The organism is Pseudomonas sp. P1_C12, from assembly GCF_056406435.1.
In genome coordinates, this window is the sequence record NZ_JBFUAE010000010.1 from 55,219 (window position 1) to 112,889 (window position 57,671).

The 57,671-nt window shown below is 60.8% G+C and carries 47 protein-coding genes and 2 riboswitches (2 of these 49 only partly in view); of the genes, 25 read left to right on the forward strand and 22 right to left on the reverse strand.

The genetic code is table 11. The features are described from left to right. On the reverse strand, nt 1-62 hold the beginning of the coding sequence (locus tag AC1D19_RS18165) for an NADP-dependent glyceraldehyde-3-phosphate dehydrogenase (RefSeq protein WP_477760327.1). It extends 1,564 nt beyond the left edge of the window; 62 of the gene's 1,626 nt are visible here — the first part of the coding sequence; its start codon is at nt 60-62; its stop codon lies off the left edge, out of view. Between the two features lie 447 nt (nt 63-509). Between AC1D19_RS18165 and AC1D19_RS18170 the strand changes: the two genes are divergently transcribed. From AC1D19_RS18170 to AC1D19_RS18215, 10 genes are all read left to right on the forward strand, one after another. After that, entirely contained in the window at nt 510-1,397 is an 888-nt protein-coding gene (locus AC1D19_RS18170; RefSeq protein ID WP_477764003.1) for a Dyp-type peroxidase, read from the forward strand. Nucleotides 1,398-1,413: 16 nt separating this feature from the next. After that, nucleotides 1,414-2,382: a Gfo/Idh/MocA family protein gene (locus AC1D19_RS18175; protein ID WP_477764004.1), complete on the forward strand. Its 969-nt coding sequence runs from the start codon at nt 1,414-1,416 to the stop codon at nt 2,380-2,382. A 157-nt stretch (nt 2,383-2,539) separates the two neighbouring features. Continuing rightward, nucleotides 2,540-3,292: a GntR family transcriptional regulator gene (locus AC1D19_RS18180; RefSeq protein WP_477764005.1), complete on the forward strand. Its 753-nt coding sequence runs from the start codon at nt 2,540-2,542 to the stop codon at nt 3,290-3,292. Further along, nucleotides 3,289-5,019 carry a fumarate reductase/succinate dehydrogenase flavoprotein subunit gene (locus AC1D19_RS18185; RefSeq protein WP_477764006.1) on the forward strand — a complete coding sequence of 577 codons (1,731 nt, stop codon included), beginning with the start codon at nt 3,289-3,291 and terminating at the stop codon, nt 5,017-5,019. The genes AC1D19_RS18180 and AC1D19_RS18185 overlap by 4 nt, the downstream gene beginning before the upstream one ends. 26 nt (nt 5,020-5,045) lie before the next feature. Next, nucleotides 5,046-5,291, forward strand: coding sequence for a 4Fe-4S dicluster domain-containing protein (locus tag AC1D19_RS18190; protein ID WP_003180418.1), 246 nt, complete (start codon nt 5,046-5,048; stop codon nt 5,289-5,291). A gap of 164 nt (nt 5,292-5,455) precedes the next feature. Next, a complete protein-coding gene (locus AC1D19_RS18195) occupies nt 5,456-6,862 on the forward strand; it encodes an ABC transporter substrate-binding protein (protein WP_477764007.1) in 1,407 nt (468 codons plus the stop codon). Between the two features lie 135 nt (nt 6,863-6,997). Further along, a complete protein-coding gene (locus AC1D19_RS18200; protein WP_477764008.1) occupies nt 6,998-7,780 on the forward strand; it encodes an ABC transporter permease in 783 nt (260 codons plus the stop codon). Continuing rightward, the gene (locus AC1D19_RS18205; RefSeq protein ID WP_477764009.1) at nt 7,780-8,628 is read left to right on the forward strand and encodes an ABC transporter ATP-binding protein; all 849 of its coding nucleotides are present in this window, start codon (nt 7,780-7,782) and stop codon (nt 8,626-8,628) included. Before AC1D19_RS18200 ends, AC1D19_RS18205 begins: the two co-directional genes overlap by 1 nt. Beyond that, the gene (locus AC1D19_RS18210) at nt 8,625-9,587 is read left to right on the forward strand and encodes a HEAT repeat domain-containing protein (RefSeq protein WP_477764010.1); all 963 of its coding nucleotides are present in this window, start codon (nt 8,625-8,627) and stop codon (nt 9,585-9,587) included. The genes AC1D19_RS18205 and AC1D19_RS18210 overlap by 4 nt, the downstream gene beginning before the upstream one ends. Beyond that, a complete protein-coding gene (locus AC1D19_RS18215) occupies nt 9,584-9,862 on the forward strand; it encodes a DUF971 domain-containing protein (RefSeq protein WP_347907001.1) in 279 nt (92 codons plus the stop codon). The genes AC1D19_RS18210 and AC1D19_RS18215 overlap by 4 nt, the downstream gene beginning before the upstream one ends. A gap of 69 nt (nt 9,863-9,931) precedes the next feature. Here the strand turns inward: AC1D19_RS18215 and AC1D19_RS18220 are convergent, their stop codons facing one another. Then, complete coding sequence (locus tag AC1D19_RS18220; protein WP_477764011.1) at nt 9,932-10,651, reverse strand: AAA family ATPase; 720 nt, start codon at nt 10,649-10,651, stop codon at nt 9,932-9,934. A gap of 1,315 nt (nt 10,652-11,966) precedes the next feature. On the opposite strand from AC1D19_RS18220, the gene lexA reads away from it, so the two are divergent. Genes lexA through AC1D19_RS18240 form a run of 4 tightly spaced genes read left to right on the forward strand, consistent with a single transcriptional unit; the run spans nt 11,967 to nt 17,698 of the window. Continuing rightward, complete coding sequence (gene lexA / locus AC1D19_RS18225) at nt 11,967-12,584, forward strand: transcriptional repressor LexA (protein WP_477764012.1); 618 nt, start codon at nt 11,967-11,969, stop codon at nt 12,582-12,584. Then, the gene (imuA, locus tag AC1D19_RS18230) at nt 12,584-13,201 is read left to right on the forward strand and encodes a translesion DNA synthesis-associated protein ImuA (RefSeq protein ID WP_223462842.1); all 618 of its coding nucleotides are present in this window, start codon (nt 12,584-12,586) and stop codon (nt 13,199-13,201) included. The genes lexA and imuA overlap by 1 nt, the downstream gene beginning before the upstream one ends. 7 nt (nt 13,202-13,208) lie before the next feature. Then, complete coding sequence (locus tag AC1D19_RS18235) at nt 13,209-14,624, forward strand: Y-family DNA polymerase (RefSeq protein WP_477764013.1); 1,416 nt, start codon at nt 13,209-13,211, stop codon at nt 14,622-14,624. Further along, nucleotides 14,600-17,698: an error-prone DNA polymerase gene (locus AC1D19_RS18240; protein ID WP_477764014.1), complete on the forward strand. Its 3,099-nt coding sequence runs from the start codon at nt 14,600-14,602 to the stop codon at nt 17,696-17,698. The genes AC1D19_RS18235 and AC1D19_RS18240 overlap by 25 nt, the downstream gene beginning before the upstream one ends. A gap of 120 nt (nt 17,699-17,818) precedes the next feature. Here the strand turns inward: AC1D19_RS18240 and AC1D19_RS18245 are convergent, their stop codons facing one another. The 7 genes from AC1D19_RS18245 to AC1D19_RS18275 all read right to left on the reverse strand — a co-directional run bounded on the left by AC1D19_RS18245 (nt 17,819) and on the right by AC1D19_RS18275 (nt 25,174). Next, nucleotides 17,819-18,481, reverse strand: a complete 663-nt coding sequence (locus AC1D19_RS18245; protein WP_007995928.1) for a flavin reductase family protein — start codon at nt 18,479-18,481, stop codon at nt 17,819-17,821. 12 nt (nt 18,482-18,493) lie between these two features. After that, nucleotides 18,494-19,981, reverse strand: coding sequence for an amidohydrolase family protein (locus AC1D19_RS18250; protein ID WP_477764015.1), 1,488 nt, complete (start codon nt 19,979-19,981; stop codon nt 18,494-18,496). Continuing rightward, on the reverse strand, nt 19,978-21,174 hold the full coding sequence (locus AC1D19_RS18255; RefSeq protein ID WP_477764016.1) for an amidohydrolase family protein: 1,197 nt from the start codon (nt 21,172-21,174) through the stop codon (nt 19,978-19,980). The genes AC1D19_RS18250 and AC1D19_RS18255 overlap by 4 nt, the downstream gene beginning before the upstream one ends. Nucleotides 21,175-21,315: 141 nt before the next feature. Then, nucleotides 21,316-22,368, reverse strand: a complete 1,053-nt coding sequence (locus tag AC1D19_RS18260; protein WP_477764017.1) for an extracellular solute-binding protein — start codon at nt 22,366-22,368, stop codon at nt 21,316-21,318. A 16-nt stretch (nt 22,369-22,384) separates the two neighbouring features. After that, the gene (locus AC1D19_RS18265; protein ID WP_007995935.1) at nt 22,385-23,173 is read right to left on the reverse strand and encodes an ABC transporter permease; all 789 of its coding nucleotides are present in this window, start codon (nt 23,171-23,173) and stop codon (nt 22,385-22,387) included. Continuing rightward, nucleotides 23,170-24,087, reverse strand: a complete 918-nt coding sequence (locus AC1D19_RS18270) for an ABC transporter permease (protein ID WP_477764018.1) — start codon at nt 24,085-24,087, stop codon at nt 23,170-23,172. Before AC1D19_RS18270 ends, AC1D19_RS18265 begins: the two co-directional genes overlap by 4 nt. Nucleotide 24,088: 1 nt before the next feature. After that, nucleotides 24,089-25,174: an ABC transporter ATP-binding protein gene (locus AC1D19_RS18275; RefSeq protein ID WP_477755208.1), complete on the reverse strand. Its 1,086-nt coding sequence runs from the start codon at nt 25,172-25,174 to the stop codon at nt 24,089-24,091. Between the two features lie 140 nt (nt 25,175-25,314). Here AC1D19_RS18275 and AC1D19_RS18280 point away from each other — a divergent pair, with 140 nt between their 5' ends. The 4 genes from AC1D19_RS18280 (at nt 25,315) to AC1D19_RS18295 (ending at nt 28,974) form a co-directional block, all read left to right on the forward strand. Beyond that, the gene (locus AC1D19_RS18280; protein WP_007987445.1) at nt 25,315-26,004 is read left to right on the forward strand and encodes a GntR family transcriptional regulator; all 690 of its coding nucleotides are present in this window, start codon (nt 25,315-25,317) and stop codon (nt 26,002-26,004) included. A 181-nt stretch (nt 26,005-26,185) separates the two neighbouring features. After that, nucleotides 26,186-28,297: a hybrid sensor histidine kinase/response regulator gene (locus tag AC1D19_RS18285; RefSeq protein ID WP_477764019.1), complete on the forward strand. Its 2,112-nt coding sequence runs from the start codon at nt 26,186-26,188 to the stop codon at nt 28,295-28,297. A gap of 173 nt (nt 28,298-28,470) precedes the next feature. Continuing rightward, nucleotides 28,471-28,704 (forward strand): DUF465 domain-containing protein, encoded by a 234-nt coding sequence (locus AC1D19_RS18290; protein ID WP_046038510.1) that lies wholly within the window; start codon nt 28,471-28,473, stop codon nt 28,702-28,704. A gap of 108 nt (nt 28,705-28,812) precedes the next feature. Beyond that, a complete protein-coding gene (locus AC1D19_RS18295; RefSeq protein WP_477755531.1) occupies nt 28,813-28,974 on the forward strand; it encodes a hypothetical protein in 162 nt (53 codons plus the stop codon). Nucleotides 28,975-29,108: 134 nt separating this feature from the next. Here the strand turns inward: AC1D19_RS18295 and AC1D19_RS18300 are convergent, their stop codons facing one another. The 5 genes from AC1D19_RS18300 to AC1D19_RS18320 form a co-directional block, all read right to left on the reverse strand. Further along, nucleotides 29,109-30,188 (reverse strand): SMP-30/gluconolactonase/LRE family protein, encoded by a 1,080-nt coding sequence (locus AC1D19_RS18300; protein ID WP_477764020.1) that lies wholly within the window; start codon nt 30,186-30,188, stop codon nt 29,109-29,111. Beyond that, nucleotides 30,185-31,330 carry a sterol desaturase/SRPBCC family protein gene (locus tag AC1D19_RS18305; RefSeq protein WP_477764021.1) on the reverse strand — a complete coding sequence of 382 codons (1,146 nt, stop codon included), beginning with the start codon at nt 31,328-31,330 and terminating at the stop codon, nt 30,185-30,187. The genes AC1D19_RS18300 and AC1D19_RS18305 overlap by 4 nt, the downstream gene beginning before the upstream one ends. A gap of 106 nt (nt 31,331-31,436) precedes the next feature. Beyond that, nucleotides 31,437-32,300, reverse strand: a complete 864-nt coding sequence (locus AC1D19_RS18310; RefSeq protein ID WP_477755528.1) for a LysR family transcriptional regulator — start codon at nt 32,298-32,300, stop codon at nt 31,437-31,439. 175 nt (nt 32,301-32,475) lie between these two features. Beyond that, on the reverse strand, nt 32,476-32,790 hold the full coding sequence (locus AC1D19_RS18315; RefSeq protein WP_477755527.1) for an SCP2 sterol-binding domain-containing protein: 315 nt from the start codon (nt 32,788-32,790) through the stop codon (nt 32,476-32,478). 64 nt (nt 32,791-32,854) lie between these two features. Beyond that, nucleotides 32,855-33,565, reverse strand: a complete 711-nt coding sequence (locus AC1D19_RS18320) for a histidine phosphatase family protein (RefSeq protein ID WP_477764022.1) — start codon at nt 33,563-33,565, stop codon at nt 32,855-32,857. Between the two features lie 201 nt (nt 33,566-33,766). Here AC1D19_RS18320 and sohB point away from each other — a divergent pair, with 201 nt between their 5' ends. Both sohB and AC1D19_RS18330 read left to right on the forward strand, forming a co-directional pair. Then, entirely contained in the window at nt 33,767-34,789 is a 1,023-nt protein-coding gene (gene sohB, locus AC1D19_RS18325) for a protease SohB (protein WP_477755525.1), read from the forward strand. A gap of 190 nt (nt 34,790-34,979) precedes the next feature. Continuing rightward, nucleotides 34,980-38,939, forward strand: coding sequence for a dermonecrotic toxin domain-containing protein (locus AC1D19_RS18330; RefSeq protein ID WP_477764023.1), 3,960 nt, complete (start codon nt 34,980-34,982; stop codon nt 38,937-38,939). Between the two features lie 41 nt (nt 38,940-38,980). Here the strand turns inward: AC1D19_RS18330 and AC1D19_RS18335 are convergent, their stop codons facing one another. Together AC1D19_RS18335 and AC1D19_RS18340 are read right to left on the reverse strand one after the other, a co-directional pair. After that, on the reverse strand, nt 38,981-39,475 hold the full coding sequence (locus tag AC1D19_RS18335) for a DUF934 domain-containing protein (RefSeq protein WP_477764024.1): 495 nt from the start codon (nt 39,473-39,475) through the stop codon (nt 38,981-38,983). Further along, complete coding sequence (locus AC1D19_RS18340) at nt 39,459-41,117, reverse strand: nitrite/sulfite reductase (protein ID WP_477764025.1); 1,659 nt, start codon at nt 41,115-41,117, stop codon at nt 39,459-39,461. The genes AC1D19_RS18335 and AC1D19_RS18340 overlap by 17 nt, the downstream gene beginning before the upstream one ends. 523 nt (nt 41,118-41,640) lie before the next feature. Here AC1D19_RS18340 and AC1D19_RS18345 point away from each other — a divergent pair. Next, on the forward strand, nt 41,641-42,726 hold the full coding sequence (locus tag AC1D19_RS18345) for an ABC transporter substrate-binding protein (protein WP_477764026.1): 1,086 nt from the start codon (nt 41,641-41,643) through the stop codon (nt 42,724-42,726). A 6-nt stretch (nt 42,727-42,732) separates the two neighbouring features. On the opposite strand, the gene AC1D19_RS18350 is transcribed toward AC1D19_RS18345, so the two are convergent. Next, nucleotides 42,733-42,954 carry a DUF2970 domain-containing protein gene (locus AC1D19_RS18350; protein ID WP_477755521.1) on the reverse strand — a complete coding sequence of 74 codons (222 nt, stop codon included), beginning with the start codon at nt 42,952-42,954 and terminating at the stop codon, nt 42,733-42,735. A 163-nt stretch (nt 42,955-43,117) separates the two neighbouring features. Continuing rightward, nucleotides 43,118-46,828, reverse strand: a complete 3,711-nt coding sequence (gene metH / locus AC1D19_RS18355) for a methionine synthase (protein WP_477764027.1) — start codon at nt 46,826-46,828, stop codon at nt 43,118-43,120. 156 nt (nt 46,829-46,984) lie between these two features. Between metH and AC1D19_RS18360 the strand changes: the two genes are divergently transcribed. Together AC1D19_RS18360 and nfuA are read left to right on the forward strand one after the other, a co-directional pair. Further along, nucleotides 46,985-49,282, forward strand: a complete 2,298-nt coding sequence (locus tag AC1D19_RS18360) for a fatty acid cis/trans isomerase (RefSeq protein ID WP_477764028.1) — start codon at nt 46,985-46,987, stop codon at nt 49,280-49,282. 195 nt (nt 49,283-49,477) lie between these two features. Further along, nucleotides 49,478-50,062, forward strand: coding sequence for a Fe-S biogenesis protein NfuA (gene nfuA, locus AC1D19_RS18365; protein ID WP_007912592.1), 585 nt, complete (start codon nt 49,478-49,480; stop codon nt 50,060-50,062). 109 nt (nt 50,063-50,171) lie between these two features. Here the strand turns inward: nfuA and cobM are convergent, their stop codons facing one another. From cobM to AC1D19_RS18385, 4 genes are all read right to left on the reverse strand, one after another. Next, the gene (gene cobM, locus AC1D19_RS18370; protein ID WP_477755171.1) at nt 50,172-50,918 is read right to left on the reverse strand and encodes a precorrin-4 C(11)-methyltransferase; all 747 of its coding nucleotides are present in this window, start codon (nt 50,916-50,918) and stop codon (nt 50,172-50,174) included. 85 nt (nt 50,919-51,003) lie between these two features. Further along, nucleotides 51,004-51,417 carry a cobalamin biosynthesis protein gene (locus tag AC1D19_RS18375; protein WP_223460948.1) on the reverse strand — a complete coding sequence of 138 codons (414 nt, stop codon included), beginning with the start codon at nt 51,415-51,417 and terminating at the stop codon, nt 51,004-51,006. Continuing rightward, nucleotides 51,414-52,121 (reverse strand): CbtA family protein, encoded by a 708-nt coding sequence (locus AC1D19_RS18380; protein WP_477755172.1) that lies wholly within the window; start codon nt 52,119-52,121, stop codon nt 51,414-51,416. Before AC1D19_RS18380 ends, AC1D19_RS18375 begins: the two co-directional genes overlap by 4 nt. A gap of 11 nt (nt 52,122-52,132) precedes the next feature. Further along, nucleotides 52,133-52,324 (reverse strand): CbtB domain-containing protein, encoded by a 192-nt coding sequence (locus AC1D19_RS18385; protein ID WP_150755732.1) that lies wholly within the window; start codon nt 52,322-52,324, stop codon nt 52,133-52,135. Between the two features lie 121 nt (nt 52,325-52,445). Continuing rightward, a riboswitch (cobalamin riboswitch) is annotated at nt 52,446-52,671 on the reverse strand. A 194-nt stretch (nt 52,672-52,865) separates the two neighbouring features. Continuing rightward, nucleotides 52,866-53,078, forward strand: a riboswitch (cobalamin riboswitch). Between the two features lie 103 nt (nt 53,079-53,181). Here AC1D19_RS18385 and cobW point away from each other — a divergent pair. After that, the gene (gene cobW, locus AC1D19_RS18390) at nt 53,182-54,252 is read left to right on the forward strand and encodes a cobalamin biosynthesis protein CobW (protein ID WP_150753465.1); all 1,071 of its coding nucleotides are present in this window, start codon (nt 53,182-53,184) and stop codon (nt 54,250-54,252) included. Between the two features lie 3 nt (nt 54,253-54,255). Then, nucleotides 54,256-57,671 carry the 5' portion of a cobaltochelatase subunit CobN gene (cobN, locus tag AC1D19_RS18395; protein WP_477764029.1) on the forward strand. It continues 451 nt past the right edge of the window, so only the first 3,416 of its 3,867 coding nucleotides appear in the window; the start codon lies at nt 54,256-54,258; the stop codon falls past the right edge of the window.

The following is a 57,671-nucleotide window of genomic DNA, read 5'->3' on the forward strand; positions in this document are numbered from 1 at the left end:
TACTTGTCCGGGATGTCGGCGGGGCTTGGGAACAGGTTCTGGAGAATATTGGCTGTGGTCATGTCGCTACCCCTCTGGATTGGGTGATGCACTGATGAATCGTTTTAGCAGACCTCAGCAACCCTTGTCATGACTCATTTCAGCGTTTTGCCGCACAGCGTGAAGGATCGCGGATTCATCGAGCCCTGCAGTCATGGCCTCAGAAGCGCCCCTTGTTGGCCCCCAATGCCCTCAACCCGCCCACGCCGGGTGCCTTAGTGTTGACCTCGCCTTGATCACAACAAAAAAGGTGCACCCGGCTGGCCGGGCAGCCAATGAAAGGACAGCCATGCGGGCAAGCCGATTAACTGAAAAGCCTAGCCTTTGTTTGGCCTTGGTGGGGGGGCTTCTGTGGCGAGGGGGCTTGCCCCCTCGCCACAGAAGCCCCTTTGCCACAGGTTCCTGGCCTCTGACGGCACACAAACCTTCGTACTCCGGTTAAACTCCGTGCTCTTTTTCAAGGAGTTCATATGAGCTATTACCAGCCGGGTATTCTCTCCACCCCCGTTCCGCCTCAAGCCCGCCATATGTTCTTCGCCCTCGAATCCGTCGAGGCATTGCCGGTTGCGCTCGACAACTTGATGCAACTGGTGGACGGGAAATCGGCTGTCGTTGGCTTCGGTGAATCGCTGGTCAATGCGCTGCACGTTCAGATCGATGGCCTGCGAACCTTTCCGGCGTTGACCGGTGTGGGCGTCGAAAATCCGTCGACCCAGCACGCGCTCTGGTGCTGGCTGCACGGTGAAGACCGTGGTGAGTTGCTCAACCGCAGCAACGTCATCGCCGCCGCGTTGGCCCCGGCATTGCGCCTGGTGCAGATGAACGAAACCTTCCGCCACATGACCGGCCATGACCTGACCGGCTACGAAGATGGCACCGAGAACCCCCACGACGAAGCCGCTGTCGCCGCCGCGCTGTTGAGCGAAGGCGCTGAGGGCCTGGTCGGTGGCAGCTTCGCCGCGATCCAGCAGTGGCAGCATGACTTGAAAGGTTTTCATGGGCTGTCGGCGGACGAAAAAGACAACATCATGGGCCGCCGCTTGAGCGATAACGAAGAGATCGACGACGCGCCGGTTTCCGCCCACGTCAAACGCACCGCCCAGGAAAGCTTTGCGCCTGAAGCCTTCGTGGTGCGCCGTTCGATGCCGTGGATCGAAGGCGACCGCGCCGGCCTGATGTTCCTGGCCTTCGGTTTTTCCCTCGACGCCTTCGAAGCCCAACTGCGCCGCATGAGTGGCCTGGAAGACGGCGTCACCGACGGTTTGTACCGCATCAGCCGTCCGATCACCGGTGGCTACTACTGGTGCCCGCCGCTCAAGGACGGTCGACTGGACCTGCGCGTATTGCGCATTGGCTGAGCACCAAGGAGAGCCTGTGAACCTGGTGCGCTGGGGCATGATCGGTTGTGGCAGTGTCGCGGAACGCAAAAGCGGGCCGGCCTTCTACAAGGCACCCGGATCGGCGTTGGTGGCGGTGATGGGCCGGCGCCTGGAAGTCGTCACCGACTACGCCGTGCGCCACGGCATCGCGCGGGTCTACACCGATGCGCAGGCGCTGATCAACGATCCCGAGGTCGACGCGGTGTACATCGCCACGCCGCCCGACAGCCATCACGCTTACGCCTTGCAGGTGGCCGCCGCCGGCAAGCATTGCTGCGTCGAAAAACCGATGGCGCTGAATGCCGGGCAAAGCCGCGAGATGAAGCAGGTGTTTGCCGATGCCGGGTTGCACCTGTTCGTGTCCTATTACCGGCGTTCGCTGCCACGCTTCCGGCAAGTGCGGCAGTGGCTGCAAGAGGGGTGGATCGGTGAGGTCCGGCACTTGACCTGGACCCTCACCAAAGCCCCGTCGGCAGCGGACCGCAACGGCAGTGAAAACTGGCGCACCGATCCGGCGATTGCCGGTGGTGGCTACTTCGCCGATCTGGCCAGCCATGGCCTGGACCTGTTTCAGTACCTGTTCGGCGATATCGTCGAAGTCGCCGGGTTCACCGCGCGGCAGGCCGGGATGTATGCCGCCGAGGATGCCGTCAGCGCCTGTTGGCGGTTCGCGTCGGGAGCGATGGGCATGGGTTGCTGGAACTTTGTTGCAGACCGTCGCGAGGATCGGGTCGAAGTGATTGGCAGCAAAGGCCGGATCACCTTTTCAGTGTTCGACGAACACCCGGTCGAGTTGCACGCCGATGAACACCTCAGCCTGACCATCGAGCATCACGCACACATTCAGTGGCACCACGTATTGGGCATGAATGCGCATATTCGTGGTGAGGCGCAGCACCCGGCCGTGGCCGAACAGGCGTTGAAGACCGATTGGGTGATGGACCGGATTCTCAAGCGGCACTGATTCCTCAGACCACACAATCCCCTGTAGGAGCGAGCAGGCTCGCTCCTACAGTTTTGGATTGCATCGCGCATCTAACCTTATTCGCATTCGGTATTTCTCAAGCGTGTCATACCCTCTCTAAGATCACGTCATAACTCGTTATAACAAGTGATCTGTCATGACCGATAACGTTCTATCCCTGAGCAGTGTCCCGTTGCATACCCAGCTGCGAGACGTGCTGCGTACCCGCATCCTCGACGGCGAATACCCGCAAGACAGCCAGATGCCTTCCGAAAGCGAGCTTGGCACGTTGTTCAAGGTCAGCCGCATCACTGTGCGCCAGGCCTTGGGTGACCTGCAAAAGGAAGGGTTGATCTTCAAGATCCACGGCAAAGGCACCTTCGTCGCCAAACCAAAAACCTTCCAGAACGTCAGCACCCTGCAAGGCCTGGCCGAGTCCATGACCGGTCGCGGCTACGAGGTGATCAACCGCCTGCGCAGCTTCAAATTCATTGCCGCCAACAAGCTCGTCGCCGAGCGTTTACAGGTCGCCGAAGGCGAGGTTGTGGCGCAGGTCAAACGGGTGCGCCTGATCAATCGCGAGCCGATTTCCCTGGAGATCACTTACCTGCCCAAGGCCATTGGTGAGCGCCTGGAAAAAGCCGACCTGGTCACCCGCGACATTTTCCAGATCCTGGAAAACGACTGCGGCCTGGCCCTGGGGCACGCCGACCTGGCCATCGATGCGGTACTGGCCGACAGCGACCTGAGCCGGGCGCTGAACGTCGAACCTGGTTCAGCAATCATGCGCATTGAGCGCCTGACCCACGATGTCGACGGTTGGCCGCTGGACTTCGAACACCTTTACTACCGTGGCGATGCCTTCCAGTACCGCCTGCGGATCGACCGGCAAAAAGGGGAGCAGGCATGACGCGCAGCACGCTGGAGCAGGAATACGACATCGTTGTCATTGGCGGCGGCACCGCCGGCCCCATGGCGGCGATCAAGGCCAAGGAACGCAACCGCGACCTGCGGGTGTTGTTGATCGACAAGGCCAACGTCAAGCGCAGCGGCGCGATCAGCATGGGCATGGACGGCCTGAACAACGCGATCATTCCCGGCCACTCGACGCCGGAGCAGTACACCAAGGAAATCACCATCGCCAACGACGGCATCGTCAATCAGGCCGCGGTGTACGCCTATGCCACCCACAGCTTCGAAACGATCGGGCAACTGGACCGCTGGGGCGTGAAATTCGAGAAGGACGAAACCGGCGACTACGCGGTGAAAAAGGTCCACCACATGGGCGCTTATGTGTTGCCGATGCCGGAAGGGCACGACATCAAGAAAGTCCTCTATCGGCAGTTGAAGCGCGCGCGGGTGAGTATCACCAATCGCCTGGTCTGCACCCGATTGCTGACGGACGAGGAGGGCGCGGTCAACGGCGTGATGGGTTTCGACTGCCGCACCGCGGACTTCCATGTGATCAAGGCCAAGGCGGTGATCCTCGCCTGCGGTGCCGCCGGACGCCTGGGGTTGCCGTCTTCGGGCTACCTGATGGGCACCTACGAAAATCCGACCAATGCCGGCGACGGCTACTCGATGGCCTACCACGCCGGGGCCGAGCTGGCGAACCTGGAATGTTTCCAGATCAACCCGCTGATCAAGGATTACAACGGTCCGGCCTGCGCCTACGTGACCGGCCCCTTGGGCGGCTACACCGCCAACAACAAGGGCGAGCGCTTCATCGAGTGCGACTACTGGAGCGGGCAGATGATGTGGGAATTCCACCAGGAGCTGGAAAGCGGCAACGGTCCGGTGTTCCTCAAGCTCGATCACCTGGCCGAGGAAACCATCCAGAACATCGAAGAGATCCTGCACAGCAACGAGCGTCCGAGTCGCGGCCAGTTCCACGCCAATCGCGGTACCGACTACCGCACGCAGATGGTCGAGATGCACATCTCGGAAATCGGCTTTTGCAGCGGGCATTCGGCGTCGGGGGTGTGGGTCAACGAGAAGGCCGAGACCTCGGTCAAGGGTTTGTACTCGGCCGGTGACATGGCCGCCGTGCCGCACAACTACATGCTCGGCGCGTTCACCTACGGCTGGTTCGCCGGCCACAACGCAGCGGATTTTGTCGCCGGGCGTGAGTTTTCAGCGCTGGATGCCGCGCAGATCGAAACCGAAAAACAACGGGTTTACGCGCCGCTGGACCGTTTACACGGCCTGCCGCCAGCGCAGGTCGAATACAAGCTGCGGCGCTTCGTCAACGACTACCTGCAACCGCCGAAAGTGACCAAGAAGATGCAGATCGGCCTGCAACGCTTCAGCGACATCCAGCGCGACCTCGACCAGATCAAGGCCCACAACGCCCACGAACTGATGCGCGCCATGGAAGTCAGCATGATCCGCGACTGCGCCGAAATGGCCGCCCGCGCTTCATTGTTCCGCGCCGAAAGCCGCTGGGGGCTGTACCACTATCGCGTCGATCACCCACAACGCAACGACCGCGACTGGTTCTGCCATTGCCACCTGAAGAAAGACCAAAACGGTTTGATGAGCAGTTTCAAGAAAGCCGTCGAGCCTTACATCATCGCGCTGGATGCCGACGAGATGCAGGCCTACGACCGGTTGCGGGTCGGTGCCGATGCGGCTTGATGCCGACAACAAAAGAGAGATCGAACATGGCTTACCAACCCCAGGAAATCTTCTTTCGCTCCAACGCACCGGTCACGGTCGATGAGGACAAATGCATCGCCCACAAAGGCTGCACCGTGTGCGTCGACGTTTGCCCGATGGACCTGCTGGCGATCAACCCGGCCACGCAAAAGGCCTACATGGCCTTCGATGAATGCTGGTACTGCATGCCCTGTGAAAAGGACTGCCCGACCGGGGCCGTGAAAGTCGAGATCCCCTATCTATTGCGGTAACCGCTTTTGTAGGAGCTGGCTTGCCAGCGAAGACGCCAGAACAGACAACCCAAAACGCCATCCGGCAACCACCGGACGCCTGATTAAAAACACCCCTCGTTTCCCACCGCGCCCTGATCGTGGCGGAGACGAACATCCAATAAATGATTCGAGGGGAAACACTCATGATGTTGCGTGCAGCGTTGGCCGGTCTGGTACTGGCTTCATTCACCCTGTCGGCCTCGGCCGAAACCATCCGCATTGCCATCGGCACCCAGGACACCACCATCAACTGCGCCGCTGGCGGATTGTTGATTCGCGAACTCGGGCTGCTGGACAAATACCTGCCCCACGATGGTCCCTACAAAGACGCCCAATACGAGGTGCAGTGGAAAAACTTCACCAGCGGCGCCCCCCTGACCAACGAGATGGTGGCCGGCAAACTCGACTTCGGCGCCATGGCCGACTTCCCCGGCGCGTTCAACGGCGTGGCGTTCGAAACGGCGGGCAAGCACAGCCTGTTCATCAGCGTGCTGTCGGGCAGTATCAAGGGCAGCGGCAACGGCATCGTGGTGCCAAGCGCATCGGGCGTGCAGTCGCTGGCAGAGCTCAAGGGCAAGACCATTTCCGTGCCGTTCGCTTCCACCGCCCACGGCATGCTGCTGCGCGCCGTCGCGGCCCAGGGCTGGGACCCGCTCAAGGATGTGAACATCATTGCCCAGCCACCGGAAGTCGCCGGCTCCGCGTTGCAGGCCGGCAAGATCGATGCCCACGCTGACTTCGTACCCTTCGCCGAACTGTTCCCGAGTCGTGGTTTCGCGCGCAAGATTTATGACGGTTCCCAGGCCAACGCGCCGACCTTCCACGGTGCGCTGGTCGATCAGGCCTATGCGAAGAAGTACCCGGAAATCGTCGTCGCTTACCTGCGGGCGAGTATCGAAGCCAACCAGTTGCTGGCGGCTGAGCCGGAGAAATACAGCGAATTGATCGCCAAGGTCACCGGGGTCGATGCCGAGGTCAATTACCTGTTCCATGGCCCCCTCGGTGTGCAGACCCGCGACCTGAGCTGGAAGCCGGAATACCGTCAGGCCGTGGGCACCGCCATCGATACCCTCAAGTTGTTGAAAAAGGCCGACCGCGGTCTCGATCTCAACACCTTCATCGACGACCAATACATCCGCGCCGCCTTCAAGGCCTCGAACCTGGACTACAGCGCGCAACTGGCCAGTTACGGGCAGGCGCCGCTCAAGGCTGTCGATGCCGCCAGCGGCCAAGCCATCACCGACGTCAGCCACGTGGCGGAAATCTGGGTGCGCGGTGAGCCGAAAGTCCGCCAGTACGCCTCGGCGCAAGCGGCGTTTACCGCGCTGGCCGGGCTCAAGCAGGAAGGCAAGAGCATCCGCGCGGTGTACGCCCAGGCCAGCGACAGCGGGATCAAGCTGCTGGCGGATCAGGCGTGGTTTGCCACCGATGGGAAAGGGCAGCTGAGTGCGTTCCTGCTCAAAGGCCAGGCCCAACAGTTCGCCACGACCCAGGGCGGCAAGGTCCTCGACTTTACCGATGCTACCGCGCAAGCCGTGGCTGTTCGCTAATCCCCCAAACACTGCATCACCTTGTAGGAGCGAGCTTGCTCGCGAAGGCGGCGGGTCAGTCGACATCAATGTTGACAGTGACACCGCTTTCGCGGGCAAGCCCGCTCCTACAGGGGGCAGGCGAGAGGAACAATTGTGTACCGATCATATTCACGCTGGATTCCCAGAGCCGCATCCTTGCTGCTCTGCCTCGTATTCTGGCAACTCGCCGCCAGCCACCACTGGAACCTCGGCCTGGTGACTTTCGCCAACGTCCCGACACCCGTGGCGGTCATTGGAGCCGCCCTCGGCCTCGGCGACTCGGGCAAGCTCGCGCAGCACCTGGGCAGCAGCCTCGGCCGGGTGTTCGCCGGTTACTTCGCGGCGCTGATCATCGGCGTGGCCCTGGGCCTGGCCATCGGCCGCTCGAAATGGGCCGAAGATCTGTTGCTGCCACCCCTGGAAGTATTGCGCCCGATCCCGGCCGTGGCGTGGATTCCCCTGGCAATCCTGATGTTTCCCTCGTCGGAGCTGTCGATGGTGTTCATCACCTTCACCGGCGCACTGTTCCCGATCCTGCTCAACACCGTGCACGGCGTCGAAGGCGTCGACCCACGGCTGATCGCCTCGGCAAAAAGCCTCGGGGCAGGGCGCCGGGCAATCCTGCTGGAGGTCGTTCTTCCGGGGGCTGCGCCCAGCATCATCACCGGCCTGGCCATCGGCATGGGCACCTCGTGGTTCTGCCTGGTGACGGCGGAAATGATCTCCGGCCAATTCGGCATCGGCTATTACACCTGGGAGTCCTACACCATCCAGAACTACGCCGACATCGTGGTCGGCATGTTGCTGATCGGCGTGCTCGGGATGGGCAGCAGCCTGTTGATCAAACGTCTGGGCGGGTTGTTCACGCCCTGGCATCGACCACGAGGAAAAGCCTGATGAGCGTTTTTCAACATCTGGAAGGGCGTATCGATATTCGTGGGCTGTCGATCAACCTGGGCGAGGGCGACACTGCCTTCGACGCAGTGCAAGGCCTCGATTGCCAGATCGAGCCGGGGCAGTTCGTGTGCATTCTCGGGCCGTCCGGTTGCGGCAAGTCCACCTTGCTCGGCGCGCTGGCCGGCCACCTGCAACCGCGCACCGGCACGCTCAACGTCGATGGCGCAGCAGTCTCCGGTCCATCGCCCCAGCGCGGCATGGTGTTCCAGCAGCACACCCTGTTTCCGTGGCGCACTGTGCGCGACAACGTGGCGTTCGGCTTGAAAATGCGGGGCGTCGGCAAGGTCGAACGGCACAAGGCGGCGGATGAAATCCTCGCACTGGTGGGCCTCGAAGGTTTTGCCGGGCGTTGGCCCGACCAGCTCTCCGGGGGCATGCAGCAACGGGTGGAAATTGCCCGGGTGCTGGTCAACCGTCCGCGCCTGTTGCTGATGGACGAACCCTTCGGCGCCCTCGATGCCCTGACCCGATTGAACATGCAGGAACTGCTGCTGGACATCTGGACGCGCATCCGCACCACCGTGGTCTTTGTCACCCATGACATCGACGAAGCGCTGTTCCTCGCCGATCGCTTGCTGGTCATGAGCTCGCGCCCCGGGCGGATCATCGAAGACCTGCGCCTGGAATTCCCCCGGCCGCGCAGCACGGAGCTGATGACCCGCCCTGAATTCTCGCATCTCAAGCGCCATTGCCTCGAACTCCTGCGACACGAAGACGGTCGGCAACTGCCGCGCCTGAACCCGCTCGGACTTCCCCCTGAAAACAAACTGCCGCGATTTGCCCTATGACCTCACTATTCGATGTAACCGATAACGACGACATTCTTGCCCTGCAACCGCGCCTGACCGACGAGGATGCCGGTGTACGCCGGATCGCACTGATCGAACTGGCCGATCTCGAGGAGCCGGACGGCCTGCTGTGGTTGATCAATCGACTGGCCGAAGACCCGATTGCAGACGTTCGCGCCGAAGCCGCGCGGTTGCTGGAAGCCTGGGAGGACGCGCCGGTGGTCGAGGCGTTGTGCCAGGCGCTGACGGATCCATCCCCGGTAGTGCAGGTGGCCGCTGCGCAAAGCCTCAGCCTGCTCAAGAGTGAAGCGGCGGGCCGGGTCATTCTGCCGTGGACCGGGCACGCCGACAGCGGCGTACGCATTGCTGCGTTCCGGGCGTTGCGCGAGTTGCGTTGCCCCGAAGCCGCCGATGCGGCTGCTCGGGCACTGGACGATGCAAGCGCCAGCGTGCGCCGCGAGGCGGTGGGCGTGCTCGGCTGGCTCAAGCAACTCGATGCCTTGCCGGCACTGGCGCGGCTGGCCAGCGATGACCCGGACACCGAGGTGCGGCGTGCCGCCACCGGGGCGCTGGGCCTGGCGTCTGACGCACAGGTGCTACCGGCCCTGCGCCAGGCCTTGCGCGACGATGCCTGGCAAGTCCGCGAAGAAGCCGCCACCACCCTGGGCAAAGTCGGCCACCTCGACGCCGGCCCGGCCCTGATTGACGCCCTGGACGACGATTACTGGCAAGTGCGCCTGCGCGCCACCCGCAGCCTTGGTCGCTTGCGTTTTGTACCTGCGCTCGAAGCGCTGATCGACACCCTCGGCCACCGCATCAGCAACCTGCGCAAGGAAGCCGCGTTGGCCCTCGGCGAATTGAACGACCCACGGGCCATTGCGGCATTGCAGGACGCACAAGACGACGGCGACCCTGAAGTGCGCAAGGCCGTGCGCATTGCCTTGAGTCAACTGCAATGAACCCGCTGGCGATTGGCAACTCCCGCAGCAAACAGCAGTTGCGCCTGAACTGGCCGGATGGTCGCGAGCAGGTGTTCGAACACGCCGAATTGCGCCGGCAGTGCCCGTGCTCGCAGTGCCGGGCGTTTCGTTTGCGGGGGATGGCGCCGATGGTGGATGCGCGGGTTCAGGTGATCGAATTGCACTCGCAGGGGTATGGCCTGCAACTGGTCTTCAGCGATGGGCATGAACGGGGGATTTATCCGTGGGCTTATCTTGCTGGGCTTACCGACTGAATCGAATTCCATTCCTCATCGGGAGCTGTCGCGGTCTGCGGCAGCTCCCCCGTGTGCGCTTCCAGTTGCTTATGTTGCGAATACAGGTTCAGTAACGGCTCGGATAAACGCATCGTCCACAGTCTTTACGCCATACCGATGCATGAACTCACTACCATTGGCAAAGCGATTGAAGCGTTGCTGGCTAATCATGTAAAAATAATCACAGTGGTTAATTACTTCATCAACATTATGCGAGGAAACCAGAATGGCGGTGCCCTCCCTGGCGGCGCCGTGAAGGCATTGCCAAATATAGCGGCGAAACTCTGGATCTACACCGGCAGTAGGCTCGTCGAGAATCACGAAGTCTGCAGAAATTGAAAGAAGAGAGAGAGTAAAGAACCAGCGTGTCTCTCCGTAGCTGCATAGCGATGATTTTTTGTTCCATGTGTCTTGGTATCGGTCAACTATCGCAGGGCTCCACGCATTTAGTTTTTTCAGAGTTTTATCTTGTGTCATGGGCTCGCTTGATGACAGCGCAGCCACCATTTTAAAGATGTCACGCATGCGCAATGGAGGGGGAGTGGAGATGATTTGAGAAAGGTATAAAAAGTGACTGAAGTCGTTTTTTATGAAACCGGACTTTGCTTTTTTGAGGTCACAGACGATATCGAAAAAAGTTGTTTTTCCAGATCCATTGGGCCCCAGAATGCCGACAATATCGCCTTGAGCAACCTCAAGAGATGCCTGGGTCAAGAGGGGGGTGTCTGTATAGGAGAAGTCAATGCTCTGCGCCGTGAATTTTTTCATCAGTATCGGCTCCATACGGGATTGATTCTTAGGTGTTTGAAAGTTTTGTGCAGTGCAAAAATGAATAAAAGAATTATTGCTGCTGTGATGAGTTTGTTGGACTCAAGACCTTGTTCCATTATTTGGCTTGCAAGTGTCAGTGGGTTTGCGAGGTTCAAAGCGTCAGTAATGTGGTTTGATCTGCTGGCACTCATGACTCCGAGAATCAGCATGCAGAACGAAAAAATGGAAAGCAAAGTGTTCGAGTTCTGAAAGTTGATCGGTAACAATGAAAATACAGCCCCGATCGCACAAAACATGATAAAGCAGATGTAAAAGCGTAGTGCGATATTCAGTAGTTCATTGAGGTTGTAGTTTTCAAATGGGAATTTGGTCGTTAAGTAAAAGGTTGTGCAGTAAGATATTGATATTAGCGAGTAGGCAGTGAAGTGCGATAAGAGAAAAATCAGTTTTGATTCCCTGGAGTAAATAAATGATCGAGTGAACCCGCTTTCCCTTCTTCCGATTATGTAAAAGGCGAATCCAAATAATGCGACACTAGAAGAGATATAAGCATAAAGCCATGCTGAAATCGTAATGTAATTGCTCGAGAAATAGTTGGGGTCTTGCCTGGTTGTTGCAAAAAAATAGAACATCGCACAAGGTGATATCAAAATCCAGAAAAAGGCAATGGGTTCTTTTAATTGTTCTTTTATGAATATGGATGCTAGGGAAGAAACTCTGGGTATAATATTTTTGGTCATTGGGTGGCGATTCTCCATGTTTGTTGTTTTTCATTTTGCTTTTGTTTTGGGGCGCCACTTGGTGTTAAGTGGTGTTGCAAGGATTAGTTGATTTTGCTGTTGGATGCAAGCGAGAGAACTTTGTGTTGTAGGGGGATTCCTGTATGCTTTTAAGATGCGTCCTGCATGATGTTAGGAATCTTAGTGGCTTGGTTTTGTTTTGGTGTGGATAGTTTTTAGCGTGGAACTGTGGAATTCCTTTTTGAATCTGTATTTTAGTTTTCGGCAAGTAGAAAAGATCTTGCTATTTTGAGTAAAGTATTTCTGTAGGAGCAAATGTGTGTTTTGCACTTTTTTATGGATTTTTATTTTCTTCAGATGCTAATTATTTTAGAAAGGCGACGAACGGTAGACCTTATTTTTTGATCGTCCGTTTTGTTCGAGTACGGAGCGCTGGACGTTACGTTTGAACCGGCTTCCTGTAGGAGCTGCCGCAGGCTGCGATCTTTTTGCTCTGGTCTCAAGAGATCGCAGCCTCGTTTCACTCGACAGCTCCTACAAGTCCTTGCCAGGAAAAAGCCAAAAGAGTACAAATGTACTCCATGACGACTCTGACTCCCCGCCGTACCGCCATCCTGACCTTTATCCGCGATCGCATCGCCGAGCACGGTCAGCCTCCGAGCCTCGCTGAAATCAGCGAGGCGTTCGGTTTCGCCTCCCGCAGCGTCGCGCGCAAGCATGTGCTGGCGCTGACCGAAGCCGGGTTTATCGAGGTCAACCCGCATCAGGCCCGGGGCATTCGCCTGCTCGGGCAGCCGCCGCGTCCCGAATTGCTGGACATCCCGGTGCTTGGCCGAGTGGCGGCCGGTGCGCCGATTGGGGCCGATGCGGAAGTCCATAGCCGCTTGCTGCTCGATCCGTCGATCTTCTCGCGGGTGCCGGACTACATGTTGCGGGTGCGGGGTGACTCGATGATCGAGGACGGCATCCTCGACGGCGATCTGGTGGGCGTGCACCGCAGCTCCGAGGCCGTTAATGGCCAGATCGTCGTGGCGCGGCTCGACGGCGAAGTCACCATCAAGCGCTTCGAGCGGGTCGGCGATGTGGTTCGCCTGCTGCCACGCAACCCGGCCTACCAGCCGATCATTGTCGAGGCCGACCGGGACCTGGCCATCGAAGGCGTGTTCTGTGGCCTGGTGAGGCAAGGCTGATGGGCGCCGTCGTTGCGCTGGATACGCTGTTCAATGGCGGCCAGGTCTGGAAGGGCCGGCCTGCGCCACCGGCTGCCAGCCCGCAACCCACCGGGCATGCTGCGCTGGACGCCGCGTTGCCCAGCGGTGGCTGGCCGGAGGCGGCACTGACGGAAATCCTGTTGGCCGGGCAGGGCGTGGGCGAGTTGCAACTGGTGTGGCCGACACTGGCACGGCTGTCGGCGGCGGGCGAGCGCATCGTGCTGGTGGCGCCGCCTTGTGTGCCGTACCCCCAGGCGTGGCAGGGCGCCGGAGTGGATCTGCGTCAGTTGTCGATCATCCAGGCCAGCGAGCGCGATGCGCTGTGGGCCGCGGAACAATGCCTGCGCTCGGGCAGTTGCGGCGCGGTGCTGTGCTGGCCGCACAAGGCCGATGACCGCGCCTTGCGCCGCTTGCAGGTGGCGGCGGAAACCGGCCAGACCCTGGCCTTCGCCTATCGTCCCCTCGGTGAAGCGATCAACCCTTCGCCAGCGGCCCTGCGCATTGCCATCGATGCCCGACCGGCACAACTGCGCGTGCTCAAGTGCCGCGGCGGCCTGGCCCGTTCGGCGCCGATTGCCTTCGCCGTGGGGCATTGAGGTTGCCATGCGCTGGGTCTGCATTGTTTTCCCGCAATTGGCGCTGGACGCGGTACTGCGTCAGCGCGCCGATCCCGATGAACCCCTGGCGTTGCTGACCGGCCCGGCCCAGCGCCGGGTGCTGCAGGCCGTCAACAGTGCGGCGCGGGCGCTGGGTTTGTGTCCCGGCCAGTCCATGAGCGCGGCACAGGCCTTGAGCAAAGGCTTTGTCACGGCCGAATACGACGCCTCTGAAATCGAACACTGGCAGCAGTTCCTCGCCGCCTGGGCCTATCGCTTTAGTTCCCAGGTCAGCGTGCATTACCCCCGGGCCCTGGTGTTCGAGATCGAATCCAGCCTCGGCTTGTTCGGTGCCTGGCCGCAATTCGAAGCGCTTTTGCGCCGTGAGCTCGACGAGCTGGGGTTTCGGCACCGCATCGTGGCCGCGCCCAACCCGGTGGCGGCGCGGGTGCTGGCCAATGCCTATGACGGTCTGGTGGTCCCGGACGATCAAGCCTTGCAGCATCACCTGGGGCAAATGCCCGTCGACCGGATCGGCCTCGAAGCCTCGGTCGCCACGGCCTTGTCGCGCATGGGCTTGCGCATCTTGAGCCAGGTGCAGGCGCTGCCCCGGCATAGCCTGGCCCGGCGTTTCGAGGCCCAGGTGCTCAAGCATCTGGATGCCCTGTTGGGGTTGCGGCGGCTGGCGTTGACGTTTTACCTGCCGCCGGACCGCTTCGATGTGCGTATCGAACTCAATTTCGATGTGCAGTCCCATCAAGCCTTGCTGTTTCCGTTGCGCCGATTGACCGGCGACTTGTCGGCGTTCCTCTGCGGTCGTGACAGCGGCGTACAGCGTTTCGACCTGCACCTGGAGCACGCCGGGTTGCCGGATACGCTCATCAAGGTCGGCCTGCTCAGCGCCGAGCGCGATCCGGCGATGCTCTTCGAACTGGCCCGGGGGCGGCTGGAGCAGGTCCAGGTCGAGGCACCGGTACGCGGTTTTCGCCTGCGTGCCGAAGACCTGCCGACCTTTGTGCCCCAGCATCAGGAACTGTTCGACGATCGCCCGCAGCAGTCCTTGCCCTGGGAGCAACTGCGCGAACGCCTGCGTGCACGGCTGGGAGATGACGCGGTGCACGGCTTGCGCTTCCAGGCCGATCACCGCCCCGAGTGTGCGTGGCAGGCCAGTGCCGACAGCCAGCCCTGCGCGGTGCCGGCGGCAGTGAAACGGCCGGGCTGGTTGCTGACTGAACCGTTGGCCGTGCATCAGGGCTCGGCGCGCATCCTCATGGGGCCGGAGCGTATCGAGTCCGGCTGGTGGGATGGCGGCGACGTACGCCGTGACTATTACCTGATCGAAACCCGTGCCGGCCAACAGGGCTGGGCCTACCGGGCGGTCGGTGAGGACGGCCCGTTGTGGTTGCAGGGGTGGTTCGCATGAGCATCGACTATGCCGAACTGCACTGCCTGTCGAACTTCAGCTTCCAGCGCGGTGCCTCCAGTGCCCTCGAGCTGTTCCAGCGCGCGAAAAAGCAGGGTTATCAAGCCCTGGCGATCACCGACGAATGCACCCTGGCGGGCATCGTTCGCGCCTGGCAGGCGGCGAAGTCCGTGGAGTTGCCGCTGATCATCGGCAGTGAAATACGCATCGAGAACGGTCCGAAACTGGTGCTGCTGGTGGAGAGCCTCGAGGGCTATCAGGCGCTGTGCCGATTGATCACCCGCGCCCGGCGCCGCACGCAGAAAGGCCAGTATCAGGTGCTGCGCGAAGACTTCAGTGAACCCTTGCCGGGATTGCTGGCGTTGTGGGTGCCGGACGCTGTCGATGCCTTTGAACAGGGCCGCTGGCTCAAGCAGGTCTTCGCCGAGCGCCTGTGGCTGGCGGTGCAGTTACATTGCGGTCAGGATGATGCCCGGCGCCTGGACGATCTGCTGACCCTGGCCAGGGAGTTGCGTATTCCTGCGGTCGCTTGCGGCGATGTGCACATGCACGCGCGCGGCCGGCGCGCCTTGCAGGACACCATGACCGCGATCCGTCATCACCTGCCGGTGGCCGATGCCGGGTTGCGCCTGCATCCCAACGGCGAACGCCATCTGCGCGGTCTCGATGTGTTGCAGGCGCTTTATCCGCCAGACTTGCTCGCGGAAACGCTGAACATCGCCCGGCGCTGCACCTTTGAACTTGGCCAGTTGCGTTACCAGTACCCCCGCGAACTGGTGCCGCAAGGGCACTCGGCCACCTCGTGGCTGCGTCATTTGACCGCGGAAGGCATCGAGTTGCGCTGGCCAAAAGGGCCGAAAAGCGAAGTGCTGGTGCAGATCGACAAGGAGCTGCAACTGATCGCGGAGCTGGGCTATGAAAGCTATTTCCTGACGGTCCACGACATCGTCCGCTTCGCCCGCACCCAGCACATTCTTTGTCAGGGGCGCGGCTCGGCCGCCAACTCGGCGGTGTGTTTTGCCCTGGGCATCACTGAAATTGATCCGGATCGCACCACGCTGTTGTTCGAGCGTTTTCTCTCCAAAGAGCGTAACGAACCGCCGGACATCGACGTCGATTTCGAGCATGAACGCCGCGAGGAAGTCTTGCAGTACGTGTTCCAGCGTTATGGCCGGGCCCGGGCCGCGTTGACGGCGGTGGTCAGCACTTACCACGCCGCCGGTGCGGTACGGGATGTGGCCAAGGCATTGGGCTTGCCGCCGGACCAGATCAACGCCCTGGCCGATTGCTGCGGTCACTGGAGCGATGAGACACCGCCCGTGGAGCGTCTGCGCGAGGGCGGGTTCGACCCCGAGAGCCCGATGCTGCACCGGGTGCTCCGCCTGACAGGGCAACTGATCGGCTTCCCCCGGCATTTGTCCCAGCACCCCGGCGGTTTCGTGATTTCCGAGCAGCCGCTGGACAGTCTGGTACCGGTGGAAAATGCCGCCATGGCCGAACGCACCATCATCCAATGGGACAAGGATGATCTCGATGCGGTCGGTTTGCTCAAGGTCGATATCCTGGCGCTGGGCATGCTCAGCGCGATTCGCCGATGTTTCGATCTGCTGCGCCGGCACCGGGGGCTGGACCTGAGCCTGGCGACCATCCCGTCCGAAGATGCGGCCACCTACGAAATGATCGGTCGGGCCGACACCATCGGCGTGTTCCAGATCGAGTCCCGGGCGCAGATGTCGATGCTGCCCAGGCTCAGGCCGAAGACGTTTTACGATCTGGTGATCGAGGTCGCCATCGTTCGGCCGGGGCCGATCCAGGGCGGCATGGTGCACCCGTACCTGCGGCGACGGAACAAGGAAGAACCGGAGGCCTATCCGTCGCCGGAACTGGAAGTGGTGCTCAAGCGCACCCTCGGTGTGCCGCTGTTTCAGGAACAGGTCATGCAGATCGCCATCGTCGCCGCCGACTACAGCCCCGGCGAGGCCGACCAGCTACGTCGCTCCATGGCCGCGTGGAAACGCCACGGCGGGCTCGAACCGCACAAGGAAAGGCTGGCCGCCGGGATGAAGAAAAACGGCTACACCGCCGAGTTCGCCGCGCAGATCTTCGAGCAGATCAAGGGCTTTGGCAGCTACGGTTTTCCCGAATCCCACGCGGCCAGTTTTGCCTTGCTGACCTACGCCAGTTGCTGGTTGAAATGCCACGAGCCGGCGGCCTTCGCCTGTGCGCTGATCAACAGTTGGCCGATGGGGTTCTACAGCCCGGACCAGATTCTGCAGGACGTTCGGCGTCATCATTTGCAGGTTCGCCCGGTGGACGTGCGCGCCAGTGACTGGGATTGCAGCCTGGAGCCGATCACCGGTGCGCAACCGGCGATTCGCCTGGGCCTGCGCATGATCAAGGGCTTTCGCGAGGACGATGCCCGACGCATCGAGGCGGCACGCTCCAAAGGCGCGTTTGCCGACATCGCCGACCTGGGCGAGCGGGCGCGACTCGATGCCCGCGCTCAGGAGCAACTGGCCGATGCCGGCTCGTTGCGTGGCCTGGCCGGCGACCGGCATCGGGCACGCTGGGAAGTGGCCGGGGTACAAAAGCAACTGGGTTTGTTCGCCGGCCTGCCGAGCCAGGAGGAGGGCGCGGTGTCGTTGCCCAGACCCACCGTGGGCGAGAACCTGCAAGCCGATTACGCCAGTGTCGGCACCACCCTCGGACCACATCCGTTGGCTCTGTTGCGCGGTGAGTTGAAGGCGCGACGCTGCCGCAGTTCGAAGGAATTACTGGACGTCGAGCACGGTCGGCCGGTCAGCATCGCCGGGCTGGTCACCGGCCGACAACGCCCAGCCACCGCCAGCGGCGTGACCTTCGTCACCCTTGAGGACGAGTTCGGCAACGTCAACGTGGTGGTGTGGCGCGACCTGGCCGAGCGGCAGCGCCAGGTGTTGGTCGGCTCGCAGTTGCTCAAGGTCGATGGCCGCTGGGAGAAGGAGGGCGAGGTGCGGCATCTGATTGCCGGGCGGTTGAGTGATCTGAGTGCGTTGTTGGATGGCATTACTGTGCGGAGCCGGGATTTTCATTGAAACACGCATTTCCCTGTAGGAGCTGCCGAAGGCTGCGATCTTTTGGCGGCCTTGAGATTACCGAAGATCAAGATCAGAAGATCGCAGCCTTCGGCAGCTCCTACAGAGATCACATACGTTTTATTTGGCCAGCGGCCAAAACCGCTCCCCACCCCCCGGCGCATCCGTCCACGCCTGTAACGACCGTGTCGGCAGATCGAAGTAATCCCGCGTGCGCGCATAGCCATGCCCGCCCATGCGTCCGATGGCGTCGAGCCCCAGTTGATCGATGTACAGGGTTTTCGGGTCGATCAGTTCGTCCCGCACATGGGCCATCAGCACTTCACCGAAGATGATCTCCCGGGATTGGCCGATGGACAGGGCCATCATCCGCCGGCACTCCAGCGCCACCGGGGCTTCGCCGATGCGCGGGCATTTGACCGTGGTGCCGGGGATGGCGGTGAGGCCGGCGGCGGTCAGTTCATCGAAGCCGGGGGCGAAGGGCACGGCGCAGACGTTCATGGCTTCCACCAGGGCATCGCTGACGATGTTCACGGTGAATTCCTGGTTGAGCTGAATGTTGCGGGTGGTGTCCTTGGGGCTTTGGTCGCCGTAGTTTTCCACGCCCAGGGCGAGGATGGGTGGATCGGCCGACAGCGCATTGAAGAAGCTGAACGGCGCCGCGTTGACCCGGCCTTCGCCGTCGACGGTGGTGACCAGGGCGATCGGCCGTGGCACGACGCTGCCGATCAGGATCTTGTACTTGTCCCGTGGGCTCAATGTGCTGAAGTCGAAGCTTTGCATGGGCAGAAATCTCTAGAGAAGTGGATCAATCGCGCTCAGTGGCGAATGTGCGCTGTAGTCGTCGGCGAACGGGATGGCGGGCTGAAACAGGCTCTTCCAGTCCGGTTGGCCAAAGGCCCGGTCACTGTGGCTGCGCATCAGTTTTTCGAATTGGCGTTGGGCCTGGCGTTGCAGGGCGGGGTAGTCGACGCCCTCGACCTGGCCGTCCTGCATCACGCAACGGCCGTCGATGTAGCTGGCGATGCAGTCATCACCGCGCCCGGCCAGCACCAGATTTTTCAACGGATCGAAGAGAGGTCCCAGGTGCATCCCGCGCAGGTTGAACACGGTGATGTCGGCCTTGCAGCCCGGTGCCAGGCGGCCGAGATCGTTGCGGCCCAGTGCCTTGGCACCGCCGAGGGTCGCGGCGTTGTATAGGTCCAGCGTGCTGGTCAGCTCGTTGCCACCCTCCATCAGGCGAGCGATGTTCAATCCCTGGCGCATGTTGTCCAGCAAGTCCGCCGGCCAGGTGTCGGTGCCCAGGGCGAAGTTGATGCCCTTGGCCCGATAGCGGCCAAACGAATTCAGCGCCTCGCCGTCCCGGGCAAACACCACGGGGCAATGCACCAGGCTTGCACCGCCGTCCACCAGCCGTTGCAGGTCGTCATCGCCTCGGGTGTAGATGCCGTGGGGCAGCAGGCTGCGCGGGGTCAAAAGCCCAAGCTGCTGCAACCAGCCCAATGACGAGGTGCCGCGAAGTTGCTCGACCATCGTCACCTCGCCGAGGCCCTGGCAGCAGTGCAAGCGCATCGGTGCGTTCAGTTCCCGACTCAGCGCGGCGGTGCGTTGCAGCAGCGCCGGGGTACAGGTCTGGATGCGATCGGGCAGCAGCGCGCCGCGAATCAGACCGCTGTTCGCACCGTCGAAATCCCGGAAAAACCGTTCGGCGGCATCGAGGCCGGCCATGCCCCGGGCTTCGTCCCAGTGGTGCGCAAGGGTTCCATCGGTGCGCGAGTAACTCATGCCGCTCATGTAGCAAGGGCCGAGGTAAGTGCGTAGCCCCAACTCGGCCACCACACCGGCTACCGCTGCAAATTCGTCATAGGTCTCGGCCCATTCGCGGTAGTACATCGAGGTGATCGGCATGGCGGTGGTTATGCCGTTGCGGATCAGCTGGGTGAAGGCGTAGCGGTATTTGAAGACTTCCTCTTCGGGGCTGTAGCTTTCCCGCGATCCACGCGCCAGATACTGCGCCGACCACATTCGGCCCATGGCGCGCTCGTCGCCGTTATCCAGGGTCAGCACCGTGGAATCGAGATCGCCCAAGGCATCCAGATCGATGAAGCCGGGGCCGATCAACGCGTTGCCGTAATCGATCCACCGATCCACCGGCCCCGGATAACCGCGCCCGACAAACTCGATGCGCGAGCCTGTGAACACCACTTCGCCGTCGCGCCACAGCACATGCTGCGTGCCGTCGAAGCCGACTACGCAACTGGCCCGCAAGCCGATGCGCTTCACAGACGGCTTTCCAGCAAACGGCCACCCGTAGCAATTAACCGACCTGCGCGATAGACCTGACGCAGCGGTCGCGAAACCACGGCTTCGCCCAGCGTTTGCACCGGCATCAGCAGGAAGTCCGCCGGCTGGCCGATCTCCAGGCGATTGGCTTCGCAACCCAGCGCCTGGGCGCCGTTGACGGTCGCCGCTTCGAACGCCGCCGCCAGTTCTTCGTCCTTGTTCAAATCGAAACGGAACGCCAGCAACATCGCCCGTTCCAGCATGTCGCCGTTGCCCATGGGCGACCAGGCATCACGAATGCCGTCCGAGCCCAGGCACACATTCACGCCGGTTTCGCGCAAGGCCATGAATGGCGGCACCGCGCAATCGGCCGGGGCCGAGCTCATCAGCGAAATACCCAGCGCCGCCAGGCGCTCGGCCACCGGTTTGACCTGGCTCCACGGCAACATCCCCAGGCAATACGCGTGGCTGATCATCACCCGGCCCTGGCGGCCGTAGCGCTTGGTGTAATCGGCGATCAGCGCGATCTGCCACAGGCCCAGTTCACCCTTGTCATGCAGGTGAATGTCGACGCCCCGGTCGAACTCGCTGGCCAGTTTGAAGACGAAATCCAGTTGTGCGATGGGGTCGTTGTCGATGCCGCACGGGTCCAGTCCACCGACGTTTTCCACACCCAGGGCCATGGCTTCGCGCATCAGTTCGGCGGTGCCGGGGCGACTGATCAGGCCGGTCTGCGGGAACACCACCAGTTGCAGGTCGATCAGGTCGCGGTATTTTTCGCGCAGTTGCTGCATGGCCTCGACATGACGCAGGCCGAACTCCGGATCGATGTCGACGTGGCAACGCATGGTCAGCGAGCCACGGGCGATGCAGTTTTCCAGCAGGGCACCGGCCCGTTGCGCAATCGGTGTGGTGACTTCGCGCAGGATGCGCCGTTCGTTGGCAATGTAGTCCTTGAGGGTCGGGCCGGCGCTGTTGGGGCGCCAGGGTTGACCCCAGAGGGTTTTGTCCAGGTGCACGTGGCTTTCCACCAGGGCGGGGGTGAGCAACTGGTTCTGGCCGTCGATGTCGGTGGCGAGCAGCTCGGTGGTCGAGGCCGGGCGGCGTTGGCTGAAGCAGCCGTTTTCGATCAGCAGGTCTTCGGCGGTTGAGCCGTAGGGGCGCACGTTGCGCAGCCAGCGGGGTTGGGTCATACAAAAACCTCAATATCGGTGTTGTGTGGGAGGGCCTCTTCGCGAGCAGGCTCGCTCCTACAGTGGATCTTCGGCGTTCACAAAATCCCTGTAGGAGCGAGCCTGCTCGCGATGGCCGCAACTCGGTTTCAAGTCGAACAATTACCCCTTGAGCTTGGCCCAGATCCGGTCCTGCAGTTCCCGCGCCTTGTTGCTGCATTCCTTTTCCGGGCGCAGGCGCGAGGCGAACTCGTCGGGCATGTTGATGGCGTCCATCACTCGCCACTTGGCGTCGATCAGCTTGTCGCTCTGGATGCCGTTGGCGTAGGCGATGGCGTTGGACACGGCGGCGGCGTTTTCCGGTTTCATCATCCAGTCGATGAAGATCTTCGCGTTGCCGGGGTGTGGTGCGCTTTTCGGTACGGCGAAGTTGTCCTGGAACATCGCCAGGCCTTCCTTCGGATACACGTACTTGATGGTGCTCTTCTGCAAGGTGGCCCGCGCTGTAGAACCGTTCCAGTTCTGCATCATGATCACTTCACCGGAGGCCATGCGGTCGACGGTGTTGTCCGAGCTGTACATCTTCAGGAAGGGTTTCTGTTTTTGCAGCAGTTCGAGGATGCGCTTGGCGTCCTGCGGGTTTTCGCTGCATTCGTCGACATTCAGGTAGTGGCTGGCGGCGTTGATCACGCTGCTGGAGGTGTCGAGGGCGGCGAGCTGGCCTTGCAGTTCCTTGCGCGGCTCGAAGAACTCTTTCCACGAGTCGTCGAGCTTGCCGCCGGGCACCCGGGCGCTGTCATAGGAGAACCCGGTGGTGCCCCACAGGTACGGCGCCGAGAACTTGCGACCGGGGTCGAAGCTCGGGTCGCGGAACGCCGGTTTGACGTACTGGAAGTTGGGCAGGGCCGAGGCGTCGATTTCCAGCAGCAGGTCTTGATTGATCAGGGTGCGCATGATCGATTGCGATGGCACGATCACGTCGTACGCCGCACCACCGGCCTGTAACTTGGCCAGCAGGGTTTCGTTGCTGTCGTAGCCGTCCATGGTGACCTTGATCCCGGTCTCCTTTTCGAACTTGGCCAGCAGGTCGACCGGGTAGTAGTCGGTCCAGTTGTAGAAGAACAGTTCCTTGGGCTCGGCGGCCTGGGCGGTGAAAACGGTGAAGCAACTGAGGGCCAGACCGGCGACGCTGTAACGCATGCTTTTCAGGATCATTGTTAACGCTCCAGGCTCATTGTTGTTTGCCGCGCTGTCCCAGCCAGAAGGCCAGCACCACCAGCACGATGGAAATCACCAGCATCAGGGTCGAGATCGCGTTGATCTCCGGCGTCACGCCGGCCTTGATGGCCGAGAAGATGTACACCGGCAAGGTGGTCGAACCAGGACCTGCGACGAAGAAGGTCATGATGAAATCGTCGAGACTGACCACGAACGCCAACACCGAACCGGACAGCACCGCCGGCCACAGCAGCGGCAGGGTCACCCGGCGAAACACCTGCCAGGGGTTGGCATACAGGTCGTTCGCCGCTTCCAGCAGGCTCTTGTCCAGGTCGTTGAGCCGCGCACGGATTGGCAGGTAAGCGAAGGGAATGCAGAAGCCGATGTGGGCGACGATGACCGTCAGCAAACCGAGCTTGATCCCCAGCGCCATGAACAGCAGCAGGGTGGCGACGGCGGTGACGATCTCCGGCAGGATCAGCGGCAGGTTGATTCCGCCCTCGACCATTTTCTGCCCGTAGAACGGCCGATAAGTCGCCAATGCCGCGAGCAATGCAATGGCTGTGGCACAGACCGTGGCGATGCTGGCGACGATGATCGAGTTCAGCGCCGCGGTCTGGATCGATGGGTTGGCCAGGATGCGTCCGTACCAGGCGAACGAGAACTCGGTCCACACCGTCGCCGAGCGGTTGGCGTTGAAGCTGTAGGCGATCAGCACGAAAATCGGCAGGTACAGATAGGCCAGCATCAGCAGGCTGACTTCACGGGTCAGGGGCAGTTTCTTCAGGTGCAGGGCGATCATGCTTGGGCTCCTGGGCGTTGGGTCTTGGCGGCATTGCGGCTATAGAGGGCGTAGAGCACCAGGGACAGCAACATGATCCCCAGCAACAGGAACGACAGCGAACTGCCCAGCGGCCAGTTGCGCGCGGTGCCGAATTGCTGCTGGATCAGGTTGCCGATCATCAGCGTCTTGCCGCCGCCGAGGATCGCCGGGGTAATGAAGGCACCCAGGCTCGGTACGAACACCAGCAAGGCACCTGCGATCACGCCCGGCATCGACAGCGGCAGGATGATCCGGCGCAACGCGTGCCAGCGGTTGGCACCCAGGTCGTAGGCGGCTTCTACCAGGCGCCAGTCGAGTTTTTCCAGGGTCGAGTAGATCGGCAGGATCATGAACGGCAGGAAGCTGTAGACCAGGCCGACGCTGACCGCGAAGTCGTTGTAGAGCAGGGTGATGCCCCCGGCTTGCGGCAACAGCGCGTTGAGGCTCTGGGCAATCCAGCCGTGTTCGCGCAGGATGATCAGCCACGCATAGTTGCGGATCAGCAGGTTGGTCCAGAACGGGATGGTGATCAGCAACACCATCAGGTTGCGTCGGCGGGGCGTCAGGCTCGACATCCACAGCGCCACCGGGAAGCCGAACAGGAAACACAGGACCGTGGTGCCACCGGCCTGGAACACCGAGCGGATCAGTGCCTGGGCGTAGACCCAGTTCAGTTCCAGTTCACCGTCGAAACCTTCCTGGAAAAACAGCTGAACGTAACTTTGCAATTGCCAGTTGGCCTGCCAGTCGACGCCACCATAGACGTTGCGTGGCAACAGGCTGATGTAGCCCATGATGCCCAGCGGAATGGCGATCAGGGCCAGCAGGGTCAGGAGCACCGGGCTGAGCAGCAGCGCACGGTTGAGGGCTGGAGAAGTGCTGCTGACGCTCATCTCAGGCCTCCATCAACAGGCAGGCGTGTGGCGGCAGGTTGACCGCGACGCGATCACCCACCACCCGGCCGTGGTTCAGGCCTTCGTTGTTCTCGCGCAGCATGACCTTGATGTCGTTGTTCAGGCGGCATTGGTAGAGCGTGGCCGTGCCGACATACAGCACGGCTTCGATCACGCCGCGCAGGTGATGGGGCTGCGTCGGCTCGACCAGTTGCGAACGCTCGGGGCGGAACGCCAGTTGCACCTTGCTGCCGTCAAAGCCCTGGGCCAGGCAGGGGATTTCCACGGGCATGCCGTTGGGCACGAAGAGCTTTTCGTTCTGCTGGCCGCGCTTGATGTGGCCGGGGAGGAAGTTGATGTCGCCGATGAATTGCGCGACGAACTGGTGTTGCGGCCGTTCGTAGATCTCGTTGGGCGTGCCGATTTGCAGGATCTTGCCGGCGGACATCACGGCAATGCGATCGGACAGGGTCAGCGCCTCTTCCTGATCGTGGGTGACGAAAATGAAGGTGATCCCGGCTTCTTTCTGCACACGCTTGAGTTCGACCTGCATTTCCTTGCGCAGCTTGAGGTCCAGGGCCGACAGCGGTTCATCCAGCAACAGCACTTTGGGTTTCGGTGCCAGGGCCCGGGCCAGAGCCACCCGTTGCTGTTGCCCGCCGGACAGTTCGGCCGGTTTGCGCCTGGCCAGGTGCTGCATTTGCACCAGCGCGAGCATTTCCTCGACACGCTGCGCAATCAGCTTGCGATCAAGGCCCTGCATCTCGAGGCCGAAGGCGATATTCTGCGCAACACTCATGTGCGGAAACAGCGCGTAACTCTGGAACACCGTGTTGACCCGACGCTTGAACGGCGGCAAATCGTTGACCGGCTCGCCCGCGAGGCGAATCACACCGTCGCTGACGTGCTCGAAGCCGGCAATGGTGCGCAGCAAGGTGGTTTTGCCGCAGCCGGAGGGGCCGAGCAGGGTGAAGAATTCGTTGTCGGCAATGTCGACCGAGACGTTATCGAGGGCGGGTGCCAGCCCCGGATCGTCGGAATATCGCTTTGAGACGTTTCGCACTTCGATTGCTGTTGGATGACCCATTATGGTGCATTCCTCTAATTATTGTATGCAAAATCTGGATGCAATTTAGAAATACCCGGATTAATCTGCCCGTGCAAGCCCCTTTTTCAAAGGCTGTTCACTCGCCAGGGTTGGTTGCACAGGGCGCGAGGAGTTGATGAATGACGGAAAAGAAACTGGAAACCACGGTCGACCGCGTCTACCAAGGGGTTTACGAGGCGATCAGCAAACGCTCGTTGCGTCCGGGCATGAAACTCGGCGAAGCCTCACTGGCCGAGCTTTTCAATGTCAGCCGCACGTCCGTTCGGGCCGCGCTCAAGCAATTGGAGGCCGATGGACTGGTCACCACCGAGCCCAATAAAGGTGCATCGGTGTCGTTGCCGAGTGACGAAGAGATCCGCTCGTTGTTCGAAACCCGGCGTTTGATCGAGATCGGTATCGTCAGCGAACTGTGCCGTCGGCGTGATACAGCGGTGACCCAGGACCTGCGCGATCATTTGCTGCTGGAAGATGAAGCGCATCAGAGCGGTGATCACGAACGGCTGATTCACCTGCTCGGCGAGTTCCACATCAAGCTGGCCCGCAGCCTGAACAACCCGGTGTTGCTCGACTGGTTCCAAAAGCTGATTTCCCGGGCGTCGCTGTATGCCGCCGCACTGGATGACGACAGTCACGAGGCCTGCCGCGACGACGAACACCTGCGGCTGATCGAGTACATCGAGGCGGGCAACCAGAGCGCGGCCATCGAGCTGACCTGCATGCACTTGAATGGCATCGAGAAGGCCATTCTGGATGTCGCGGCAACCCTGAAAAGCAGTTACAACCCGCTAAAGCATTTGATTGAGGTGTAGGAGCTGCCGAAGGCTGCGATCTTTTGATCTTGTTGTTAAAAGTCAAAGTCAAAAGATCGCAGCCTGCGGCAGCTCCTACAGGGGGCACCAATTTCATCGCATCAGCTATACCTCTATGAAACGAATAGCGTGCAGGATGCTCGAAACAAACGGGTGCAATTTACCGGGATTGAGCCAGCCGATGCAGTTTCTAGCGGATAGCCACGGGTGTGCCGGGTGGAACGGTGAAATGGCCGGGCGCATCCGTGCGTTCGACTGGAGCCGGACCGAACTTGGCCCACTCGACTCATGGTCGAAGAGCCTCAGCAGTGCGGTGCAGTTGATGCTTGCCTCGCCGTTGCCGATGGTGATGCTCTGGGGGCAGTCGGGGTACATGATCTACAACGACGCCTATTCGAAATTCGCCGGTGGGCGTCATCCCTATCTGCTGGGGTCCACGGTGGAGCTGGGTTGGCCAGAAGTCGCCGAATTCAATCGCCACGTAGTCGACACCTGCCTGGCGGGCGGCACCTTGTCCTATCGCAACAAAGAACTGGTGCTGCTGCGTGACGGGGTTCCGGAACATGTCTGGATGGACCTCTACTACAGCCCGGTGGCTGATGATGACGGACATCCGGCCGGGGTCATGTCCATGGTGGTGGAAACCACGGAGCGGGTGATATCCGAGCACCGGCGACAAGTGGCTGAAGACGCTTATCGTGCGGATAACGAGCGGGTGCGCCTGGCATTGAACGCCGGTGCCTTGCTCGGTTCCTTTGTCTGGGACATCAAGACCAACGTGTTGTCGGGTGATGAGCGATTCGCTCGCACGTTCTCTTATCCACCCGGGCAAGACTTGGGCAATCTGTCACAGGAGATCGTCGAAGGGCGGATCCATCCGGACGACCGCAGCTGGGTCCAGGAACGGGTCACACTGTCGGTCGAGACGGGCGAACCCTACAACGTCGAGTACCGGATCCGGCGTCCCGACGGCAGTTACTTCTGGGTGCTCGCCAGCGGTTGCTGTGAATTCGATGAGCAAGGCGAGGCATTTCGTTTCCCTGGTGTGCTGATCGATATTCACGAACGCAAGACCGCCGAAGAATCCCTGCTCAAGTTCACCCGCAACCTGGAGCAGCGGGTGGCCGATGAGGTCGAGGCGCGGCTGGCGGCGGAAGAACAACTGCGCCAGTCACAGAAACTCGAAGCCATCGGTGGCCTCACCGGCGGTGTGGCCCATGACTTCAACAACCTGTTGCAAGTGATCGCTGGCAACCTGCACCTGTTGGCACGCCATGAGCCGAATAACCCCAATGTGCAACGCCGGGTCTCGGCGTCGATTGCCGCGGTCGAGCGCGGTGCCAAGCTGTCCTCGCAATTGCTTGCATTCGCCCGTCGCCAACCGTTGTCGCCTGCGGTCTTCACGTTGCGGCAGATTTTCGATGGCCTGGCGGAGCTGTTGCAACGTGCCTTGGGTGAAACCCTTCAGGTGCACATGGCAGCGCCTGAGGATTCCTGGAATGTGTTTGTCGATCGCAATCAACTGGAAAACGCCATTCTCAACCTGGCGATCAATGCCCGGGACGCCATGCAGGGTGAGGGGACCATTGATCTTTGCGCGGACAACATCGTCCTGGGTCGCCAATTTTGCGCCGGCAAGGGCATTGCTGCCGGGGACTATGTACGGGTGTCCGTGGCGGACACCGGCGTCGGCATGCCGCCGCAGGTGCTGGCCCAGGCGTTCGAGCCATTCTTCACCACCAAGGCCGACGGTCAGGGCACCGGATTGGGCTTGAGTATGGTGTTTGGTTTCGTCAAACAGAGTGGCGGTCATATCGAAATTGCCAGCGACGTGGGGCAGGGGACTCGGGTCCAGTTGTACTTCCCGCGCACCTTGCGCGCGCCACCCAGTGAAACGCCGGGCCCTGATGTGCCGCAACGGGGCGGGTACGAACGCATCCTGGTGGTCGAAGACAATGAGGCCGTGCGGGTGTCGGTGGTGGAATTGTTGCGTGAAGAGGGCTATCAGATCCTCACGGCCACTAACGGTGACGTAGCCATGCAAATGTTGCTGGAAGGGCTGGCGGTGGACCTGATATTCACCGACGTGGTCATGCCCGGCCTGATCAAGAGTTCGGACCTGGCGGCCTGGGCGAAAGTGCAGGAACCACCGGTGGCCGTGCTGTTCACCTCGGGGCATACCCGCGACATCATCTCGCGCAATCACCAGCTCAGCCCCGACACCCACCTGCTGAGCAAACCCTACAATCCCGAAGCACTCAGGCAAATGGTACGCACGGTGCTTAACGGCTGAAACCAGTGGAGGCGCGGGTGCAGGCAAAGGTTTTATCGCCTGTGCGACAGGACGACGAACGGACGCCGCTGGTCTGACAGGTGGTCGACAGAACGGGCTAACCGAGGCCATTCTGATAGTTGGTGAACGCAATTGATCGCGTTTCGCTGCCGATCAACAAACGGAGGTGTTCCATGCCGGTGCCCCATGACCTTTATCAGGATCTGAAACGCTCAAAGGAAGAAGTCCAGCAGAAACGCACCAAGGATCCGTTACTGGATTCACTGCTTAACAAGTATTCCCAGGCGGATGCCGAAGTGGTGAAAGCAGAGGAGGCCAAGTCCAACGATGACACGGTAAGGAAACTCAAGGAGGCTCGCCTGCTGGTCAAGGACAAGATCGTCAAGCAACTGGGCTCGACATCCTGACCCAGCGTGCTGCCACCGACGAGCGGTGGCCGGAAAGTTGGAACGGCAACCAGAACCGGCACCTCGAATGCTCAGAGACCAATGTTACGGCTCTCAACGAGGTGCCTCATGACCCAGCCCGAATATCCCAGTGAACAACAGGGTGCCTACGACCCTATACCCACTCATCCCGAACCGCTGAGCCCCGAACACACCACGGTCAATCCCGAGGAAGAGCCGGGCATTGATGAATGTCCGGAAGATGAAGGTGTTGACTCGGACACCGAGTGAACGCTGTCCCTGTGGGAGCGAGCCTGCTTGCGAAGACATCAGCACAGTCAACACCACTGGTGACTGCCCGTCCGCGATCGCGAGCAGGCTCGCTCCCACAGGGGGGCTTCGGTGAATTCAGGAAGGGGGACTGCTCATTGCAATGCCTTGCTCAACGGCAAACGCACCATGTTCTGCGCTTTCAGCGAACCGAAATACAACCAATCCCCATACTCGCGCACTGTGGTGATCGGTGAGTAGTTGTCGCTGCTGCCGTCCTGCAGGTTGGCAATCACTTTGCCCTCAAGGTCCAGACCCAGGGCAAACCCGCGATTTTCCACGGGTTTGGGCAAGACAGTCATGGCCCGCACGATCATCTTGCGCACGAACGGATGTGCAGCCGTGCCATCGAGCAAGGCGTTTCGGGGGGCATACAGTGCCACCCAGAACCGGTCGTGACCATTGAACGACAGATTGTCCGGCAGCCCCGGCAGGTTGTCGATGAACAGGTCATGGGTGCCGGCCTTCGGACCGCTGAGCCAATAACGGCTGATGCGGTAGGCCCCGGTTTCATTGACCAGTACATAGGCATCGTCCGGCCCCAGGGTCACACCGTTGGCAAACTCCAGCTTATCCAGCACAACCGACGTTTTGCCGGTCTGGAAGTCGTAACGCAGCAGTCGACCGTCGCCGCCGTGTTCGAGCACGGCCTCACCGTCGTGGCCATAACCAAAGCGGCTCGAAGCATCGCTGAAATAAGCGTAGTGACCGGGTTTATCGATGGCCACATCGTCGGTAAAACCGAAGGGAACGCCGCCGGCCTCTGTGGTCAAGGCCACCAGACGCCCCTGGGCGTCGAGGGACAACAAACCTTTGACCGCATCGGCGATCACCAGCAGACCATTGGGATGCCGGGCCAGGCCCAGTGGCCGGCCACCGGTATCGGTCAGGACTTTGGTGGTCTTGCCATCCAGGCTCGTGCGGATCAGGCGACCGTCGTGCAGGCCGGTGATGAGCGTGTCGTTTTCCAGCAACAAGGCTTCCGGCCCGTCGATGTCGGCGGCACCGACGCGTTCCACCCCCTTGAGCCGCTGATTGTCGGCGTAGATTCCGCTGGTGAGGGACGGCGCAGGTTGTGGCGTCCAGGCCACCGGTCGCACTTTGGTCGGCATCAGCAGCAGGAAGGCGCCGATGACGACGATGGCCAGCAACAGACATTTGAAGGTTCTGCTCACGCGCCGACCCCCGTCGCCGCCAGATACTTCTGCGCCATGTCGCGCAACGCCAGCATCGACGCCGCCGATTCCCGATCGATGCGCCGCTTGAGCAACAACCGGTTGGCAATCCGCATCGCCAGACCGCTGAATTGATACTCCAGGGTCCGGACGAAACGCGTGTCGTTGCCCTCGGCATCGCATTCATAGGTCACCACCAGCGACAGGCCATGATCACCCTGGGCCCGGGCGCTCCAGCGCCGTCCGGGCAAGTACTCCGCTACCTCCCAGCGCAAGTGCCCGTCGCGGCCACCAGCGCGGATGTCCTCTTCGAAACGTGCGCCAGCATGCAACGGGCCTTTCGGCCCATCGATATGCAGCGACGACGGATGCCATTGCGGCCAAAGGGTCACGGTGCTGGCGTAGGCCAGTACATCGATCGGGTTTCCGGCAATGACAACCTGATGCTGCATGCGGGTCATGGGCGTTCTCGTAGGGTTGAGCTGCTCGGGTTCCGGTTCCCAGTAGAAGGTGCCGAACAGGTAGTCCATCAGCGGGAAAACGATGTTGAAATTACGCTCCTGCATCAGTTCGCGGCGGTGATGCAGTTCGTGCAACCGGCGCATCTGGCGGATCCACGGCAATCGTGTGACCCGGTTGTGCGACGGCAGATGCTCGCAGGCATGAAACACTTCGTAAGTCAGGTAACCGAGGACAAGAAGGCCGCCGACCAATCCGGCGACGTTGGTATTGATGTGCTTGAGCAGCCACCAGAGTGGCAGGGCGACGGCGAGGGTGTGCAGCACGATCAGCCATGCCGGAAACAGTATCACCCGCCAGTCGCGGGCGCTGTCGTAGGTCATGTGGCCGGGGGTGAAAAAGCTGTGGTGGTCGCCGGCGTGGCGGGCATAAAACAGCCGGGCGAAGCCCTTTCTATGATGACCCAGGTGGCGATGCACCCTGTACACGCCGAGGTTGAACAGCAGCAGCGTGACGGGCACCGCCAGCCATTCTGTTGGCCGCACCTGATGTACGGTGCTCCAGAAAGCGCTGATCGCCAGCGCCCCGAACAACAGGACAAAAGCGCCGTGCAGCCAAGGGTTGTAGAGCGGATGAATGTCGGCGCGGTAACGGCTGCGGAATCCTTCGGTGGTCTGCCTCACTGCAATCACCTGTCGTTTTTGTTATCTCTTTCAGATTAGCCGATCCCGGTGAATTGACGGGCCGAACCTTGAGGCCACAACGGCCATGATCCGGTGCAAACCGGTCTCAAGTCAGCGGGTCCCAGCGTTGCGACCAGTCTTCGTCGGAATCGATAACCTCGCGCAGCAGGTCGAAGGCCCGTTGCAGTGTCGGCGAGTCACGATCGCGCGAATAGACCAGATAGGTCGGGTAGTTGAATTCCGGCGCCTTGGGCACCCGTTCCAGGGCGCCGCTATCCAGATAACTTTGCACGACGCGGGTGCGAAAGTAGCCGCTGCCGCCGTTTTCGAGAAGGTACTGCAGGCCCAGCGGGCCAAGATTGAAGCTCAGCGCCGCCTTGGCTTTTTCCGGCAGGGCGGCGTCGTGCTGGCGTCGGAAGTCAGCGCCCCAATCGATGTACACGTAAGGATCTGGCTTGCCGGCCAGGCGCACGAGAATCAGTTTTTCTTCGAGAATCTGCTCAACCTGCAAACGCGGCCAATACTCGGGCTGATACACCAGCGCGGCATCCAGAACGCCCAACTCCAGTTGACGCAGCAGGTTTTCACCGTCACGGATTTCCATGCGCAAGGCGTGGCTGGGGATGTTTTTACGGATTTCGCCGGCCCAACCGAGCATCAGCGGGTTGCACAGGCTCACTTCGCCACCGATGTGCAGCACATCGCGATAGCCCTCGGGCAATGGCAAATCACGCCGCGCGGCTTCCCAGGTTTGCACCAGTTGATTGGCGTACACCACGAACGCTTCGCCATTGGGTGTCAGGCGGGCTCCGGCGCGGTTGCGCACGAACAGGGTACTGCCCAGTTGGCTTTCGAGTTTCTGCACCCGCGCGGTGATCGCGGTCTGGGTGACATGGAGCTTCTCGGCAGCCGCGGCCAGGCTGCCGTGGCGAACGATTTCGAGGAAGGTGCGGGCGAGGTCGATGTCCATGGGGTGGCCGGTGTTGTAAGTACTCGCATTGTAAGAGCGGATACCTTACTGGTACCACTCATACCCTGTGACAAGCCCCCTCACCACAGGTCGGGATTCAAAACGACGAATCCCGCCACTAAGGGCGGGATTCGTTTGCGGCCTTGCACGCTCCCGAAGCTCGGGAGCCAGGTGCTTACGACGGGAACAGTTCAGACAGTTTCATCGCCAGCATCATGTCGCCTTCAGCGCGCAGTTTGCCGCCCATGAACGCTTGCATGCCGTCAGTCGAACCGTCGACGATGCCTTCCAGGGTTTCGCCGTCCATCACCAGGGTCACCTGGGCGTCCGGGTTCTCGCCTTCCTGCAGTTCGCAGGTCTGGTCCTTGACGATCAGCGAGAAGTTCTTGGAGTCGTCGATGCGGAAACCGAAGACCAGGTCCAGACCGGCAGCAGCGGCTGGGTTGAACTTGGCTTTCATTGCTTGTACGGCGTCGGCTACGGAGGTCATGGTTCGATCCTTTCTTGGGTAATAAGAGCTGGGTGATTACAGCCAGGGTCACAATAGTCCGGACTCAGCGAAACGTGATGAGTTCCGGGGCCTTCAACAGTTGCAGGTGCGCATGAGTGTTGAAGGAAGCCAGGGCCACCTCGCGACCACGAAACTTAAGCTGGTTAAGCGAGGTGTTGACGATTTGCCAGTTCAATTCAAAGGCCTGTCGGGCAGGCATTTGCGTAATCAGGTGGAGCAGGGCAGTAATGGTGCCGCCGGACGTGAACACGGCGATTTTCTGGGTGTTGTCGGCCTGGTCGAGGATGCGGTGCAAGCCGGCCTGGACCCGCTCGACAAAGCCCAGCCAGCTTTCCAGGCCCGGGGTGTCAAAGGTGCCGGCGAGCCAGCGTTCGATGATCAGGGCGAAGATACGCTGGAACTCACCACGGTTTTGCGCGGCATTGCGCAGGATGTTCAGGGCTTCGGGTTCGTCTGGCAGCATGGCCGGCAACAGCGCGCGGATCACCGCATCGGCGTCGAACTCGTTGAAGGCGCAGTCGGTTTCCAGGAGCGGCACCGGCAGGCCCACCGCGGCGAATTGTTCCAGCGCGCTGTTGGCCGTGTGTTGCTGGCGGCGCAGGTCGCCCGCCAGGCAGCGGTCGAAGCTGATGCCGAGTTCGGCCAGGTGCCGGCCAAGGATTTCAGCCTGTCGAATGCCGGTCGGCGACAGGACGTCGTAGTCGTCCGCACCAAAAGAGGCCTGGCCATGTCGAATCAAATAGATGCTGCCCACGTCCGCGTCATCCCGGTGCGTTGAAGGTTTGGCGAGGTTATGAGGATGGCGGTGTACTGTCAATTAAAAAACATACGCTTGTTTGAAATGCCCGTTGCAGGCCTGCTGCCAGAGGTTTCACGGCTGGTCGCAAGGTCGGCGCATGGGTATGCTGGAGGTATCCCGCGCGCGTTCGAGCCGCGCATCGTTTGAGGAGTCCCCGTGGAGTTTTTTTCCGAGTACGCCATTTTTCTGGCCAAGACCGTGACCCTGGTGATCGCCATTCTGGTGGTCCTGGCCAGTTTTGCTGCCTTGCGCAGCAAGGGACGGCGCAAGTCGTCCGGCCAGTTGCAGGTCAGCAAGCTCAATGATTTCTACAAAGGGCTGCGCGAGCGCCTGGAGCAAACCTTGCTCGACAAGGACCAGCTCAAGGCCCTGCGCAAGACGCAGGCTAAAACCGACAAGAAACAGAAGAAAAAAACCGAGGCCAAACCCCGGGTGTTCGTGCTGGATTTCAACGGCGATATCAAGGCTTCGGCCACCGAAAGCCTGCGCCACGAAATCACGGCCTTGCTGACCCTCGCCACACCGAAGGACGAAGTGGTGCTGCGCCTGGAAAGCGGCGGCGGCATGGTTCACAGCTACGGGCTGGCTTCTTCGCAACTGGCGCGCATCCGCGAAGCCGGCGTGCCCTTGACCGTGTGCATCGACAAGGTCGCGGCCAGTGGCGGCTACATGATGGCGTGCATCGGCCAGAAGATCATCAGCGCACCCTTCGCGATCCTCGGCTCGATTGGCGTGGTGGCGCAGTTGCCCAACGTCAATCGCCTGCTGAAAAAGCACGACATCGATTTCGAGGTGCTGACCGCCGGTGAATACAAGCGCACCCTGACCGTGTTTGGCGAAAACACCGAGAAGGGGCGGGAGAAGTTCCAGCAGGATCTGGACATTACCCATCAACTGTTCAAGAACTTCGTGTCGCGCTATCGCCCGCAGCTGGCGATCGATGAAGTGGCCACCGGCGAAATCTGGCTCGGCGTCGCGGCGCTGGACAAGCACTTGGTCGACGAACTCAAGACCAGCGATGAATACCTCGCCGAGCGCGCCAGCAAGTCCGAGCTCTATCACTTGCATTACACCGAACGCAAAAGCCTGCCAGAGCGCATTGGCATGGCCGCCAGCGGCTCGGTCGATCGCGTGCTGCTGAGCTGGTGGAGCCGTTTGACCCAGCAACGCTTCTGGTAAGCCTTTAGCGGGCGTCTGCAACAAGATCAAACCGCGGATTTTTCGCGGTTTTTTTCGCCCGGAATTTCAGGTTTGTCATTTTCCTGTGGCCGCCGCGAAACGTCCTAACTGATCAGCCGAGCATTCCGACTTACGCTTGAGTCGCCGCTGGTTATTCTGGTGATTCCCAATAGTTTGCAATGGAATGCACATGAATAATCACGCCCATGGCGGTGCCCCAACACCCAATGTCCTGATGCACAACGAACTGAAGGCCGCGGTGGAGACCGCACTACCGCAAACTCCCGCTCAGTTTGGCGAGCGCTTGATCAAGGAAAAGTGGGGAGCCGACATTGATCCGCAGGCAGCCCTGCTGGTAACACTCGACTATAACTACCATGGGCATCCTCCAGAGAACGGTATCCATCAGGGGCAGGTGGGGAGTTCCCGCACCCTGATCCAGGCCCTGCTTGGCAATTATCAGACCGTGGGCGACGGGCGCTTCGGCGAAACGGTGTTTGGTCTGTACACACCGCCCGACATCGGGCCGTCGGTGCGCATTGTCGAGAAAGTCGATGAGTTTGCTTATGTGGGCAGCGGTAACCACGACACCTATGAAGGCATTTACCGCGCCACGGTTCCGCAATCCTATGGCCCGCACACGCAAATCAATCTGCGGCCTGCCGATTTCAAACAGTGGGTCTGGGGGTTGTTTCTTTCTGATCGATACCAGGCTTATCTCGATCAGGCCTGGCCGTCGGACGCGGTCATCACTGCTCCCGGTCCTTATGCCCTGAGGACATCGGTCAAGGTCGCTTTCGTCATGGCGGCCCGGCTGCAATATCAAGAACGGTGCCTGTCCCGAAAGGGGCTGGAACTTGCCATGCAAGCCGCCGGGTTGCCCGCCACGCAGACCTGGGAAGCGCTGACGATCGAGCAATTGCAAGCGCCGACAAAAATGCCTCCGGGTGTCGAGGCGAGTCGGTTGAAACTGTACCGTTATACAGCGACGGATATCTGGTGCTTTCAAGAGCGATCAGGTTCCAGGGTGTTGCTGTACATCCCCGGCAATTCTTCGCCATTGCACGAATTCACCGACAGTCGACAGTTGCGCCAATGGATCGTGGCTCAGGGCAGGGGCGCCGATACGAAACATGCATTGGCGGCTCACTTCACCGAAGAGGATCGAGAGGACGGCACCTTTCATGCGGGTGTACTGACCGCGCTGGAGGGCATGGCGATTTATCCCAAAATGCACAGGCTGACGAAGAATGCCGGGTTCTTCAACGATGATGGCCATTGGGATCCGGGCGACTACATCGAGTTTGATCGCTCACCCAGCGCAACCGACCCTTTTGCGCAGTTGGTGAAATCCATGAAGCAAGTCGCCCAGGATAGCGTCAAGACCATCCGCGACGATGCTCAGGTCAACCGTGACAATCTGAGTGCTTTCGTCGAGCCGATTGTGCAATGGATCAACCGGTTCGGGCCACTGGCGTTGTTTGTGCCTGGAGGTGAGGGATTGTTGGTGCTGGCCGGGCTTATTGATGCCGGTTACGGTCTGGATGAGGCAGTCGAGGGGCAAACAGCCAGTGAGCGCTCCGAAGGCGTGACGCGAACTGTGTTCGGCTTGCTCAATGCATTGCCGCTGGTCGGGGCTGTCGCCTCGTTAGAACGCGACGGCGCCGAGGTCGCCGCGCTGACCAGGACCGAGCACGAGACTGGCGAGCCCGATGTGCAACCCGGCGGCAGACCGGCTGGTGATCCGTCCGCTCCTATCGCTGCCTCGGAACCGATCACGCGGATACCGAGTCGTCTGAGCCTGCTGCGAGGGATAGGCGCCCCGGTGGACGCTTTCAGCGATGAGGTCCTGATGCAGATCGGCAAGGTCAGCGATGTCGATGACGACATGCTGCGGATGATCCAGGCCGGTCGTCGACCTGCTCCCGTGTTGGCCGACACCATCAGCCGGTTCAGGATCGATCAGGACGTCGCGCAAGTCATCGATAAAACCCAGGCTGACGCGGCAACTGCGGTCGAAGGCAGTGATTTGCACGAGGCGTTGCAGGCCAGGCGAGTGGAGTTGTTCAACAGTCGTTATCAGGCACTTCAGAATTCGAAGCATGAATGGGTCCGATTGTTTCAACAGCAATATCCCGGGCTGCCGAAAAGTGCGGTGGAGCAGATGCTTGATCGCTATGGAGTAGAACTGACGGCGACGCCGGATGAGATCCAGGCCAGGGAACTATTCAGGCAATTGGATAGCAAAGCCCGCCAGTACCAGCGGCATGTGCGCCTCACTCGTGCTTACGAAGGCCTTTATCTGCGGTCGGTGGCCCATTCCGATTCGGACACGCTGGCTTTGCACTCACTGAGGAACCTGCCCGGATGGCCGAAAAACCTGCGAGTCGAGGTGCTCGATGGCTCGTCGCAAGGCCGGGTGCTGGATCGTTGCGGTTCCCTCGATGCCGCTTATTGTCGACGCTTGATCAAAGTCGGCAACCATTATCAATACTTCGACGTACCCACCCAAACCCTCTTGCAAACAGATTTTTACGGGGCTGTCATCGGTGCATTGTCCGAGGACGAGCGTGCGGCGCTGCAGTTGCAGTCGCTGAACCCGGCCAACGAGCTGAAGCTCAATCTCCGTGACCGTGCGCTATCACGCTCCGAGTTCGGCCTGGGTCTGGGCAGAATGGACGGGGGGCTACCCTTCGAAATGCAAGGCTTGAGGGGCGGCGGCTTCCCAACCACCCCGCAGGCCGCAGCGTTGACCCACGAAATGCTGAGGTTGCAAGTCAGGGACCTCTATCCCGACTTCGGCAACGCGCAGGCCGATGAATGGCTGCAACAGGCCGGAGAAAGCGTTCAGTCGCAGCTCGATGGATTGAAGCAACAATTTGAGCAATTGAGTACGGATTTGACGGGGTGGATCGACCAGGCCCTGCAGGATCTCGATGACATGGACATCGACTTTCTGGCCGCTGACGACGAGGACGCCGTGGGCATGACTCACGCGCAAATCGCGGAGCATAACGTCGCGTTGCTGCAGCACACGATAGAGTACGAGCGCGAGACCCGGATGGAACTGGCTGACGAGTTGATCGCTATCTGGCAAAAGTGTCCGCCACAGGCCAATCGTCTTTATTCCGGGGAGACGTTAACGGGATACAAACTGGATCTGGACTTCGAGGACTACCACCGCTTGCCGGTCATGAGCGTCAGGTTCAACGAGGTGATCGAATTGTCGATGCGCGGATTCCATCTGATTGAACTAGAGAGCTTGAACGGCTTCCTTGAGTCTTTCCCCAATCTGCGCGTCTTGAATCTGGAAAGAGTCGATCTGCGGCTGCCTGATGCAATAGGGGGGCTGGAGGGAGGTGTTCTGCCGCCGGCGATTGTGCGAATGCGCCATCTCACGACGCTGAATCTGAAAGCCACGTTTCTGCAATTCAGGGAGAACACGGCGTCGCAACTGTGTGACTTGATCAACTTGCAATCACTGGATTTAAGTGGAAACCCCTTGGGTGTTCCGCCGGTGTTGCTAGGGATGAACGAACTGCTGAGGAGTACAGGGATCAGTAGGTGCCCGATCGGAATTCAGGACGAGCCCTACCTGATGCTGCTGGACCTGAGCGATAACCGAATCACCCGGGTTCCGCCAACGGTGCTGAGCCAGGCCGTCGCCCGGGATCGGGTGAAACTCTGGGGCAACCCGTTGACGGACGAGGACACGTTGCGGCGCTTGGTCGATCATCGGCAACGCACCGGGATCAACCTGTGGTTGAGTACGCCAGGAGCCGCCTATGGCAATCCGGTTGCGTGGTTGCGGGAGGGTGACGAAGCACTGCGGCAAACCAGGCGAACGATATGGCAGCAATTGGCGGTCAAACCGTCAGGCGGTCATTTCCTGAGGGTCATCGACGGGCTCAGTCTGACGGCGGACTTTCAGGTCGACTATCTGGTATTGCAAGCGAGAGTCTGGCGACTGTTGAACGAGGCGCAGGCGTCGGACGAGTTGTGGGGCTGGCTGAACCGGTTTGTCGAAGGCGCAGCGATCGATGCTGAAAATCCGCTGGGAGTTTTCACCTCGCTGGAAGATCGGGCCAGGCTTTACCGCGATTGGGTAACGATGGGGCGGCCGTTTCCGTTGATTACCGAACAGGCCTAGAGGATGGCCTTGAACCCCGTAAAGGGTTCAAGGCCTGGACATCAACGACGACGGAACAGCGGCAGCGGTTCGTCGGCAGCGGCCTGATAGGTCACCGAGAAGTCCTTGAGACCTTCCAGGGCTTCGTGCGGATCTTTGTCGGGGCGAATGGCGAACGCGTCGAAACCACAGCGGTGCATGTAGAACAACTGATCGCGCAGCACATCACCAATTGCCCGCAGTTCACCTTTGAAACCATAACGGTCACGCAGCAGGCGGGCGTTGGAGTAGTTGCGGCCATCGGTGAACGCCGGGAAGTTCAAGGCGATGACCTGAAAACTGGCCACGTCTTCACCGATTTCCTCGGCCTCTTCATCGGCGTCCAGCCAGATGCCCAGGCCGCCGTCGCGGGCCAGGAGCATACGGCTGTGTTCGCGCCACAGCTGCAACGGCACGATGAGGTCGTCACAGTTGCTGATCTCGTCGATGTTGAAATCCTTGGGCAGCAGGTGCCAGGTCTCGTCGACGACCTCGTTGTTCTTAATTATTCGCTGCATAGACACGCTCCTTGAAGAGGTCGATGCCAATACGCTGATAGGTGTCGATGAAGCGTTCGTCTTCGGTACGTTGTTCGATGTACACGTCGATCAGCTTTTCGATCACGTCAGGCATGGCTTCCTGGGCAAAGGACGGGCCGAGGATCTTGCCCAGGCTGGCGTCACGGCTGGCGCTGCCGCCGAGGGAAACCTGGTAGAACTCCTCGCCTTTCTTGTCCACCCCGAGAATCCCGATGTGGCCGACGTGGTGGTGACCACAGGCGTTCATGCAACCGGAGATGTTCAGGTCCAGCTCGCCGATGTCGAACAGGTAATCCAGGTCGTCGAAGCGGCGCTGGATCGACTCGGCGATCGGGATTGACTTGGCGTTGGCCAGGGAGCAGAAGTCGCCGCCCGGACAGCAGATGATGTCGGTCAGCAAACCGATGTTCGGCGTGGCGAAACCTTGCTCGCGCAATTCGCCCCACAGGGTGAACAGCTTGTCCTGCTCGACGTCGGCCAGGATGATGTTCTGCTCGTGAGAGGTGCGCAGTTGACCGAAGCTGTAACGGTCGGCCAGGTCGGCCACGGCGTCGAGCTGTTTGTCGGTGATGTCGCCCGGTGCAACGCCGGTAGGCTTGAGGGACAAGGTCACGGCCACGTAGCCCGGCTTCTTGTGGGCCAGGGTATTGCGCACGCGCCAGCGGGCAAAGCCCGGATGCTGCTGGTCGAGCTCGGCCAGTACGGCTGCCTGGTTTTCCAGGGCCTTGTAGTCCGGGTCGACGAAATGTTTGGCGACGCGCTGCACTTCGGCTTCGGTCAATGTGGTCTGTCCACCGCGCAGGTGTTCCATTTCCGCATCGACTTTTTGCGCGAAGACTTCAGGCGTCAGCGCTTTCACCAGAATCTTGATCCGCGCCTTGTACTTGTTGTCGCGACGGCCATAGCGGTTGTAGACCCGCAGGATGGCGTCGAGGTAGCTCAACAGGTCTTGCCACGGCAGGAATTCATTGATGAACGCGCCCACGACCGGCGTACGGCCCAGGCCACCACCGACCAGCACGCGGAAACCCAGTTCGCCGGCGGCGTTGTGCACCGGCTCAAGGCCAATGTCGTGGACTTCGATGGCGGCGCGGTCGGAGGTAGAACCGTTGACGGCGATCTTGAACTTGCGCGGTAGATAAGCGAATTCCGGGTGGAACGTGGTCCACTGGCGGACGATCTCGCACCATGGGCGCGGGTCGATCAGCTCATCGAAGGCCACACCGGCGAACTGGTCGGTGGTGACGTTGCGCAGGCAATTGCCACTGGTCTGGATCGCATGCATCTGCACGGTCGCGAGTTCAGCCAGGATGTCCGGGATGTCTTCCACGGCCGGCCAGTTGAACTGCACGTTCTGCCGGGTACTGATGTGGGCGTAGCCCTTGTCGTAGTCGCGGGCAATTTTGGCCATCATTCGCATCTGGCGCGAAGTCAGTTGGCCGTAAGGCACGGCGACTCGCAACATCGGCGCGAAACGCTGGATATAAAGGCCATTTTGCAGGCGCAGGGGGCGGAATTCTTCTTCGCTCAGCTCGCCTGCCAGATAGCGTCGGGTCTGATCACGGAACTGCTTGACGCGGTCCTCGATGATCCGCTGATCGTATTCGTCGTATACGTACATATAAGTCCTGTTCTCAGGCTTGGGCCGGTCGGAAACAGCGGCGTTTTTTGGCTTGCTGGCGTCCGATAAAACCTCGGCAATTCTGCGCGCACGGCCGCGCACTCCCAACGGAGCCGGGGCAAGATACCAGTTTGCAGTTATGCGTAAAAGTGATGTTTGAGCATATGTAAAGAACCAAATCGCCTAATGAGAATCTTTGTTGCAAAGCCCCTGTTTGTGGTGCGGGCAATCGTCGTCTTTACTCTGCTCGAGTCTTTATGCAATCACCGATAAAACCGACAAGAGGCGATGCAATGAGCAACCCAACCAAAGCACGGAAAAGCGATAGCACCGTTGATGCCTGGGCAATTTTGTTCCTGATCATTCTGGTCGTGGGGACGGCGGTTTTCTGGGTCAGCCATCAGTAAACGACCCCGTCCGGGCCCGGTTCCGACGATTGTCTGACAAAAACCGGAAAAATCGCCGTTTTACGGAGGTTCGCTGGATATAATCCGCGGCGAATTTGCGGGGGCTCGGACGATCGATGTTAAAATTTTTCTGTGGTGCCGTGCTGGCGCTGGCTACGGTCTGGGCACCGTGTGTCCAGGCGGCGTCCGTATTGTTCCTCAATCCAGGGACCACCCAAGAGACGTTCTGGGTCAGTTACTCGCAATTCATGCAGGCCGCGGCCAAGGACCTGGGCATGGATTTGCACATCCAGTATTCCGAGCGAAACGCTGAAACCACACTCAAACAGGCCCGCGAAGCCCTGCAAGGGCCGAATCGACCGGACTATCTGGTGTTCGTCAACGAACTGTACGTTGCGCCCGAAATCCTGCGTCTGGCTCAAGGCAGCGGTGTGAAGCTGTTTCTGGTCAACAACGGCCTGACCGCAGACCAGGTGCGCTTGCTCAGCGCTCAGCCGGACAAGTATTCCGACTGGTTGGGCAGCCTGGTGCCCAACAATGAGGAGGGCGGCTACTTGATGCTCAAGCAGCTGATTCGCCTGCATCGCCCGGTCGTGCCCGGTCAGGCCATTGATCTGGTGGCCTTTTCCGGCCTGAAGAACACGCCAGCCGCGCAACAGCGTGAGAAGGGCATGATGCGGGCATTGGCCGAACACCCTGAAGTGCGGTTGCGCCAGTTGGTCTATGGCAGCTGGACCCGCGAGCGCGCCTATGAACAGGCCAGGTTATTGTTCAAGCGTTATCCGCAAACGTCGCTGGTCTGGTCGGCCAACGATGAAATGGCCTTTGGCGCCATGCAGGCTTATGCCGAAACCGGAGGCCAGCCCGGCAAGGACGTGCTGTTCAGTGCCATCAACAATTCACCGGCCGCGTTACAGGCGCTGTTGGATGGGCGGTTGAGTGTGCTGTTGGGCGGCCACTTCACTCTGGGTGGTTGGGCGCTGGTGCAACTGCATGACTACGACCAGGGGGTGGATGTCAGCCAGTACGGTGGGCGCGACCGGCAGATTCCGTTGTTGCAGCTGATCGATCACGCACAAGCCAAGCGATTGCTGGCTTTGAGCTCAACTCAGGATTACGGTGTGGATTTCCAGAAACTCTCGGCCAAGGGGCGACCGACGTCCTGGCGCTACCCGTTCGGCCTGCAAGCCCTGATGCACTGAGTCGGTTCAGATACCCGCCAGGTGCAACACCAGTTTGACGATGCCAAACAGTGTCAACGCGAACACTGCCGTGAACAGAATGCCCAGAATCACGAAATGACTCGGCTTGCCGTGAGTGAAGTCGCGCGCCCGGTTCTTCCCGCTCTGTACTCCGAACGCCGCCGCCATGACGCTCTGCAGCATCTGCCAGAAAGTGGGCGGTTTGTTGTTGTCGGCTGGATCGTCCATAAATTCCTCGTCACCCTGTGTCAGAGGTAAGCATAGACAATACAAAAAAGATCGTCCGAACGCGGCCCGAGCCTTCGGCAGCTCCTACAGGGTTATGTGTACGCCTGTAGGAGCTGCCGAAGGCTCGGGCCGCGTTCGGACGATCTTTTGATTTTGCTTGATCTTAGTTGTCGTAACCCAGGTTCGGCGCCAGCCAACGCTCGGTTACGCTCAGCTCCTGACCTTTACGCGAGGTGTAGCTCTGCACCTGGTCCTTGTCGATCTTGCCCACGGCAAAGTATTGCGCCTGCGGGTGAGCGAAGTACCAACCGCTGACCGCCGCTGCCGGGAACATCGCATAGTGTTCGGTGAGGAACACGCCGCTGCGGCCTGCGCGCATTTCTTCGGCTTCTGGATCGAGCAGCTTGAACAGCTGGGCTTTCTCGGTGTGGTCCGGGCAGGCCGGGTAGCCCGGTGCCGGACGGATGCCGGTGTATTGCTCCTTGATCAGTGCCTCGTTATCCAGCGCCTCATCCTTGGCATAACCCCAGTAGTCTTTACGCACCTGCTGGTGCAGCCACTCGGCACACGCCTCGGCCAGGCGGTCGGCCAGGGCCTTGACCATGATCGAGTTGTAGTCGTCGCCCGCATCCTGATAGGCCTTGGCGACCTCTTCGGCACCGATCCCCGCGGTGGTGATGAAGCCACCCACGTAGTCGGTCACTTCACTGTCTTTGGGCGCCACGAAGTCGGCCAGGGAGAAGTTCGGCTTGCCGTCGGTCTTGATGATCTGTTGACGCAAGTGGTGCAGCTTGGCCATTGGCTTGCCGTCATCGCCATAGAGCTCGATGTCGTCGTCATGCACCTGGTTGGCCGGCCAGAAGCCAAACACCGCGCGGGCGCTGATCAGTTTCTCGTCGATCAGTTTGGTGAGCATTTCCCGGGCATCTTTGTACAGCGAGGTGGCAGCTTCACCGACCACTTCGTCCTGGAGGATGCGCGGGAACTTGCCGGCCAGGTCCCAGGATATGAAAAACGGCGTCCAGTCGATGTATTCGGCCAGAACGTTGAGGTCGATGTTGTCCAGCACCCGCGTACCGGTGAAAGTCGGTTTGACCGGCGTGTAGCTCGCCCAGTCGAATTGCGGCTTCTTGGCGACGGCCGCGCCGTAGCTCAGGCGTTCGGTGCGGGCGCTGCGGTTGGCAGTGCGCTCGCGAACCTCAATGTAGTCCAGGCGGGTTTTCTCGACGAAGCCGGCCTTGAGTTCCTTGGACAGCAACTGGGTCGCCACGCCCACGGCGCGGGAGGCGTCGGTGACGTAGATCACCGCGTCGTTGCTGTACTTCGGCTCGATCTTCACCGCCGTGTGCGCCTTGGAGGTGGTCGCGCCACCGATCATCAACGGCAGGTGGAAGTCCTGACGCTGCATTTCGCGGGCGACGTGGACCATTTCATCCAGCGACGGGGTGATCAGGCCGGACAGGCCGATGATGTCGCACTTCTGTTCCTTGGCCACTTGCAGGATTTTTTCCGCCGGGACCATCACGCCGAGGTCGACGATGTCATAGCCGTTGCAACCCAGCACTACGCCAACGATGTTCTTGCCGATGTCGTGCACGTCGCCTTTCACGGTCGCCATCAGGATCTTGCCCTTGGCCTGCGGCTTGTCGCCTTTTTCCAGTTCGATGAACGGGATCAGATGCGCCACGGCCTGCTTCATCACCCGAGCGGATTTCACCACCTGAGGCAGGAACATTTTACCGGCGCCGAACAGGTCGCCGACGATGTTCATGCCGGCCATCAACGGGCCTTCGATCACTTCGATCGGGCGGCTGAAGGACAGGCGTGATTCTTCGGTGTCTTCAACGATGTGGGTGGTGATGCCTTTGACCAGCGCATGCTCCAGACGCTTGTTGACGTCCCAGTTGCGCCACTCTTCGGTCTCGGCTTCCTTGACGCTGCCGTCGCCCTTGTACTTGTCGGCGATGGCGAGGAGGGCGTCGGTGCCTTCCGGGGTGCGGTTGAGGATCACGTCTTCCACGGCGTCGCGCAGCTCCACCGGGATCTGGTCGTAGATCTCCAGTTGGCCGGCGTTGACGATACCCATGGTCAGGCCGTTACGGATCGCATACAGCAGGAACACCGAGTGAATCGCCTCGCGCACCGGGTTGTTGCCACGGAACGAGAACGACACGTTGGACACGCCGCCGGAGGTCAGGGCGTACGGCAGTTCGTCACGGATGTAGGCACAGGCGTTGATGAAGTCCACAGCATAGTTGTTGTGTTCTTCGATGCCGGTGGCCACGGCGAAGATGTTCGGGTCGAAAATGATGTCTTCCGGCGGGAAGCCGACTTCGTTGACCAGAATGTCGTAGGAGCGTTTGCAGATTTCCTTCTTGCGCGCTTCGGTGTCGGCCTGGCCGGCTTCGTCGAAGGCCATCACCACCACGGCGGCGCCGTAGCGCTTGCACAGCTTGGCGTGATGGATGAACTGCTCGACGCCTTCTTTCATGCTGATCGAGTTGACGATGCCCTTGCCCTGGATGCACTTGAGGCCGGCTTCGATCACTTCCCACTTCGAGGAGTCGATCATGATCGGGACGCGGGAGATGTCCGGTTCGCCGGCGATCAGATTGAGGAAGGTCACCATGGCCTTCTTCGAATCGAGCATCCCTTCGTCCATGTTGATGTCGATCACCTGGGCGCCGGCTTCGACCTGCTGCAGGGCGACTTCCAGGGCTTCGGTGTAGTTGTCTTCGCGGATCAGGCGGGCGAACTTGGCGGAGCCGGTGATATTGGTGCGCTCGCCGACGTTGACGAACAGCGAGCTGCGATCGATGGTGAACGGCTCAAGGCCCGAGAGGCGGCACGCCTTGGGAATGTCCGGAATCTCGCGCGGCGCATAACCGGCCACAGCCTTGGCGATGGCTTCGATGTGGCCCGGCGTGGTGCCGCAGCAACCGCCGACGATGTTGAGGAAGCCGCTCTGGGCGAATTCTTCGATGACCTTGGCGGTTTCCGACGGCAATTCGTCGTACTCGCCGAATTCGTTCGGCAGGCCGGCGTTCGGGTGCGCGGAAACGTGGGTGTTGGCCTTGTTCGACAGCTCTTCGAGGTACGGGCGCAATTCGCGGGCGCCGAGGGCGCAGTTCAAACCGACGGAAATCGGCTTGGCGTGGGCCACGGAGTTCCAGAACGCTTCGGTGGTCTGGCCCGACAGGGTGCGGCCCGAGGCGTCGGTGATGGTGCCGGAAATCATGATCGGCAACTCAATGCCCAACTCCTCGAACACGCCCTGGACGGCGAAGATCGCCGCCTTGGCGTTCAGGGTGTCGAAAATGGTTTCGATCAGGATCAGGTCGGCGCCGCCTTCGATCAGGCCTTTGGTGGATTCGGTGTAGTTCTCCACCAGTTCATCGAAGGTCACGTTGCGGTAGCCGGGGTTGTTCACGTCCGGGGACAACGAGCAGGTGCGACTTGTAGGACCGAGCACGCCGGCAACGAAGCGCGGCTTGTCCGGGGTTTCCAGGGTCTTGGCGTCGGCGACCTTGCGCGCCAGGCGTGCGCCTTCTACGTTTAACTCATACGCCAGGCCTTGCATGCCATAGTCAGCCAGAGAGATCTGGGTGGCGTTGAAGGTGTTGGTTTCCAGAATGTCGGCGCCGGCGTCCAGGTAGGCTTTTTCAATGCCGCCAATCACATCCGGGCGAGTCAGTACCAACAGGTCGTTGTTGCCTTTGACATCGCTCGGCCAGTCAGCGAAGCGTTTGCCACGGTAATCCTGCTCTTCGAGCTTGTAGCTCTGGATCATCGTGCCCATACCGCCATCGAGAATCAGGATGCGCTCTTTGAGGGCGTGCTTGAGAGCTTGAAGGCGAACGCTGCGATCGGACATTTGGACTACTCGGTAAGACCATGACGAAGGGCCGGGATGATAGCAAACCTGTGCGCTTTTGGAGCAAGACTCGAATTTGCATGAATATCGTTCATGTTGGCAAGGATGACAGACCGGTAGAATCGCGGCGTTTTTCCAGGATTCAGGACCAGGGACATGTCGTATCGCTTCGTCATCAGCACATTGTTTTTGTTTTTAAGCTGGGGCGCTGTGGCGCAAAGTCCGGCGATTTCTTCTGTCATTTCATACAGCCGCGACATTCAACCGATCTTCACTGAAAAGTGCGTGGCCTGCCACGCCTGCAACGACGCCGCCTGTCAGCTCAACCTGGGCAGCGGCGAGGGCGCGGCACGGGGCGCGACGAAAATCCCGGTCTACGACGGTGACCGCCGCCAGGCCGTTGCGCCGACCCGACTGTTCTATGACGCCTCCGGCAAACAGGCCTGGCAGCAAAAGGGCTTCTATTCGGTGCTCGATGCCCGGGGCAGCCAGGCCGCACTGATGGCGCGGATGCTGGAACTTGGCCACAAAACCCCATTGCAGCCCAGCGCCAAGCTGCCGGAAGACATCGTCCTGGGCCTGAACCGGGAAAACATGTGTGCCATGCCCGCGGAGTTCGACGGCTACGCCGCTTCGCACCCGAAAGAAGGCATGCCACTGGCAGTGACCGGCCTGACTGACCAGCAGTACCAGGCGCTGCAACGCTGGCTGGCGGCAGGCGCGCCGATCGATCAGCAGGCGCTGGCGCCCAGCGCCAGGGAAGCCTTGGAGGTGGTGCAATGGGAAAACCTGCTCAATTCCCCGGGAGCCCGGGAAAGCCTGGTGGGGCGCTGGCTGTTCGAGCACTGGTTCCTCGCCCATCTCTACTTCAAGGATGGCGAGCCTGGACATTTCTTCCAGTGGGTGCGTTCGCGCACCCCGACCGGCCAGCCGATCGACCTGATCAACACCCGTCGCCCGAACGATGATCCGGGCACGCAGTTTTACTATCGCTTGTGGCCTGTGCAGGGCGTGATCGTGCACAAGACCCACATCACCTATGCGCTGAGTGCGGCGAAGCTGGCGCGGGTCAAGAGCCTGTTCTACAGCGGCAACTGGCAGGTCGACGCATTGCCGGGCTACGGGCCGCAGAGCCGGGCCAACCCGTTTGCCACCTTCGAAGCGATCCCGGCCCAGGCGCGCTATCAGTTCATGCTCGATAACGCCGAGTACTTTGTGCGCACGTTTATCCGCGGCCCGGTGTGTCGCGGGCAGATCGCCACGGACGTGATCCGCGATAATTTCTGGGCGCTGTTCCAGGCGCCCGAGCACGACCTGTATGTCACCGATCCGAACTATCGCGGGCAGGCCACGCCGTTGCTGGCGATGCCGGGGCAGAACGACGACGTCGGCAGTGTCCTCAGCCTGTGGCACGACTACCGCGACAAACGTAATGAATATGAAGCCTTGCGCCGGGACAGCTACGCCGACCTGCCGGCGCCAAGCTGGTCGACCCTGTGGGCGGGCAACGACAATGCGCTGCTGAGCATCTTCCGCCATTTCGACAGTGCTTCGGTGACCAAAGGCCTGATCGGCGACGTGCCGCAAACCATTTGGCTGTTCGACTATCCGCTACTGGAGCGCACCTACTATCAACTGGCAGTGAACTTCGATGTGTTCGGCAATGTGTCCCACCAGGCCCAGACGCGGCTGTATTTCGACCTGATCCGCAACGGTGCCGAGCAGAATTTCCTGCGCCTGATGCCTGCCGATTCCCGGGATGGCTACCTCGACGACTGGTATCAGAACAGTGGAAAATTCAAGATGTGGCTGGACTACGAGTCCATCGACGATGACAAGCCGACTGCGCTGAATCTCAATCCGCAGGATCCCAAGCGCGACTTTGCCATGCAGTTGCTGGCCCGTTACGGCGATCTCAATGCCAGACCCGACCCGATCAACCGCTGCGACGGCGCCTACTGCTCGCGGCCGAACATTGATCCGGACCTGCAAAGTGCCGAACAGACGCTAAGCCGCCTGACTTCGCGTCCGGCGGCCGGGTTGAAAGTGATTGATCAACTGCCGGAAGCGACCCTGCTGCGCATCGAAACCCGTAGCGGCAAGCGTGAGGTCTATAGCCTGCTGCGCAACCGTGCCCACAGCAACGTCGCATTCCTGCTTGGCGAATCGCTGCGCTATCAGCCGGGGCTCGACACTCTGACGATTTTCCCGGGTGTACTCAGCAGCTATCCGAACTTCATGTTCAACATCCCGGCCGGGCAAGTGCCGGCGTTTGTGGATGCGATGGAAAGCGCCAAGGATACCGACAGCTTCGAGAAAATCGTCGAACGTTGGGGAATACGCCGCAGTCATCCGCAATTCTGGGCTTATTTCCATGACCTGAGCCGCTACATCCACGAAACCGATCCGGTGGAAGAGGGCGTGCTGGACATGAACCGTTACGAGAACCTCTGAACCACCACCACCCTGTAGGAGCTGGCTTGCCAGCGAAGAGGCCACGACATTCAACACAAATGTCGACTGATCTGGCGCCTTCGCTGGCAAGCCAGCTCCTACAGAGCATCGAAGAATCTTTCCCGACAAAAATACTAGGACTTTGTCCGGCGCGTTGATTGGCGTAAACTGCGCCCAAGCCTGCGAGGAGTTTCCATGACCGCTATTACCATCACTGACGCCGCCCACGATTATCTGGCTGATCTGCTGTCCAAGCAGAACACCCCGGGCATCGGCATCCGCGTCTTCATCACCCAGCCTGGCACCCAGTACGCCGAAACCTGCATTGCCTACTGCAAGCCGGGCGAAGAAAAACCCGAAGACACCGCGCTGGGGCTCAAAAGCTTCACCGCGTACATCGACCACTTCAGCGAAGCCTTCCTGGACGATGCGGTTGTCGACTACGCCACCGACCGCATGGGCGGCCAGCTGACCATCAAGGCGCCAAACGCCAAAGTACCGATGGTCAATGCCGACAGCCCGGTCAACGAGCGCATCAACTACTACCTGCAAACCGAGATCAACCCGGGGCTGGCCAGCCACGGCGGTCAGGTCAGCCTGATCGACGTGGTCGAAGACGGCATCGCCGTCCTGCAGTTCGGCGGTGGTTGCCAGGGCTGCGGCCAGGCCGACGTGACGCTGAAGGAAGGCATCGAGCGCACTTTGCTCGAGCGCATCCCGGAGCTCAAAGGCGTTCGCGACGTGACCGACCACACGCAGAAAGAAAACGCCTACTACTAAGGTGTTCGCTGCGAAATCAAAAAACGGCGCCCCGTGAGCGCCGTTTTTTATGGGCGAAGCTTAAAAGATCGTCCGAACGCGGCCCGAGCCTTCGGACGATCTTTTGATTTTAAGGGCGATAGAGATGCGCATGCCCCGCGCGATACAGCGATGACTCGCTGAAGTGGTCGCTGCCCAGCACCCGACCCACCAGAATCAACGCCGTACGGCGAAAGCCCTTGGCTTCAACCTTCCCGGCAATATCCTCGAGTGTTCCCATCACCCAATCCTGATCCGGCCAGCTCGCGCGGTGGACCACCGCAATCGGGCAATCGGCGCCGTAATGGGGCAGCAGTTCCTCAACGATCTTCGCCAGGTGATTGACCCCCAAGTGAATCGCCATGGTCGCGCCGTGTTGCGCGAGGCTGGAGAACTCCTCTCCGGGTGGCATGGTGGTCTTGTCGGCGTAGCGCGTCAGAATCACGCTCTGCGAAACGTCCGGCAGCGTCAGCTCCGCACCCAAAAGCGCAGCGCAAGCGGCTGTGGCCGTCACGCCTGGGACGATTTCGAACGCAATTCCCAACTCGCGCAGATAGCGAATCTGCTCGCCAATGGCGCCATAAAGACTCGGATCGCCGGAGTGCACCCGGGCAACATCCTGACCGTTGGCGTGGGCGGTCCTGATCAGGTCGATGATCTGTTCCAGGTGCAGTTCGGCGCTGTTGACCACCTGTTCGGCACAGTGACCTTCCAGTACGGCGGCCGGTACCAGGGAACCGGCATAAATGATCACCGGACAACTGCGAATCAGCCGCTGGCCCTTGACGGTAATCAGTTCGGGGTCGCCGGGACCTGCGCCAATGAAGTAGACGGTCATCGTCGGTTCCTGTGGGGAAAAAAGGGGCTGAACAGGGCTTCAGATGAAGAGTGTTCATGATCAACGGTGGGGACTATCGGGTTTTTTATGCCGCGCCGGCCAATGCCAGGGTTGCCTGGGCGTATTTTTGTCGTGGAATCAGCAGTTTTGCCGGGGCCTGGGCCAGTTGTTCCGCCAGGGCCAGGGCGGCGCTTTCCGCTACGCCGTAGCAACCGGTGCGTTCAAACGCTATTTGCGATTGATGACTGAGTTGCGGTTCATAAGCGGCCAGTTGTTCACTGCTGAAATACATCAATTCCAGGCCAAGCTGCTGAGCCAGTTCGATTAACGCAGGTTCGTCGCGCTTCGAGTCGATGCTGGCCAGGGCCTTGATTTCATGACGAGCAATCTGGTGCGCCTCCAGTGCCTGATCGAGCAGCGCCAGCAACGTGCTGACGGGGCAGCCGCGCTGGCAGCCCAGGCCGACCACCAGGGTCGGCGCTGTGCTGATATCCGTCATGCGTGGTATTGACCATCGCTTTTGCGACGGAACAACCAGGCGCTGATCAGGCCCAGGGCCAGCCAGAACGCCACGTTGGTCAGTTGCGAAGCGATTTTGAACTGGGCTTCCAGTGCCTCCGGAGCGAGCATCGAATGCACTTCCGGTTGCGGCGCGCCAATCACATGGGGGACGGCGAGAATCGCTGCGCCGAGGACTTTCATCAGCCAGTGACGGCTGAATACGATCAGGGCGATACCGACGGCAGTGGAAGCAGCGGTGCCAATCCACCACAGTTGCCGTTGTGCCAGATCGGCGGCGGCAGTGCCGGGCAATTCAGGTGGCAGGCCGAGCGTCGGCGCGAGCACGAACGTCGCATAACCGGCCAGGCCCCAGAGCAGGCCCTGGGAGGTTTTGGTCGGCGCACGCAAGGTGTACAGGCCGGCGAGCATCAGGGCGAAACCGACCGCTACCACCAAGTTGCCGCCGGTGGTCGACAGCACGCGCTGCCAGCCGTCTTCCGGCTCCCAGGCTTGCGCATCGTGAGTGTGGGCAGCCATCGCACCGTCGGCGTGTTCATGCATTTCAACAGCGGCCGGCTCGGATTTTTCGTAGGTCTCGGCCTGCAAAATCAGCGGAGCGACCCAGAAGCTTTGCAGCAGGGTTAGCAACAGGGCGGCCAGCAACCCGGTGAAACCTGCGGTTTGCGCAATACGCTTGATCATGACGACAGCTCTCAATGGCACGGGAACGCGGAGCTGTGACGGGTATCGTGGGCGGCGTTGTGCACCGCTTCGATGTGCGAGAAACCGGCGAAATACACAAGGCACGCGCCCAGGATCGACGCGCAGACGGCGACGGTCAGACGTTGGGTCAGGGTTGAGGTGGTGCTCGCGGATGTGTGTTCGGCGCTGCTGATGATCGACATGGCGTTTCCCTCTGGTCTGTCAGCGGGGATTAAGAGCGCATGCAAAAAACCGCACGACCAGGCGCGCAAGGTTTCAAACAGCGCCCGCCCACCGCGGGTTTGTTGGTTCAGTGACCGTACTGGTCACTTTGTGTTGCGGGCCGGTCTCCGGGCTCACGAGGGGCAAAGGCTTGGGCCTGAACCTGAAAGCATCACCTTCCCATGCCGTATTGGCACAGTGGATCTGACGCTTCGCTCGCTTACCGTTGCGGGGGCAGCACCGGACTGACATGGCTTTAGAGTAAAGCACATGATTCACCGGTTTCCCGTTTCACCCTGTGAAGGGCACCCGTAACAAGGTGCGTAGGAGAGCATGGGCGGGGGTTGGGCGTCAATTGGCAAGGGTTCTCACTTGAAGCTGAATGATGCCCGGCTCTTTGTAGGAGCTGCCGAAGGCTCGGGCCGCGTTCGGACGATCTTTTGATCTTGTTTTTAAAAGCAAAATCAAAGGATCGAAGCCTTCGGCAGCTCCTACAGTGATTGACCGGTCTTCCCACCATGCGTAGCCTTGCGCTTTCGAGGTTCTTCGGCGTTTGTCGAAGCTAAGAAGGGAACGCGGTCGATGCCGCGGCTGCCCCCGCAACTGTGAACGGTGATGTTCGTTGCCACGCCACTGCTGACTCAATCCATGAGGCCGGCGGGAAGGCGCAGCGAATGCCAGGCTCAAGGCCGGCACACCGTCAGCCAGGAGACCTGCCTCGTCACAGATTCTCACTTTCAACCGGGCGGGGTGATCCGGTGGCGAACTCTTCAGGCACGCGCGCCCGCGTTGCCGGTCGTCGTCCCGTATGCCCGCCACCTTAGCCATAGGGCATCCGATGAAAACACTGGCCAAACTCCCCGTCACCATCGTCACCGGCTTTCTCGGCTCGGGTAAAACCACGCTGCTGCGGCACATGCTCGACAACGCCCAGGGTCGCCGCATCGCGGTGATCGTCAACGAATTCGGTGAGTTGGGTATTGATGGCGAAATCCTCAAGCAATGCTCCATCGGTTGCACCGAAGAAGAAGCCAACGGCCGTGTCTATGAGCTGGCCAACGGCTGCCTGTGCTGCACCGTCCAGGAAGAATTCTTCCCGGTGATGCGCGAACTGGTGGCCCGTCGCGGCGATCTCGACCATATCCTCATCGAAACCTCGGGCCTGGCCCTGCCCAAGCCGCTGGTGCAAGCCTTCCAGTGGCCGGAAATCCGCAGCGCCTGCACGGTGGATGCGGTAATCACCGTGGTCGACAGCCCGGCCGTGGCCGCCGGCACCTTCGCCGCCTTCCCGGATCAGGTCGACGCCCAGCGCAAACTCGACCCGAACCTGGACCACGAATCGCCGCTGCACGAACTGTTCGCCGACCAACTGGCCAGCGCCGACCTGGTGATTCTCAACAAAGCCGACCTGATCAACCCGGCGGACCTGGCCCGCGTGCGCCTGGAAGTCGCCGAGGAATTGCCGCCAGCGGTGAAAATCATTGAAGCCAGCAGCGGTCGCCTGCCACTGGACGTGCTGATCGGCCTGGGTGCCGGCTCCGAAGAACACATCGACAGTCGTCACAGCCACCACGACCATCATCACGATGGTGACGATGATCATGACGACCACGATCACGACGCCTTCGATTCGATCTCCATCGAACTGCCGCAAGCCGACGAAAGCTTGCTGCTGGATGCGCTGACCCAATTGGTGGTCCAGCACGGCATCCTGCGGGTCAAGGGTTTTGCCGCGATCCCGAACAAGCCGATGCGCCTGCTGATCCAGGGCGTGGGCACGCGTTTCGACAAGCACTTCGATCGTCAGTGGGGCGCCGAAGAAGCACGCGTAACCCGCCTGGTGCTGATCGGCCAGGAACTGGACGCCACCGTGCTCGAAGCGCAATTGCGCGCCGCGCTCAGCGTGTAAGCCATGCACCTGCTCAGGACCCAACCCGGCGGTTTCGTGTCGGATGACAACATTGCCGACCTTGGACAAACCCCTGCCGAGCTGGTGGTCCTGTGCAGCGGCGATTCCAGCCTGGCGCTGCTCGCCGAAGCGGCGCAGCAATTGCCCGACGATTATCCGAGCGTGCGCCTGGCCAACCCGATGCTGGTGCAGAACCATGCCTCGGTCGATTTGTACGTCGATGAAGTGCTGCGTCACGCCAGGGTGATCCTGATTTCACTGCACGGCGGCATCGCCTATTGGCGTTACGGCATCGAGCGCCTGGTCGAACTGTCGCAGCGCGGCGTGCAGGTGATTCTGGTGCCGGGCGATGATCGTCCGGACCCGGAGCTCAGTGACCTGAGCACCGTCGGTGCCGAGGATCGCGACCGGCTCTGGCAGTTTCTGCGTCAGGGTGGCATGGGTAACGCCCTGGATTTCTTCCGCTGTCTGGCCAACCGCTGGCTGGCGCGTGATTACACCTGGGGCGAGCCGCAAACCCTGCCGCGCACGGCGATTTACCATCCGCACCAACATTCTGCCGCACTGAGCGACTGGCAAGCCGACTGGCACGCCGATCAACCGGTGGCGGCAGTGCTGTTTTACCGCTCGCATTTGCAGGCGGCGAACACCGCTTTCATTGATGTTTTTTGCCAGCGTTTACAGGCGGCGGGGTTGAATCCATTGCCGATTGCGCTGGCCAGTCTTAAAGAGCCAGCTTGCCTTTCCATGGTCGAGGACTGGCTGGACGAGGCCGGCGTCTCGGTGATCCTGAACACCACCGGTTTTGCCCAGTCCAGTCCCGAAGCACCGCATCTGCGCCCGTTTCGCCGCGATATTCCGGTGATCCAGGCGATTTGCGCCCAGGACAACGAACCCGGTTGGCGCGCCAGCGAACAGGGGCTTGGTCCTCGCGACCTGGCGATGCACATTGCCTTGCCGGAACTGGACGGGCGCATCATCAGCCGCCCGATCAGCTTCAAGGACCTGGCGTGGCGCAGTGAGCGCAGTCAGTCGGATGTGGTCTGCTACCGGCCACAACCTGCACGCATGGACTTCGTTGCCGAACTGGCGCGGCGCTGGGTCGATCTGGCGCGGGTGCCCAATGCGGATAAACGCATTGCCTTGATTCTCGCCAATTATCCGACCCGCGACGGCCGCATCGGCAATGGCGTCGGCCTCGACACCCCGGCGGCGGCGCTGAACATTCTGCGGGCGCTGCATGCCGAAGGTTATCCGTTGCCGGCTGAGTTACCGGACAGCGGCACCGTGCTGATCCAGCAGTTGCTGGGTGGCGTCAGCAACGATCTCGAGACCCTCGACCTGCGTCCGTGCCAGCAAAGCCTGGGCATGGATGATTATCTGGCGATGTTCAACGCGCTGCCCGAAGCCAACCGCGCAGCTGTGCTCGAACGTTGGGGCGCACCGGAAAACGACCCCATGTGCCGCAGCGGACGGATGATGATCGCCGGCCTGCGCTTGGGCCTGACCTTCGTCGGCATTCAACCGGCGCGGGGTTATCAGGTCGACCCGAGCGCGGTGTATCACGACCCGGACCTGGTCCCGCCCCACGGTTACCTGGCGTTTTACTTCTGGCTGCGCAACACCTACGGCGCCCACGGCGTGATCCACGTCGGCAAGCACGGCAACCTCGAATGGCTGCCAGGCAAAGGCGTGGGGCTCTCGGAAAATTGCTGGCCGGATGCACTGCTCGGGCCGCTGCCGAACATCTATCCGTTCATCGTCAATGACCCGGGCGAGGGCGCCCAGGCCAAGCGGCGCACCCAGGCAGTGATCATCGATCACTTGATGCCACCGCTGACCCGCGCCGAAACCTACGGCCCACTGCGTAACCTCGAACTGTTGGCCGACGAGTATTACGAAGCGCAGTTGCTCGATCCGCGCCGCGCCCGCGAGTTGCAGCGCGACATCCTGCAACTGGTGCGCGACACCCACATCGACCGTGAACTGCAGCTGGACGAGCAGCTCGACAGCGATGCCGATGCAGCGATCTGGTTGCCGCGACTCGACACTTATCTGTGCGACTTGAAAGAGTCGCAGATCCGCGATGGCCTGCATGTGTTCGGCGAATCGCCCACCGGGCGTTTGCGTATCGATACCTTGCTGGCGTTGTTGCGCATTCCACGGGGCGATGGCCGCGGTGCGCAGTCGAGTCTGCTGCGGGCACTGGCCAAGGCCTTCGGACTAGGGTTCGATCCGCTCGATTGCGCCTTGGCCGAGCCGTGGACTGGGCCGCGACCTGAACAACTGCAAGTGCTCGGCGACGAACTCTGGCGTACCACAGGCGATACCCGTGAACGTCTTGAGCTGTTCGCTACACAACTGATCTCACAAACCCTGAATACCATACAAGACCCCTGTAGGAGCGAGCCTGCTCGCGATGGTGTGTCAGCCACATTGATGTCAACTGACACACCATCGCGAGCAGGTCGGAACGCCGCACCGTCGCTCCTACAGGAGGCGGACTGGATTGAGGTACAAGCCATTATCGATGGTTTGCGTGACGTCATTGCCCCGCGTCTGGACGCCTGCGGCCCCGCAGAAATGCGCGGCTTGCTCGATGCCCTGAGCGGTCGCTTCGTCCCGGCCGGCCCCAGCGGCGCGCCGAGTCGTGGTCGCCTGGACGTACTGCCCACCGGGCGCAACTTCTATTCGGTGGACGTGCGCAACCTGCCGACCACCACGGCGTGGCGCATCGGGTTCCAGTCGGCCAACCTGATTCTCGAGCGCCACCTGCAAGACCACGGCGATCATTTGCGCCAGCTCGGTCTGTCGGTGTGGGGCACCGCGACCATGCGCACCGGCGGCGATGACATCGCCCAGGCCATGGCGCTGATGGGCGTGCGTCCAGTCTGGGCGACCGGCAGCCAGCGGGTCGATGATTTCGAGATTCTGCCGCTGAGTTTGCTCGATCGTCCGAGGGTGGACGTGACCTTGCGTGTGTCCGGTTTCTTCCGTGATGCCTTTGCCAATCTGATTCGCTTGTTCGACGCGGCGGTGCAAGCGGTCGCCGACCTCGATGAGCCGGACGACCTCAATCCGTTGGCGGCCAAGGTACGCGCCGAGCGTGTAGCCTTGCTGCAATCGGGGCTCGATGAAGACGCTGCGCGACGTCAGGCCGGCTGGCGGATTTTCGGGGCCAAACCCGGTGCCTACGGCGCGGGTGTGCAGGGCGCCATCGACGGTCGTCTGTGGCAAACCCGCGAGGACCTGGCCGAGGTTTACCTCAACTGGGGCGGCTACGCTTACGGCGGTTCCGACGAGGGCACCGCCGCCCGCGAACAGTTCAGCCAGCGCTTGAGCCAGGTACAGGCGGTGCTGCAAAACCAGGATAACCGCGAGCACGACTTGCTCGACTCCAACGATTACTACCAGTTCCA

Excerpts from the sequence above, each read along its gene's own strand:
- AC1D19_RS18170 (WP_477764003.1), top strand. The coding sequence starts at position 510 with ATGAGCTATTACCAGCCGGGTATTCTCTCCACCCCCGTTCCGCCTCAA.
- AC1D19_RS18340 (WP_477764025.1), bottom strand. The coding sequence starts at position 41,117 with ATGTACGTATACGACGAATACGATCAGCGGATCATCGAGGACCGCGTC.
- cobM (WP_477755171.1), bottom strand. The coding sequence starts at position 50,918 with ATGACCGTCTACTTCATTGGCGCAGGTCCCGGCGACCCCGAACTGATT.
- AC1D19_RS18185 (WP_477764006.1), top strand. The coding sequence starts at position 3,289 with ATGACGCGCAGCACGCTGGAGCAGGAATACGACATCGTTGTCATTGGC.
- AC1D19_RS18205 (WP_477764009.1), top strand. The coding sequence starts at position 7,780 with ATGAGCGTTTTTCAACATCTGGAAGGGCGTATCGATATTCGTGGGCTG.
- AC1D19_RS18180 (WP_477764005.1), top strand. The coding sequence starts at position 2,540 with ATGACCGATAACGTTCTATCCCTGAGCAGTGTCCCGTTGCATACCCAG.
- AC1D19_RS18190 (WP_003180418.1), top strand. The coding sequence starts at position 5,046 with ATGGCTTACCAACCCCAGGAAATCTTCTTTCGCTCCAACGCACCGGTC.
- AC1D19_RS18260 (WP_477764017.1), bottom strand. The coding sequence starts at position 22,368 with ATGATCCTGAAAAGCATGCGTTACAGCGTCGCCGGTCTGGCCCTCAGT.
- metH (WP_477764027.1), bottom strand. The coding sequence starts at position 46,828 with ATGTCCGATCGCAGCGTTCGCCTTCAAGCTCTCAAGCACGCCCTCAAA.
- AC1D19_RS18215 (WP_347907001.1), top strand. The coding sequence starts at position 9,584 with ATGAACCCGCTGGCGATTGGCAACTCCCGCAGCAAACAGCAGTTGCGC.
- AC1D19_RS18360 (WP_477764028.1), top strand. The coding sequence starts at position 46,985 with ATGTCGTATCGCTTCGTCATCAGCACATTGTTTTTGTTTTTAAGCTGG.
- AC1D19_RS18280 (WP_007987445.1), top strand. The coding sequence starts at position 25,315 with ATGACGGAAAAGAAACTGGAAACCACGGTCGACCGCGTCTACCAAGGG.
- AC1D19_RS18350 (WP_477755521.1), bottom strand. The coding sequence starts at position 42,954 with ATGGACGATCCAGCCGACAACAACAAACCGCCCACTTTCTGGCAGATG.
- AC1D19_RS18235 (WP_477764013.1), top strand. The coding sequence starts at position 13,209 with ATGCGCTGGGTCTGCATTGTTTTCCCGCAATTGGCGCTGGACGCGGTA.
- AC1D19_RS18275 (WP_477755208.1), bottom strand. The coding sequence starts at position 25,174 with ATGGGTCATCCAACAGCAATCGAAGTGCGAAACGTCTCAAAGCGATAT.
- imuA (WP_223462842.1), top strand. The coding sequence starts at position 12,584 with ATGGGCGCCGTCGTTGCGCTGGATACGCTGTTCAATGGCGGCCAGGTC.
- AC1D19_RS18255 (WP_477764016.1), bottom strand. The coding sequence starts at position 21,174 with ATGACCCAACCCCGCTGGCTGCGCAACGTGCGCCCCTACGGCTCAACC.
- AC1D19_RS18295 (WP_477755531.1), top strand. The coding sequence starts at position 28,813 with ATGACCCAGCCCGAATATCCCAGTGAACAACAGGGTGCCTACGACCCT.
- AC1D19_RS18265 (WP_007995935.1), bottom strand. The coding sequence starts at position 23,173 with ATGATCGCCCTGCACCTGAAGAAACTGCCCCTGACCCGTGAAGTCAGC.
- AC1D19_RS18310 (WP_477755528.1), bottom strand. The coding sequence starts at position 32,300 with ATGGACATCGACCTCGCCCGCACCTTCCTCGAAATCGTTCGCCACGGC.
- AC1D19_RS18380 (WP_477755172.1), bottom strand. The coding sequence starts at position 52,121 with ATGATCAAGCGTATTGCGCAAACCGCAGGTTTCACCGGGTTGCTGGCC.
- AC1D19_RS18330 (WP_477764023.1), top strand. The coding sequence starts at position 34,980 with ATGAATAATCACGCCCATGGCGGTGCCCCAACACCCAATGTCCTGATG.
- cobW (WP_150753465.1), top strand. The coding sequence starts at position 53,182 with ATGAAAACACTGGCCAAACTCCCCGTCACCATCGTCACCGGCTTTCTC.
- nfuA (WP_007912592.1), top strand. The coding sequence starts at position 49,478 with ATGACCGCTATTACCATCACTGACGCCGCCCACGATTATCTGGCTGAT.
- AC1D19_RS18195 (WP_477764007.1), top strand. The coding sequence starts at position 5,456 with ATGATGTTGCGTGCAGCGTTGGCCGGTCTGGTACTGGCTTCATTCACC.
- AC1D19_RS18345 (WP_477764026.1), top strand. The coding sequence starts at position 41,641 with ATGTTAAAATTTTTCTGTGGTGCCGTGCTGGCGCTGGCTACGGTCTGG.
- AC1D19_RS18210 (WP_477764010.1), top strand. The coding sequence starts at position 8,625 with ATGACCTCACTATTCGATGTAACCGATAACGACGACATTCTTGCCCTG.
- AC1D19_RS18315 (WP_477755527.1), bottom strand. The coding sequence starts at position 32,790 with ATGACCTCCGTAGCCGACGCCGTACAAGCAATGAAAGCCAAGTTCAAC.
- AC1D19_RS18385 (WP_150755732.1), bottom strand. The coding sequence starts at position 52,324 with ATGTCGATCATCAGCAGCGCCGAACACACATCCGCGAGCACCACCTCA.
- lexA (WP_477764012.1), top strand. The coding sequence starts at position 11,967 with ATGTACTCCATGACGACTCTGACTCCCCGCCGTACCGCCATCCTGACC.
- AC1D19_RS18270 (WP_477764018.1), bottom strand. The coding sequence starts at position 24,087 with ATGAGCGTCAGCAGCACTTCTCCAGCCCTCAACCGTGCGCTGCTGCTC.
- AC1D19_RS18375 (WP_223460948.1), bottom strand. The coding sequence starts at position 51,417 with ATGACGGATATCAGCACAGCGCCGACCCTGGTGGTCGGCCTGGGCTGC.
- AC1D19_RS18220 (WP_477764011.1), bottom strand. The coding sequence starts at position 10,651 with ATGAAAAAATTCACGGCGCAGAGCATTGACTTCTCCTATACAGACACC.
- AC1D19_RS18245 (WP_007995928.1), bottom strand. The coding sequence starts at position 18,481 with ATGCAAAGCTTCGACTTCAGCACATTGAGCCCACGGGACAAGTACAAG.
- AC1D19_RS18290 (WP_046038510.1), top strand. The coding sequence starts at position 28,471 with ATGCCGGTGCCCCATGACCTTTATCAGGATCTGAAACGCTCAAAGGAA.
- AC1D19_RS18285 (WP_477764019.1), top strand. The coding sequence starts at position 26,186 with ATGCAGTTTCTAGCGGATAGCCACGGGTGTGCCGGGTGGAACGGTGAA.
- AC1D19_RS18335 (WP_477764024.1), bottom strand. The coding sequence starts at position 39,475 with ATGCAGCGAATAATTAAGAACAACGAGGTCGTCGACGAGACCTGGCAC.